General features: G+C 65.8%; 54 protein-coding genes and 4 pseudogenes (2 of these 58 cut by a window edge). 22 read left to right on the plus strand and 36 right to left on the minus strand.

Translation table 11 applies throughout. The annotated features are described in order from the left end of the window. Nucleotides 1-103: pseudogene (locus tag ACFVJ3_RS22050) on the plus strand (alcohol dehydrogenase catalytic domain-containing protein); its annotated part reaches 953 nt to the left of the window's first position; the annotation flags it as partial. Nucleotides 104-417: 314 nt separating this feature from the next. Here the strand turns inward: ACFVJ3_RS22050 and ACFVJ3_RS22055 are convergent. The 4 genes from ACFVJ3_RS22055 to ACFVJ3_RS22070 form a co-directional block, all read right to left on the minus strand. Next, complete coding sequence (locus ACFVJ3_RS22055) at nt 418-624, minus strand: DUF6308 family protein (RefSeq protein ID WP_378454129.1); 207 nt, start codon at nt 622-624, stop codon at nt 418-420. Next, on the minus strand, nt 615-1631 hold the full coding sequence (locus tag ACFVJ3_RS22060) for a hypothetical protein (protein WP_378454052.1): 1017 nt from the start codon (nt 1629-1631) through the stop codon (nt 615-617). The genes ACFVJ3_RS22055 and ACFVJ3_RS22060 overlap by 10 nt, the downstream gene beginning before the upstream one ends. Nucleotides 1632-1829: 198 nt before the next feature. Next, nucleotides 1830-2402: a PIN domain-containing protein gene (locus ACFVJ3_RS22065; RefSeq protein WP_378454053.1), complete on the minus strand. Its 573-nt coding sequence runs from the start codon at nt 2400-2402 to the stop codon at nt 1830-1832. A 10-nt stretch (nt 2403-2412) separates the two neighbouring features. Continuing rightward, the gene (locus tag ACFVJ3_RS22070; RefSeq protein ID WP_378454054.1) at nt 2413-2976 is read right to left on the minus strand and encodes a helix-turn-helix domain-containing protein; all 564 of its coding nucleotides are present in this window, start codon (nt 2974-2976) and stop codon (nt 2413-2415) included. 385 nt (nt 2977-3361) lie between these two features. Between ACFVJ3_RS22070 and ACFVJ3_RS22075 the strand changes: the two genes are divergently transcribed. After that, nucleotides 3362-3763: a hypothetical protein gene (locus ACFVJ3_RS22075; protein ID WP_378454055.1), complete on the plus strand. Its 402-nt coding sequence runs from the start codon at nt 3362-3364 to the stop codon at nt 3761-3763. A gap of 127 nt (nt 3764-3890) precedes the next feature. On the opposite strand, the gene ACFVJ3_RS22080 is transcribed toward ACFVJ3_RS22075, so the two are convergent. Further along, nucleotides 3891-4691 (minus strand): hypothetical protein, encoded by an 801-nt coding sequence (locus ACFVJ3_RS22080; protein ID WP_378454130.1) that lies wholly within the window; start codon nt 4689-4691, stop codon nt 3891-3893. Nucleotides 4692-5379: 688 nt separating this feature from the next. Between ACFVJ3_RS22080 and ACFVJ3_RS22085 the strand changes: the two genes are divergently transcribed. After that, nucleotides 5380-6843, plus strand: coding sequence for a glyceraldehyde-3-phosphate dehydrogenase (locus ACFVJ3_RS22085; RefSeq protein WP_378454056.1), 1464 nt, complete (start codon nt 5380-5382; stop codon nt 6841-6843). Nucleotides 6844-6906: 63 nt separating this feature from the next. Here the strand turns inward: ACFVJ3_RS22085 and ACFVJ3_RS22090 are convergent, their stop codons facing one another. The 6 genes from ACFVJ3_RS22090 to ACFVJ3_RS22115 form a co-directional block, all read right to left on the minus strand. Then, entirely contained in the window at nt 6907-7122 is a 216-nt protein-coding gene (locus ACFVJ3_RS22090; RefSeq protein ID WP_378454057.1) for a hypothetical protein, read from the minus strand. A 142-nt stretch (nt 7123-7264) separates the two neighbouring features. Beyond that, the gene (locus tag ACFVJ3_RS22095; RefSeq protein WP_378454058.1) at nt 7265-7732 is read right to left on the minus strand and encodes an SRPBCC family protein; all 468 of its coding nucleotides are present in this window, start codon (nt 7730-7732) and stop codon (nt 7265-7267) included. Between the two features lie 175 nt (nt 7733-7907). Beyond that, nucleotides 7908-8414 carry a hypothetical protein gene (locus ACFVJ3_RS22100; protein WP_378454059.1) on the minus strand — a complete coding sequence of 169 codons (507 nt, stop codon included), beginning with the start codon at nt 8412-8414 and terminating at the stop codon, nt 7908-7910. A gap of 594 nt (nt 8415-9008) precedes the next feature. Next, on the minus strand, nt 9009-9929 hold the full coding sequence (locus ACFVJ3_RS22105; protein ID WP_378454060.1) for a histone-like nucleoid-structuring protein Lsr2: 921 nt from the start codon (nt 9927-9929) through the stop codon (nt 9009-9011). Further along, nucleotides 9880-10320, minus strand: a complete 441-nt coding sequence (locus tag ACFVJ3_RS22110) for a histone-like nucleoid-structuring protein Lsr2 (protein WP_378454061.1) — start codon at nt 10318-10320, stop codon at nt 9880-9882. The genes ACFVJ3_RS22105 and ACFVJ3_RS22110 overlap by 50 nt, the downstream gene beginning before the upstream one ends. 491 nt (nt 10321-10811) lie before the next feature. Beyond that, entirely contained in the window at nt 10812-11183 is a 372-nt protein-coding gene (locus tag ACFVJ3_RS22115) for a LuxR C-terminal-related transcriptional regulator (protein WP_378454062.1), read from the minus strand. A 629-nt stretch (nt 11184-11812) separates the two neighbouring features. On the opposite strand from ACFVJ3_RS22115, the gene ACFVJ3_RS22120 reads away from it, so the two are divergent. Together ACFVJ3_RS22120 and ACFVJ3_RS22125 are read left to right on the plus strand one after the other, a co-directional pair. Then, nucleotides 11813-12151, plus strand: a complete 339-nt coding sequence (locus ACFVJ3_RS22120; protein ID WP_378454063.1) for a WhiB family transcriptional regulator — start codon at nt 11813-11815, stop codon at nt 12149-12151. A 137-nt stretch (nt 12152-12288) separates the two neighbouring features. Further along, nucleotides 12289-12609: pseudogene (locus tag ACFVJ3_RS22125) on the plus strand (tryptophan-rich sensory protein); the annotation flags it as partial. Between the two features lie 108 nt (nt 12610-12717). On the opposite strand, the pseudogene ACFVJ3_RS22130 reads toward ACFVJ3_RS22125, so the two are convergent. The 3 genes and pseudogenes from ACFVJ3_RS22130 to ACFVJ3_RS22140 all read right to left on the minus strand — a co-directional run. Next, a pseudogene (locus tag ACFVJ3_RS22130) lies at nt 12718-13130 on the minus strand (recombinase family protein); the annotation flags it as partial. 143 nt (nt 13131-13273) lie between these two features. Then, nucleotides 13274-14401 carry a flavin-containing monooxygenase gene (locus ACFVJ3_RS22135; protein WP_378454064.1) on the minus strand — a complete coding sequence of 376 codons (1128 nt, stop codon included), beginning with the start codon at nt 14399-14401 and terminating at the stop codon, nt 13274-13276. Between the two features lie 27 nt (nt 14402-14428). Then, a complete protein-coding gene (locus ACFVJ3_RS22140; protein WP_378454065.1) occupies nt 14429-15448 on the minus strand; it encodes a methyltransferase in 1020 nt (339 codons plus the stop codon). 107 nt (nt 15449-15555) lie between these two features. On the opposite strand from ACFVJ3_RS22140, the gene ACFVJ3_RS22145 reads away from it, so the two are divergent. Further along, nucleotides 15556-16680: a helix-turn-helix transcriptional regulator gene (locus ACFVJ3_RS22145; protein ID WP_378454066.1), complete on the plus strand. Its 1125-nt coding sequence runs from the start codon at nt 15556-15558 to the stop codon at nt 16678-16680. A 968-nt stretch (nt 16681-17648) separates the two neighbouring features. On the opposite strand, the gene ACFVJ3_RS22150 is transcribed toward ACFVJ3_RS22145, so the two are convergent. From ACFVJ3_RS22150 to ACFVJ3_RS22195, 10 genes are all read right to left on the minus strand, one after another. Next, nucleotides 17649-18035 carry a DMT family transporter gene (locus ACFVJ3_RS22150; protein WP_378454067.1) on the minus strand — a complete coding sequence of 129 codons (387 nt, stop codon included), beginning with the start codon at nt 18033-18035 and terminating at the stop codon, nt 17649-17651. Next, a complete protein-coding gene (locus tag ACFVJ3_RS22155; RefSeq protein ID WP_378454068.1) occupies nt 18032-18289 on the minus strand; it encodes a hypothetical protein in 258 nt (85 codons plus the stop codon). The genes ACFVJ3_RS22150 and ACFVJ3_RS22155 overlap by 4 nt, the downstream gene beginning before the upstream one ends. A gap of 113 nt (nt 18290-18402) precedes the next feature. Further along, nucleotides 18403-18804, minus strand: a complete 402-nt coding sequence (locus tag ACFVJ3_RS22160) for an MmcQ/YjbR family DNA-binding protein (RefSeq protein WP_378454069.1) — start codon at nt 18802-18804, stop codon at nt 18403-18405. A gap of 27 nt (nt 18805-18831) precedes the next feature. Further along, a complete protein-coding gene (locus ACFVJ3_RS22165) occupies nt 18832-19086 on the minus strand; it encodes an alpha/beta fold hydrolase (protein WP_378454070.1) in 255 nt (84 codons plus the stop codon). 44 nt (nt 19087-19130) lie between these two features. After that, complete coding sequence (locus ACFVJ3_RS22170) at nt 19131-19649, minus strand: alpha/beta fold hydrolase (RefSeq protein WP_378454071.1); 519 nt, start codon at nt 19647-19649, stop codon at nt 19131-19133. A gap of 135 nt (nt 19650-19784) precedes the next feature. Then, nucleotides 19785-21251: an APC family permease gene (locus ACFVJ3_RS22175; RefSeq protein WP_378454072.1), complete on the minus strand. Its 1467-nt coding sequence runs from the start codon at nt 21249-21251 to the stop codon at nt 19785-19787. Between the two features lie 25 nt (nt 21252-21276). Continuing rightward, nucleotides 21277-22209: an alpha/beta hydrolase gene (locus ACFVJ3_RS22180; protein ID WP_378454073.1), complete on the minus strand. Its 933-nt coding sequence runs from the start codon at nt 22207-22209 to the stop codon at nt 21277-21279. Nucleotides 22210-22340: 131 nt separating this feature from the next. After that, nucleotides 22341-23354, minus strand: coding sequence for a ketol-acid reductoisomerase (gene ilvC / locus ACFVJ3_RS22185; RefSeq protein ID WP_378454074.1), 1014 nt, complete (start codon nt 23352-23354; stop codon nt 22341-22343). A 147-nt stretch (nt 23355-23501) separates the two neighbouring features. Next, nucleotides 23502-24257 (minus strand): SDR family NAD(P)-dependent oxidoreductase, encoded by a 756-nt coding sequence (locus ACFVJ3_RS22190; protein WP_378454075.1) that lies wholly within the window; start codon nt 24255-24257, stop codon nt 23502-23504. 124 nt (nt 24258-24381) lie between these two features. After that, nucleotides 24382-25713 (minus strand): MFS transporter, encoded by a 1332-nt coding sequence (locus tag ACFVJ3_RS22195; protein ID WP_378454076.1) that lies wholly within the window; start codon nt 25711-25713, stop codon nt 24382-24384. A 286-nt stretch (nt 25714-25999) separates the two neighbouring features. On the opposite strand from ACFVJ3_RS22195, the gene ACFVJ3_RS22200 reads away from it, so the two are divergent. Genes ACFVJ3_RS22200 through ACFVJ3_RS22230 form a run of 7 tightly spaced genes read left to right on the plus strand, consistent with a single transcriptional unit; the run spans nt 26000 to nt 33310 of the window. Then, on the plus strand, nt 26000-26827 hold the full coding sequence (locus tag ACFVJ3_RS22200) for an IclR family transcriptional regulator (protein WP_378454077.1): 828 nt from the start codon (nt 26000-26002) through the stop codon (nt 26825-26827). Nucleotides 26828-26874: 47 nt separating this feature from the next. Beyond that, entirely contained in the window at nt 26875-28044 is a 1170-nt protein-coding gene (locus tag ACFVJ3_RS22205; RefSeq protein ID WP_378454078.1) for an acetyl-CoA acetyltransferase, read from the plus strand. Nucleotides 28045-28049: 5 nt separating this feature from the next. Next, entirely contained in the window at nt 28050-29657 is a 1608-nt protein-coding gene (locus tag ACFVJ3_RS22210; RefSeq protein WP_378454079.1) for an AMP-binding protein, read from the plus strand. Continuing rightward, nucleotides 29654-30574 carry a PCC domain-containing protein gene (locus tag ACFVJ3_RS22215; RefSeq protein ID WP_378454080.1) on the plus strand — a complete coding sequence of 307 codons (921 nt, stop codon included), beginning with the start codon at nt 29654-29656 and terminating at the stop codon, nt 30572-30574. The genes ACFVJ3_RS22210 and ACFVJ3_RS22215 overlap by 4 nt, the downstream gene beginning before the upstream one ends. Further along, nucleotides 30571-31410, plus strand: coding sequence for an SDR family NAD(P)-dependent oxidoreductase (locus ACFVJ3_RS22220; protein WP_378454081.1), 840 nt, complete (start codon nt 30571-30573; stop codon nt 31408-31410). Before ACFVJ3_RS22215 ends, ACFVJ3_RS22220 begins: the two co-directional genes overlap by 4 nt. After that, nucleotides 31407-32798 carry an FAD-binding oxidoreductase gene (locus tag ACFVJ3_RS22225; protein WP_378454082.1) on the plus strand — a complete coding sequence of 464 codons (1392 nt, stop codon included), beginning with the start codon at nt 31407-31409 and terminating at the stop codon, nt 32796-32798. Before ACFVJ3_RS22220 ends, ACFVJ3_RS22225 begins: the two co-directional genes overlap by 4 nt. Then, entirely contained in the window at nt 32795-33310 is a 516-nt protein-coding gene (locus ACFVJ3_RS22230) for a gamma carbonic anhydrase family protein (RefSeq protein ID WP_378454083.1), read from the plus strand. The genes ACFVJ3_RS22225 and ACFVJ3_RS22230 overlap by 4 nt, the downstream gene beginning before the upstream one ends. A gap of 311 nt (nt 33311-33621) precedes the next feature. On the opposite strand, the gene ACFVJ3_RS22235 is transcribed toward ACFVJ3_RS22230, so the two are convergent. From ACFVJ3_RS22235 to ACFVJ3_RS22255, 5 genes are all read right to left on the minus strand, one after another. Further along, nucleotides 33622-34743 (minus strand): zeta toxin family protein, encoded by a 1122-nt coding sequence (locus ACFVJ3_RS22235; RefSeq protein ID WP_378454084.1) that lies wholly within the window; start codon nt 34741-34743, stop codon nt 33622-33624. A gap of 3 nt (nt 34744-34746) precedes the next feature. Then, nucleotides 34747-35217 (minus strand): helix-turn-helix domain-containing protein, encoded by a 471-nt coding sequence (locus tag ACFVJ3_RS22240; protein WP_065493764.1) that lies wholly within the window; start codon nt 35215-35217, stop codon nt 34747-34749. 509 nt (nt 35218-35726) lie between these two features. Then, on the minus strand, nt 35727-36674 hold the full coding sequence (locus ACFVJ3_RS22245) for an NADP-dependent oxidoreductase (protein ID WP_378454085.1): 948 nt from the start codon (nt 36672-36674) through the stop codon (nt 35727-35729). Nucleotides 36675-36721: 47 nt separating this feature from the next. Further along, nucleotides 36722-37630: an SDR family oxidoreductase gene (locus ACFVJ3_RS22250; protein WP_378454086.1), complete on the minus strand. Its 909-nt coding sequence runs from the start codon at nt 37628-37630 to the stop codon at nt 36722-36724. 339 nt (nt 37631-37969) lie between these two features. Continuing rightward, on the minus strand, nt 37970-38677 hold the full coding sequence (locus ACFVJ3_RS22255; protein ID WP_378454087.1) for a TetR/AcrR family transcriptional regulator: 708 nt from the start codon (nt 38675-38677) through the stop codon (nt 37970-37972). A gap of 175 nt (nt 38678-38852) precedes the next feature. On the opposite strand from ACFVJ3_RS22255, the gene ACFVJ3_RS22260 reads away from it, so the two are divergent. From ACFVJ3_RS22260 to ACFVJ3_RS22280, 5 genes are all read left to right on the plus strand, one after another. Continuing rightward, complete coding sequence (locus ACFVJ3_RS22260) at nt 38853-39818, plus strand: enoyl-CoA hydratase/isomerase family protein (protein ID WP_378454088.1); 966 nt, start codon at nt 38853-38855, stop codon at nt 39816-39818. Between the two features lie 8 nt (nt 39819-39826). After that, entirely contained in the window at nt 39827-40771 is a 945-nt protein-coding gene (locus ACFVJ3_RS22265; RefSeq protein ID WP_378454089.1) for an alpha/beta hydrolase, read from the plus strand. A gap of 11 nt (nt 40772-40782) precedes the next feature. Further along, a complete protein-coding gene (locus tag ACFVJ3_RS22270; RefSeq protein ID WP_378454090.1) occupies nt 40783-42252 on the plus strand; it encodes a class I adenylate-forming enzyme family protein in 1470 nt (489 codons plus the stop codon). Nucleotides 42253-42280: 28 nt separating this feature from the next. Next, nucleotides 42281-43525, plus strand: a complete 1245-nt coding sequence (locus tag ACFVJ3_RS22275) for an NADH:flavin oxidoreductase/NADH oxidase family protein (protein WP_378454091.1) — start codon at nt 42281-42283, stop codon at nt 43523-43525. Nucleotides 43526-43674: 149 nt separating this feature from the next. Further along, on the plus strand, nt 43675-44523 hold the full coding sequence (locus tag ACFVJ3_RS22280; protein WP_378454092.1) for an alpha/beta fold hydrolase: 849 nt from the start codon (nt 43675-43677) through the stop codon (nt 44521-44523). A 359-nt stretch (nt 44524-44882) separates the two neighbouring features. On the opposite strand, the gene ACFVJ3_RS22285 is transcribed toward ACFVJ3_RS22280, so the two are convergent. Further along, nucleotides 44883-45227 carry a hypothetical protein gene (locus tag ACFVJ3_RS22285; RefSeq protein WP_378454135.1) on the minus strand — a complete coding sequence of 115 codons (345 nt, stop codon included), beginning with the start codon at nt 45225-45227 and terminating at the stop codon, nt 44883-44885. Between the two features lie 116 nt (nt 45228-45343). On the opposite strand from ACFVJ3_RS22285, the pseudogene ACFVJ3_RS22290 reads away from it, so the two are divergent. Continuing rightward, nucleotides 45344-45652 (plus strand): annotated as a pseudogene (locus ACFVJ3_RS22290) (TerD family protein); the annotation flags it as partial. Nucleotides 45653-45796: 144 nt separating this feature from the next. After that, nucleotides 45797-46435 carry a Tellurium resistance gene (locus ACFVJ3_RS22295; RefSeq protein ID WP_378454131.1) on the plus strand — a complete coding sequence of 213 codons (639 nt, stop codon included), beginning with the start codon at nt 45797-45799 and terminating at the stop codon, nt 46433-46435. 118 nt (nt 46436-46553) lie between these two features. On the opposite strand, the gene ACFVJ3_RS22300 is transcribed toward ACFVJ3_RS22295, so the two are convergent. Further along, entirely contained in the window at nt 46554-47681 is a 1128-nt protein-coding gene (locus ACFVJ3_RS22300) for a TerD family protein (protein WP_378454093.1), read from the minus strand. A 152-nt stretch (nt 47682-47833) separates the two neighbouring features. After that, nucleotides 47834-49873 (minus strand): TerD family protein, encoded by a 2040-nt coding sequence (locus ACFVJ3_RS22305; RefSeq protein ID WP_378454094.1) that lies wholly within the window; start codon nt 49871-49873, stop codon nt 47834-47836. A gap of 529 nt (nt 49874-50402) precedes the next feature. On the opposite strand from ACFVJ3_RS22305, the gene ACFVJ3_RS22310 reads away from it, so the two are divergent. Further along, nucleotides 50403-51050 (plus strand): type IV toxin-antitoxin system AbiEi family antitoxin, encoded by a 648-nt coding sequence (locus ACFVJ3_RS22310; RefSeq protein ID WP_378454095.1) that lies wholly within the window; start codon nt 50403-50405, stop codon nt 51048-51050. Then, nucleotides 51047-51805, plus strand: a complete 759-nt coding sequence (locus ACFVJ3_RS22315) for a nucleotidyl transferase AbiEii/AbiGii toxin family protein (protein WP_378454096.1) — start codon at nt 51047-51049, stop codon at nt 51803-51805. The genes ACFVJ3_RS22310 and ACFVJ3_RS22315 overlap by 4 nt, the downstream gene beginning before the upstream one ends. Nucleotides 51806-52967: 1162 nt before the next feature. On the opposite strand, the gene ACFVJ3_RS22320 is transcribed toward ACFVJ3_RS22315, so the two are convergent. From ACFVJ3_RS22320 to ACFVJ3_RS22335, 4 genes are all read right to left on the minus strand, one after another. Then, nucleotides 52968-54500 carry a class I adenylate-forming enzyme family protein gene (locus ACFVJ3_RS22320; protein WP_378454097.1) on the minus strand — a complete coding sequence of 511 codons (1533 nt, stop codon included), beginning with the start codon at nt 54498-54500 and terminating at the stop codon, nt 52968-52970. A gap of 64 nt (nt 54501-54564) precedes the next feature. Then, nucleotides 54565-54954, minus strand: a complete 390-nt coding sequence (locus tag ACFVJ3_RS22325) for an enoyl-CoA hydratase/isomerase family protein (RefSeq protein ID WP_378454098.1) — start codon at nt 54952-54954, stop codon at nt 54565-54567. A 119-nt stretch (nt 54955-55073) separates the two neighbouring features. Further along, nucleotides 55074-56345 carry an amidohydrolase family protein gene (locus ACFVJ3_RS22330; RefSeq protein WP_378454099.1) on the minus strand — a complete coding sequence of 424 codons (1272 nt, stop codon included), beginning with the start codon at nt 56343-56345 and terminating at the stop codon, nt 55074-55076. Nucleotides 56346-56387: 42 nt separating this feature from the next. After that, nucleotides 56388-56852, minus strand: partial view of a threonine aldolase family protein gene (locus tag ACFVJ3_RS22335; RefSeq protein WP_378454100.1) — the 3' portion only. The gene runs 618 nt beyond the window's last position; the window shows 465 of its 1083 coding nt (coding positions 619-1083); the start codon falls outside the window, past its right edge — the gene reads right to left on this strand; its stop codon occupies nt 56388-56390.

Consider the following 56852-nt stretch of genomic DNA (forward strand, 5'->3'; position numbering starts at 1 on the left):
GTTCGAGAGATTCCCCGATCAAGCCCGACAAGTGGTCGTCCTCGCCGCCGGCGCCGCCCGCACCCACCACCAGAACTCCGTCGGCACCGAACACCTCCTCCTGGCCCTGCTCGACGACCCCGCCTCCACCGGCGCGCAAATCCTCACCGACCTCGCACCCCTGCGCATCAGCGAGATGCGCGAGCACCTCCGACGCGAACTCGCCACAGGCCCACCCCAGGCCCCGCCCACCGCATCCCCATCCGGCTCAGCGACGACGAATACACCCGCGCTCATGCTGCCGCCCGCGCCGCCGGCCAGAACCTCGAAACCTGGATCCACGACCGCATCACCGACGCCCTCGAACAACCCGAATAGCAGGTTCAGGCAGAAGCACACGCTTCCGGCGGCGCCGCTCGACCCGCCGCCGGAAGCGTGTCATCTCCACAGGTCAGAGCCCTTCCCGAGGCCGCGGTTCTTGCCGTCCATCCACGCAATCACATCGAACACGCGGAGCGCTGAGATCTCTTCGGGGAGGCCGGCCTCCCCGCGGATCGACAGCAACCGGCGGTGCAACGCTCCGTCGTCGGCCCGGAGAGCCTCCCGGACGGGGTTCAGATGTGCTCGCTCGGCGGTTACACGAATAGGCCCTCACCGTGGAGCCATCTCACGCGGTCGCCTTCAGCATCGTGAACCACGACGGCGGAAAGATGGCTGGGAGCCCATCCGTCGAGCGGCAATGGATCCGCGAACAAGGCGTCAGCGAACAGTCCGGTAGAAGGAAAGTACACGCCCTCCCGCGTATTGGCGCCGACGGTCAGAACGAGAATGTCGGACCGCGCGTCGTCGTGTTGTTCGATAACCCGTCTCAGTTCAGCGCGAAGCGCAGACCGGGTATAGGTCTCGTGATACGCGAGCGCGATGTCGAACCCGATTGCCCGTTGGAGCCCGGTTTGGAAACCCGGAGGCAGGACCGCCCACGTACACCCCACGGTGTTTCCGTCGGTTTGGTTCATAGCTGTGTTTGCCGGAACGGTTTCGGGCAGTCCGCCGCGATCGCGGCTCGGGTCGAAGAACTCGGGGCCAGGTGGGCGGGCCGATTTCAAATGGTCGATCATCTCGTCAATCCTGCGGGCCCGAGGCGGGAGTCGATTCTCTCCGTCCAGATTGAACCAGACGGTGACCATGTAGCCGCGATGCTGGCGCAGACGTGACTTTAAACGACCGGACTCCCGAAACAGCTGTTCCTTGAGTTGCTCGAACAGTTTCCACCTGCCAACAGAGTTCGGCTTCCCGTTCTGGGACGGGAGCGTGAGCTGAGCTGTTTCTATCGCGTACCGGCGATCCCCAACGTGCGCATAGCAATCGGGTGGATCGTTCTTGTGAGGCCCGGGATACACCGCACCAACCTCGGCTGCAGGAATGCACGCCGACAGGAAGGCCCGAACGTCATCCGCTTCCTGTTGCTGCTTGCTGCGAGCCAGTCGCTTTGTAGTGGGGATCTCGGTCAACACCACAATTGCGGGTTCTTCGGTTTCCTGCGTGACGCCGGACACCGCGTGGAGGTCAAGTAATCCGGGCGGCGACGAGTGCTTGATGATTAGAGATTCGAGCGTCATGTCAGGTCCAAGGCGCATCGGAATCAGTGCCATGCAGTCACCAGTCATTCAACGAATCTAAGGCACGGACACCCGTGACGTGGGTATTGGCTTCCTCTTCGTTAGAACGCAGGTGGTGGAGTACGAACCAGAAAGCACCACAGCCAAAATCCGATCAGCCTCTCAACAGATCCTGTTCTGCATCGGCGGAGACGTCGGCGTGCACCACCAGATCTTAGGACGCGCAGGCGATCACTCTCGATCACGCAGCAGTGCAACGGCATCGTCCATGCCGTACCGGGTCACCAACTGCTCGAGGACCTCATCGGCGGTCATCGGTGGCCGCGCCAGGCGCGACGCGAGCATCTCCACCGCCCGCGCCGCGGCTGCCGGGGACACCGATACCGTGTCGGCTGCAAACTCCGCCGGCGAGATCACCTGAATATGCCCGGGAACTCGTTCTCGTGGAAAGTCTTTCCGATTCAGCGTGACGATCACCCCGGCCCCGCCGACGACGGCGGCCGCAACGACATGCTCGTCGTCGGGATCGGGCACCGAGAACGTACCCTCGAGTGGCTCCCAGCCGGTCACCAGGGCGTCGTCGAAGTACGCGCGCATCGTTCCCACCAGCCGCGCACCAGCCGCTTGGGCCGTCGCCGGAAGGTGCCCACGTCGTTCCAGTTTCGCGGCCTCGTGGAATTCGAGTTCGTCGAGGATCACCTCCGACCACAACGGCCGGTACACGCCCTCGACGGCCATCGACAGCAGGAAATCCCGCTGCAGGCTCGGCCAGAGAACACACGTGTCGAGAACTGCCGCGAACACCCCGGGTGGCCTATCGACCACCCGCCGCGGCCGACCGATCCGCGCCGCGGGTGCGACGACGGTCCGCGACCGCCTTCCGCGCGGCCTTCAGCTGCTCCGCGACCGCCGCCGGATCGTCCTCGTCGTCGATCTCGACAGCGGTCTGGGCGAGTGCCTCGTACTGGCGGGCACGACGCTGCTGCTGATACTCGAGCACATCGCGCAACAACAGCCGATGGCGAGTGCCGACCTTCTCCGCCGGTAACTCCCCCACGTCGATCAACCGGCGCACCGTCGGCCGGCTCACCCCCAGCAGATCCGCGGCCTGCTGCGTCGTCAGCATCGTCGCCTGCGGGGCCACCGTCACCGCACGACCGGCCTGCAACGCGGCCACCACCTGCTTGAGCGCCGCATGCACCTCCGCCGGCAACTCCACCTGATCGTGCTCACCGGCACCGACCAGCAGATACCGCGGCTCCACCCGGTCACCGCGGCGCCGCTCGTGCGCCTCGAGGAAGCCGACGACCTCCGCCAACCCCACGCCTTCCGCCGCCTGCGGCAGATAGGTGTGCTGATCCAACGCCTGTGCACTCATGACCGACCTTCCATTCGAAAGAATCGTAACACCATTCGAATCTTTTGAATAAGTGTGCGGAGTGGACACACGCTTGCGCAGCCAGCGGTACACAGGAGCACAGACGGGGCGCCGACCTCAACCATCGTTCCAGGTCAGCGGAGCGCCGACGACCGTGCTTCGCACTCAATCCCAGTGATCACCGAGCTCGACGGCCTGAGCGACCCGACCGCCTGTCTAGCCGAAAATGAGGTCGTGCGGTATCCGCGGAACCGCCACCCAGGGGTACTTTCCCGACCCCTTGCGGGTCACCGATCACCCCCTCCGGGGTGTTATCGAACGCCCGCTTCCGGCGAAAACTAGTGGTCGTCCGAGAACACCAACCCCGAACTTCAGGAGCCACCGAATGTCCTCGATCACCACCCGCACCGCAGCCGCAGCCGCAGCCGCCGTCGGCGTCGCCCTCGGCTTCGGTGCCGTGCTGGCCCAGGGTGCCACCGCCGCAGCAGCACCCACCGATGGCGCCGCCCCGCAGGTCCCGTACACCGTCCAGGTGCGCGACCGCATCGGATGCGCAAATGCGTGGCCCATGGTCGCCTGCGATGCCCCGGACGAGGATGTTCCCGAGCAGGTCGAACTGTACGAGCCCGGCACCACACTCACCGAGCCGGGCACCACGCTCACCGAGCCGGGAGGCGTCGACCTCTTCGGGTCCTCCAGCGCCCCGTACCACGCCGCGAACTACCCCCTCGAACCCGACGACGGCGTGATCTCCCATCCCCTCGACCCCGACATGCCCTGGATGTGACCACCGCCGGCTCCGGCGCCGAGTCCCCTCGCCGCCGGAGCACACCGGTGACGCGACGCCGACAGTTTCGGCCGGTACGTCGACCCTGTCGTAGACGCCCACAACGGGGTGACCGGGATCGACATCCTCAGGGACCGCCGCTCCGTAACCGGGAATCCTTCTCGGCGACTACGGTCGCCGGGTGCACGGCGATCAGGCCGAGACCTTGCCGTCGCTTGCACAGCCGCGCCAGTTCGCGATACGCGGCCTCACCGAGCAACTCGGTCAGCTCCGGCGCATACGACTGCCACACCGCCACGGCGCCGACGTGCGCGTCCGGCGAGCCGGAGCAGTACCAGTTCAGGTCCGCGCCGCCCTCACCCCAACCGCGCCGGTCGGACTCGGTGATCGTCGTCTTCAGGATCTGTTCGCCGTCGGGTAGCTCCACCCATTCCTGGGTGCGCCGGATCGGCAACTGCCAGCACACGTCCGGCTTCACCTCGAGCGGCTCGATGCCGCGCTCGAGCGCCATCGAGTGCAGCGCGCAACCCACACCGCCCTCGAATCCGGGACGGTTGAGGAAGATGCACGCACCCTGGTAGCGGCGGGTACGCAGCGCCGGCTCGCCGTCGAGCTCGTCCTCCTCGATGTACCCCCTCTTCCCGAGACCCTGCTTCATGAACTGCCAATCCCCGGGCCTGAGCATCTTCACCGACTCGTGCAACCTCGCGACATCCTCCTCGTCGGAGAAGAACGCGCCGTGCGAACAGCAGCCGTCGTCGGGTCGGCCCGCGATGATCCCCTGACAGGCCGGGGTGCCGAACACGCAGGTCCAGTGCGAGAGAAGCCACGTCATGTCCGCGGCGATGAGGTGCTCGGCGTTGTCGGGATCGAGGAACTCGACCCATTCCCGAGCGAAGTCGAGCGCAACCTCCGGGCTGGGCGCCATCTTGTGCGCACGCCCCGCACTACCTGCTGTCACAAAACCCCCCACGGTAGCCGACCCACATAACAGACAAGGGCTGATCGGATCCCCGTCCGGGAGCGAACGATGCCCGACCCGAAAATTCGCCGACACTCCCGTGATACCACGGCGGTGATATTCGGTCGATCAACCCCAGACCGGGTGCCGCACAACCGAAACAACGCTCAGCGGCACGGACCAAGACGTCCGGCACCCGGTCAGCCCGTGAGGACCGTTTCAAGAGCCCGGCGGGGCGCGACTTTCGACCCGACCGGAACCGCGAAAATCTGGCAGGTCGAGACCGCTCACACCGGATTCCGAGCAAACATGGAGCTGCTCCGCACGCACGGCACCGCCCTGATGACCTCGCATCACGCCCACTGCTATTGGTCGCAGCGCAGCCCGGAGCACAAGGTACCGGTGACGTGGGAGATCCTGCTCCCCCACCGGTCCACGTCCTCGACCCGGCCGAGCCCCCGGTCACCGTCCCCCTCGAACCGGAATACCCGTAGCCGAAGCAACCGCCCTGGTGCCTGTCGCCGCGAGGAGGCGCTTCCATATGCTTGGTGGTGCGCACGCCGTTCTCCGCAACATGGATGTATGACGTGCGTCTCATCCCGCCCGGCGTCCGACCCACGAGCACGCCAATGAGCCAGAAAGCCAGAGGAACGCAGTGAGCACAGCGGAACTGACCCAGTGGAACTCCGAGGAAGCCCTCGCGGAAGCGATGATCCCGATTATCGGCGGTCTGCACCGCAGGCATTCGGTGACCATTCTGCTGCACAGTCGCTCGCTGGTGAACAAATCGGTCATAAAAATCCTGCGGACCCACCGCTTCGCCCGACAGATCCGTGGCGACGAGCTCTCCGTCGAGGAGACGTTCCCCTTCCTCGAGGCGCTGACCGAACTCGATCTGCGGCCGTCGAAGATCGACCTCGGCCTGTTGGTGACCGCCTACCACGCCCACGGTGGCGGAGCGCCGATCCCCGAGTTCGTCGCGGAGAGCCTCGCCGACCTGGTCGGTGGCGCCCAGACGAGCCCCGCGCAGCCCCAGGATGTCGTCCTCTACGGATTCGGGCGTATCGGTCGACTCGTCGCGCGGCTGCTCATCGAGAAGGCCGGTTCGGGTAACGGCCTGAACCTGCGTGCCGTGGTCGTCAGGAAGGGCGGCAAGGACGACCTGGTCAAGCGTGCGTCACTGCTGCGCCGCGACTCCGTCCACGGTCAGTTCAACGGCACGATCAAGGTCGACGACGAGAACAACGCGCTCATCGCCAACGGCAACGTCATCAAGTTCATTCACAGCAACGACCCGACAAGTGTCGATTACACCGAGTACGGCATCGACAATGCGATCCTGATCGACAACACCGGCATCTGGCGTGACCGCCACGGGCTGTCACAGCACCTCCGCCCTGGTGTGGCGAAGGTGGTGTTGACCGCGCCCGGCAAGGGTGACGTCCCCAACATCGTGCACGGCGTCAATCACCGCGACGTCGATCCGAACGAACGCATCGTGTCGTGCGCGTCCTGCACCACGAACGCCATCGTCCCGCCGCTCAAGACCATGGACGACGAGTTCGGCGTCGTGCGGGGCCACGTCGAGACTGTGCACTCGTTCACCAACGACCAGAACCTGCTGGACAACTACCACAAGGCCGACCGGCGTGGCCGATCGGCGCCGTTCAACCTCGTCCTCACCGAAACGGGTGCGGCCTCCGCGATTGCGAAGGCCCTTCCCGACCTGAAGGCCAAGATCACCGGCAATTCGATCCGCGTGCCAACGCCGGACGTGTCCGTCGCGATCCTCAACCTTCAGCTCAGTCGCGAGGCCACCAAAGATGAAGTGTTGGAGCACCTTCGCCAGGAATCACTCACCGGAGCGTTGAGCCGGAACCTCGACTACACCGCGGCAACCGACGCCGTGTCGAGTGACTTCATCGGCTCGCGTGCGGCATGCATCGTCGACGCGAACGCCGCGATCGTCGACGGCGACACCGCCATCCTGTACGTCTGGTACGACAACGAGTTCGGCTACTCCTGCCAGGTGGTTCGCACCGTCCAGTACCTCTCGGGCGTGGAGTACCCCATCTACCCGGCGGTCGACGCGGCCGCTGCCGCTGACGCGATCGCCTAAAGGCGTGAGCGCGCTCGGCCACTTCAGAAGCACAGGCGCTCGCCCGGTATGCGTGGACGAAAATCAGCTCGGATCCCACGGCGATCGTTGAAGACGGTTGAGCTCATCGAGAACCTGATCAACGGCAGTGGTCGGGATACGGATCGCGGCTTGAACCCCCGCCTGCTCGGTGCCGCACCGGATACGGAAATCGTCGCCCTCCGACACGCGCAGGCGGTCACGCACGGAGGCGAGCATGGCGAGTTCACGCTCGAGGTCGGCCGCGGTTCGGTCACTCACGGCCTCATCCTGCCCCTCGCGGGTGGTGATCAGTTGTGCTAGCCGGGTGGTGTCGGAACGAGCGCCGCGGTGCTCGCGGTGACGAGATGGGTGTTCGACCGCGTCCTCGACACAACGCCGGGTCCCGGGTCGCAGCCGACCGTCAGAGGGTCCCTTCGGCGTACGACGCCAGGTTCGCCAGCGAGGAGGCGATCCCGGCCTCGTGTACCGCTTGGTCGATGCCCGGTGGCACGTCGGTGGCGGTGACGGTCACCTCGGTCCCCTCCTCGGCGGCCGCGAGGTGCCAGGTCATCGTCATGGTGCCCGCGTATGACGGGTCGTCGGCTTCGAACACCGCCCGCTGCACCACGCGTTCCGGTGGCACCAGGTCGGCGAATCCGACATCGACGACATCCGTGGCATCCGACGTCTTGCCTGGGCTGTCGGCGCGGTCGAGGTAGGTCAGGATCATCCGGAACCCGCCACCAGGCCGGGGATCCCACCGCTCGACCCGACCGCGCATGCCCTCCGGCGGTAACCACACCTCGAGGGACTCCCGGTTAAGGAGAGCGCCGTCGACAGTCGCCGGTGGTGCCGCGATCACCCGGCTGGCGCGGTCGGTCCTGTCCATCGCCCGATTCTAGAGCCGAGAAGATTCAACGGGTGGACGCACAATCTCATCGATGTCACCTCTCGAGGGAGGGGTGGTGCACCGGCCCCTCACCCCGAGGGTGCTCACCGTCCTCGACCGGCCGCGCACCATTCCCGCGGCCGGCTTGAGGGGACCTCATGTACCGCGGGTGAGGTCACCGGGTGCCGGCGCCCACCCCCGGGGCCCGGGCCAGTACCCGAGCCAGCGCCACCGTTGCCGTCAAGACTGCGGCCACCACCGTGATGACGCACACGAACGTCGAAGGGACGGTGGAATACCCGAACAGTCCGGCGGCGCCCACACCGGCGGCCGTCGCCGTCAGCGCACCGACCGGAAGCAGTACCGCCAGCATCCGCACTGTTGCCGCGCGCCGATCATCGGCCGCCGCGGCCAACACCCACCACACACCCAGCAGGGCGCACCCGTACGCCAGCACCGCGCTGCCGGCGTAGAGTACCAGCACCACAGCCCATTCCACCGCGATGCCTACGGTGGCCGTGAACACGGCATACAGCAATACCAGCATCGGCGACAGCCCCAGGGTGATACCGCCGAGGGCTGCTGCGACGGTCCGACCGAGCAGGAAGGTGCGCCGACCGCGGCGTTCGTCCTTGCTCGCCGCGTCCCGCACCACCCGCCACCCGGACAGCCACAGGACCATCCCGCAACCGGCCCCGGCCACCGCGGCGCCGCGGCGCCGACGAGCACAATCACCGACACAATCGATGGATCGGACCACGCCGGCTGGAACGACGTCGCCACCGTGTACGGCCGCGGGGAATCGCGACGAGCACCACCACCGCCACCAACCCGACAACCACACCCACAACCCCGTAGATCCCGCTCTGTCTCCCCACCCGCACATCGTGTCACCGACAGATGGTCAGATACAGGCAACCGCCACCGGCGTTCTCCAGAGCGGGATCGACGATCACCTCGTCAGTTGTCCGCGACGACCCGGCGACCCCTCAGTGTGCGCGATTACCCCCTATGTGCCGGCGCCCGCTCACGCACCGCGGCATCCAGGTTTCCCGCCGCACCCAAGCGCGACGCACGGTCAGCGGTGCCCCTGGACCGGAACTGCTGCACCCACTCCACTCCCGCACCGGAGTGGTCACGTCAGGTGCCGCCGGGATACCTCAACCAGAGCCGACACAGCTGGCGCCGGGCAACCCCACCGCATTGCCCCGATGATCGGAATTCCCACAGGCTCATAGCCCTTCGTGCCAGCATGGCTATCAGGCACTGTCACAACTCACGCGACCGGCATCTGTTCCTGAGCGTCATGGAAGGCTCGCTCGAATTCAGCCGGAATCCGCCCGCGTAAGGACACCTCCAAGCCCTCCCCGATCGCCCACTGGCGAATCTCCCTGGATGTCCTCTTCGCCGACGCCTTCCTCACCGACGCACTCCTCACCGAAGCCTTCTCCGCAGGCAACTTCGCGGACGCCTTCGTCGCAGGGGCCTTGCTCGCCACCGACCTCTTCACCGGACCCGTCGACGTGGACGTCTTGCCGGCCGCTTTCGTCGCGGAAGCCTTCCGTGCCGGCGCAGTTTTTGTCCGAACCTTCGCTGCCTGGGCGTCGTGGAAGGCCTGCTCGATCTCAGCGGGAATCCGGCCGCGGGAGGACACTACGTGACCCTCCCCGATCGCCCACTCACGAATCTCCCTGGACGTCCTTTTCGCCGACGCCGTACTCACCGACGCACTCTTCACCGGAGCCGTCTCCACAGCCTTCTTCGCAGCCGTCTTCGTCGCGGAACCCTTCCTCGGCGGCGTCTTCTGCGCAGCCGACTTCTTCGCGTCCTTCTTCTCCGCCGGAGCGTTGCTCGCCGCCTGCTTGACCGGAGCCACCGCCGTGTTCTTCGCAGCTGTCTTTTCTGCGGCCGTCTTCTTTACCGGAGCCGGTTTAGCCTGAGTCTTCTTCGCGTGAGCGGCGTGGAAGGCTTGCTCGATCTCGGCCGAAATCCGGCCACGCAGGGACACCTCCAAGCCCTCCTCTATCGCCCACTCACGAATCTCCCTGGACGACTTCTTCACCGGAACCTTGCTCGCCGCCGCCCCCTTCGCCGGAGCCGTCGCCGCGACCTGCTTCTCCGCGGCCGCCGTCGCCGTGACCGGCTTCTTAACGACGGTCTTCTCTACGGCCGTCTTCTTTACGCCCGTCTTCCCCACCGGAGCCAATTTTAGCCTGAGCATTCTTTGCGTGAGCGGCATGGAAGGCTTGCTCGATCTCGGCCGAAATCCGGCCACGTAGGGACACCTCCAAGCCCTCCTCTATCGCCCACTCACGAATCTCCCTGGACGACTTCTTCACCGAAGCCTCGCTCACGGCACTCTTCACCACCGGCGTCATCTTCACGGCTGCCTTCTGCACGGCCGTCTTCTTCACCGGAGCCGGTTTAGCCTGAGCATTCTTTGCGTGAGCGGCATGGAAAGCTTGCTCGATCTCGGCGGAAATCCGGCCACGTAGGGACACCCCCAAGCCCTCCCCGATCGCCCACTGACGAATCTCCTTGGTCGTGTTCTTCGCCGCACCGTCAGAACTCTTCGGTGATACCGCCATGTGTCTCCTTCGTCGCCGGGCAACCGTCGAACGCACACAGTAACGGCAGGCGAGCACTCCCGGTAATCAAAAAGCTCACTCGAACCGCAATTTCAACGTTCCCAGACCATCGCCGATCTGGGCAGGCAACACGATTTCTCCGGGAGTTCCCAAACCCATTCCGCATCAGAATTCGCGCAGAACCAGCGCGACTCATTTTGTCGGTCAGGCGCTTTGGTTGCCGGAGTGTCAGATAGGAAAGTTCGGAAACGAAGGAGGAACGGGACAGGGCTACCGCAGTATTGCGTGATTCACGACGTCCGACAGCGATCGGATCACGGAATGTCTCCGGACCTCAAAACTGCGTTGGTTGTTTCTCCGGTCTCGACCAGCACTACGCAATCCACCGCCCATAGGCGGGCCGAAGGTCGACATCCGTGACCTGACCACCACAGCCGTCGCCGGGCTACACGACCTGGGAACTCGTTCGCCAGGGTTCGCCGCGCAACGGCTTACCGTCGAGTGCGCGGCGTTCGTTGTCCCGGAACCGGGGCTCGTAGTGCGAGAAGAAGACTTTCCCGACCAGATCTCGCCTGCTGCGGACGCCGGTCTTCGAAAATACTCATCAGGTGCTGCTGCACGGTGTGGGCGGAGACGACGAGTTCGGCGGCCATCTGCGAGGTCGAGGCGTCGTGCAGGACCAGCCTGGTCACTTCCTTCTCACGCTCGGTCAACCCATAGGCGGACATCAGCAGCGGGTAGATCCGTCCCGGCTCCGCGGGTTCGACGATGATTGCGATTCGCCGAGCTCCCGTCGAGGTCAAGCAGCGGCCGTGCAGCACCACCCAGATTCCCGACCGCGACTGGACCCGTGAGATTGTCATATTTGCAACGCGATTCGGGTTCTCCGACATCCACAGTGCCTGACCGGCGAGCGTCAACACCGCCGTCGGTAGCCGACCCGAATCTCAGTCCCCATCCGGGAAATCCGACATCGGCGGATCAGGCGCCCAAGCCGGTCGCCGACGACGCTCGCGAACGAGACGGCGGATGTGACGCCAGTTACTTTCGAGCGATACCCTTCGGTATCGTTCGCCGTATCGCTACCATCAACTGCACACCCTTTACCACCTCCTTAGAGGTGAGAGAGTGTGGATCATCCGGGTTCGTCCCGGTCCCACCGATGTCGAGCCCAGGCATCACACACCGACACGTCCTGCGGTCATGGTGCCCACCGATCACAGTCCCGGACCCAGGTCTGTCGCTGCCGCTACCCGACGGCCGCCTCCCGGGCATCAGAAGTGACACCGCGATGTGTCGAGGGGTCATGTCGCACAACACCTTCGGATGAAAATTACGACCACGTGGTTGTTTCCCGGAGGCCCCGTCAACCCACACCGATCCGTCCGGCATACCGCGGCAACAAGCCGGCGTCCGCCAGCCACACCCACGCGCTCCACCCTTGCCGACAGATTTTGCCCACCGCTCCACTCCGAAAGCGACCCATCCCGCTGTGCCTGATCATTTCCACCACTCCCGCGACCGGGACTGGCAACACCGCGCCTCCTGCCGCGGCACCGACACCAACCTGTTCTTCTCCCCCGACGGTGAACGCGGCCACGACCGCGCCCGGCGTGAGCGCGCCGCCAAACAGATCTGCCAAGACTGTCCCGTGCTCGACGACTGCCGCGCGTATGCGCTCACCGCCACCGAGGCCTACGGCATCTGGGGTGGCATGTCCGAAAACGAGCGCACCCGCCACACCCGACGCACCCGCGTCCCAGCCCGCCACCGCAACGCCACACACTCTCCGGCACCACACCACAACCGCTCTCCCTGCTCGCGCACGTGACGAACACGTGCAAGGTGACATCGATACCCCCGCCACGGCTCCGCACCGGAACCTGCGAACGTCTCTCCACAACCGGCAGACGGCACTCCTGAAGTCCCTATCCTCGACAACGGACGTTCTCCCGCAAAGGAGTGACCATGAGCGGATCGATCGAATCATCGCCTCACGACGGTGCCCGTGTGCTCGTCGTGATCCTCTCCGCGGTGGTGGCAATCGTGGGTTCGATCATCGGCTCAGGGGCGCTGGTGGGAGCCCCGATCTCCCAGGTCGCCGACGGCGCCCTCGCCGCCGACGCCACCGCGGTGGCCCCCGGCGGACCCGCCTTCTCCATCTGGACCCTGATCTACCTCGGGTTCCTCGCGCTCGCGATCTGGCAGGCACTGCCCGCGCACCGCACCGATCCTCGGCAACGCCGCGCCGGGTGGTGGCTCGCCGCGGCGATGATCCTGAACGCGGCATGCCAGGGCAACCTGGCGGGGACCGAGTTTCGGTTTCGGTCCGCCCTTGCGGCTGCGGGCGCGTGCCGTGGCGAGGCCATCCATGGTGCGCTCCGACATGAGGGCGTGTTCGAACTCGGCGATCGAGCCGAGGATGTGGAAGAACAGCGCCCGACCGCGGTCGAGGTGTCGATGCCCTGATCGAGCACCACCAGATCCACCCCGCGGGCGTTCAGTTGCTTGGACAGTTCGATCAGATGCCCCAGCGACCGGCCGAGGCGGTCGAGCTTGGTGACGACAAGCTGATCACCCCGGCGGTTGGCCGACAGCAGCGCCTCGTCCAGCTGCAGGCGCGACGCAAGTTTCCCGGAGTCCTTGTCGATGAAAATCTCATCGCACCCTGCGGCGGTCAACGCATCATGCTGCGACTCGGGACGCTGATCCCGCGTCGACACTCGGCCGTACCCGATCCTCACATCGGGGAATGTATCGCGTACCCCCGACAACGTGACGTTGTTCCGTACACGGTGTTCTTTACACATCCGACCTGGGTAGAGGTCAACCGGTCAGTGATGTCTCATGAACGACCGCTTGTGTGGGGGGGATCTGACCGGTCGGCCATCTCCGCGCTGACCCGCCATTGTTCGAGCGCCGGGGCAGGGCGGGAGAATCCTACCGCCGACGCTCACCGCAGTTCCCGCGCGATCGCTCGGGCCGCACGGCGAGCCTGCTTCGCCGCGAACCCGATCTGCGACGGCCTGGGCACGAACCCGATGAAACGCAACCTCTCGGCGGCCGGCTTTTCACCGGTGGCGTGCGGCCAACCTCGCTCGTCCAGTACGCCGAGGTGCCCGACCAGCTTTTCGAGTTCCTGACGGAACCCCGTCGCGCAGACCATCGCCTCCGGGTCGATTCGCACACCGTCCACCAGCCACACGCTGTCCGCGTCGAGTGACTCGACTCCGCGAACGACCTCGATGGACCTGTCTCGGATCGCGGCGATGAGCTCCTTGTCGACGATCGCCGGTGCCACGCCGAGGCGGGCGCTGCGGGCGAAGATCCCCTCGTCGGGGATCGGTAATCCGAACTCGCGCAGGTCGCCGATGCTCCTCTCCCGGCCGAACCGAGCGATTGCGTCCGCGATAGGGACCGGGGCATGGTAGAGCGGCGTCGCGATGAAGTCTCCCGGTATGCCACCAGGTCCCTGGCGGAGCATGATGTTCGGCGGCGTGCGAGCCGAAAGCCAGACCTTTGCCGCGCCTCCGGTGGCGAGGTCGTAGGCAATTTCCATGCCCGAGCAGCCCGCCCCCACCACGAGGACCCGTTTCCCGTTGTACTGGGAGGGATTCCGGTACTGCGAGGAATGAACCAGTGCACCCCGCCAGTCCCCGCGTCCGGGCCAGTCCGGGACGAAGGGCTCATGATCGAAGCCGGTCGCGACCACCACCTCGGCACCGTCGACCGAACCGGCAGCGGTGGTCAACCGCCAGTGCCCGTCCGTTAGGTCGAGCCGTTCCACCGGGCAGCCCAGGCGCAGCTCGATCCCGTCCGCACGTGCGTGCCGCTCGAGATGGTCGATCACCTGTTCCCGCGTGGGAAAGGTCGGTGTGCCCTTGGGGTAGGGGCGGTTCGGCAGGTGGGAGAACTGCCTGCCGGTGTTCAGTCGCAGCCGGTCATAACGAGAGTGCCACGACGAACCGACTTGGTCGGCGCGGTCGATCAGCAACGGGTTGATGCCACGGTCGGCGAGGGCCACCGCCGCCGCGACCCCGGAGGTGCCGGCACCGACGATTGCGACTTGATGCTCGCTCATCGTGTGCTCCTTGGGTGTTGTCTTGTTTCAAGCGGTTTCGGCGACAATGACGCTCATCGGGCCGGTGAGCGAGCGATGGTCGCGGTAGCGCCAGCCAGTGTCCTGCAGCCAGGCGATGCCTTCTCCGACGCTGTAGACGTCGCCGTGTTCGAGGTGGACCGCGAATTCGCCCGCCATCAGGGCGGCCGCGACCGGCTGGGTGTGGGTGGGGTCGGTCCAGAAGTCGGCAATCAGCAGCGTGGCGCCGGGTGCGGCGACGTCGCGAATGCGTTGTAGCAGCGCACGATTCTGCTCCGGCGACCAGTAATGCACCAGGTTCGCGACCAGGAAGGCGTCGTATCCGGCGGGCAGCGGGTCGGCCATCGCGTCGCCGGCGCATACGTCGATTCGCCCCTCCAGCCCGACCGACGCGATGCGGTCCTGCGCGGTCTGGGCAACCGCCGGCAGCTCGAACACGGTCGCGCTCAGTTGCGGGCAGTGGCGCGCCACCGCGATGGACCAGGAGCCGGTGCCGCCGCCGATGTCGAGGAGTCGATGACTGCCGGACAGATCGACCGTGTCCGGCAGGGCGAGCGAGGGGCCGGCCGAAAACGCCTCGATACCGATCGAGGCGATGGGTTGCAGGGCGGCGTCGAGGTCGAAGATCTGGCGTTTCGGCCCGCGGGCGAGTGCGCCGGCCAGGTCTTCCCACGCCGGGAAGCTGATCTTGTCCCAGAACCGCAGCAGCGGACGCAGGTCGGCGGGCGATCCGCCGGCGAGGAACGCGGCCGCCGTCTCGGTATTGACATACTGTTCGCCTCGGCGTTCGAGCATACCCAGCGCGACCATGGCGTCGGCGCTGATCCGGGTGGCTCGGGCAGTAAGCCCGGTGCGGGCGGCCAGGCCATGCAGGTCGGTGGGGCCCTCGCCCAACGCCTCGAACAAACCGAGTTGGCTGGCGGCGAAGAGGTGTTTGGCGGCCATGAACCCGGACGCCAGCTGCATGATCGGCTCCGGGTTAGGCAGGTCGTGGTCGGTTTCGGCGGAGGTATGGGCTGTCATCGTCATGAAACCAGCGTCGTCGTTGTCGGTTCTGCGGCATATCCCTGAATCCTGGGGAATTCACCCAGATTTCTGGGGTAGGCAGCCCTAACCTGCTGCGATACACTTCGGACATGGCGCAGAGCTCGCTGCCACGCGTCCGCGATCAGATCTCGCGTGCCGCCGCCGACCAGCTGGACTGGGTGGGGTACAGCGCGCGAATGAGCGAGGCCCTGCGCACGGTGATCCCACATGACCGCTGCTGCTGGCACACCGTCGACCCGGGCACCATCCTGTTCACCGGCAGCGTCAACCGGAACGTTGGGTGTTCCGGATCCTGGTTGGCGCACTACGAATACGAGGTCGAGGACGTCGACAAGTGGGCGTTTCTTGCGCACAGTGGCCGCCTGGCGGGTGCACTTAGTCTGGATACCCACGGAGATTTGTCCCGCAGTGCACGGCACCGTTCGCACGAGGCGTACGGAATCGGCGACGAGCTGCGGGTCTCCCTGGTGTCGGACGGGGTCTATTGGGGTGCAGCGGCATTCCTGCGCGATGCGGGCGCGCCGTGGTACACCGCCGAGCACGTCCGCGCAATCGCCGCGCTGGCGCCCGCGCTCGCGATCGGTCTGCGACGTTCGATGCTCCACGAGGTCGAGGCCGCCGTGACGACCGTGGACTACGGCCCCGGCGTGGTGGTCTTCGACGCCGCGGGCAACCCGGAATCGGTCTCACCCGCCGCGGAACGCTGGATCGACGAAATTGTCGAGGTCCCGGCGCCGTCGACGCCGTTCGAATCGAAGGTCGTGCAGGCCATCGCGGCCCGGGCGCGGGCGATCGAACCGGGCACCGATCCGCTGGAACTTGCCGCGCGCTCGCGGGTACGCACGCGATCCGGCGCCTGGCTGTTGCTGTACGGGACCAGGCTTTCCGGTGCCGAAGACGGACGCACCGCCGTCATCATCCAACCCGCGACGCCGCATGAGATCGCGCCCGTCATTGCCATGGCCTACGGACTGTCCCAACGCGAATTCCATCTCACTGCGCTGTGCATCCAAGGGCGATCGACAAGGGAAATGGCGCACGCAATGTCGTTATCCGTCTACACAATTCAAGACCACATGAAGTCGATCTTCGACAAGACCGGGGTGCGCAGCCGCGGGGAACTGGTAGGGCAGATATTCCTCGAGCACTACGCGCCTCGCTGGGAGCTTGCGGCATCCCCGCCATCCGGATGGTGGGCGAAGGGCATCAACTGAATTCGCCGAACTCTCAGCTGTGCGTATCTGCTTCACGGCCAATGGCGCGCCAACCAAGAAGGTTCACCGCCCGAACCATCTCTCCTTCCACGACGCTGGCGCTCACCGACAGTTTGCCGTCGACCAGGAAGGTGCCCCTCGCACATTCTGTCGCCGCCGCAGCGAACGGAGGTGGCCCCGATTCCCTCCGTTCGTCCTGCAAGCCCAATCCCAATTCACACGACCAAGGGCGGCTCCGCGAGTCCGGCAGGCAGCGCCATATAAAGCCGCGAAATCAATGCCACTTATCGCCGTGAGTCACACACCCAGGCCTCGGTCCCGAGAACAACACCGCCCCGCAGGTTTTTCGACATAGTTTCTCGACACGGGTTGTCGACGCGTTTGCAGGCGATTTCCGCAGTTCGTAGCGGTTGTCGGATAACCAACGATTCTCGACGGTTCGAGAAGAAGTGGCCAGGGCAGGCGGTCGGCGTCAGCGTGGTGTCTGGTTCACGGAGTTCGCGGTCGAACCCATAGAGCATCCCAGTAGTAAGGACTGAGTCAGCGTATACCGGACCCACCTGTTGGGCACGTCGGCCCGCTGGTTGAGCGCGGTAGCGGCGTACCGCCTCATCGAGTCGATGCTTGTAGTCGACGGAGGCAAGACCGAAGGCCTTGTGTATGTGCTGGTCTGAAGGGCCACCGATCGGCGCCCACAGCACGGCGAAGTCGAGGATGTCATAGTCGGTGGCAGCGCCGTCGACGGCCCAAGGCCTTGCTAAACCTTGGCGGGGTGTCGATCTCGCGAACGAAGTGTGGCTACTCATGCAATGTATCTCGGTAGGTGGTCAGTTGATTGGGCGCTCACCCTGACCCTGGCACCGGTACAGAGGATGGCAGGGCAGGGCTCCGAGTTCTAGGATCAGGACCGCAGGTAGGGGGCGGTGACCGTGGGGTTCATGCGGCAGCAACGTGCTACGCGTTTGACTTCAGCTCTCCACGGCGTCGTGCGAGCTGTGATCATCGAGGGTGGGATCAGACGAACCGCCGTGTCCGCTGTTCCCGAGATTCAATAGGCCGACCCCGACGATGATGAGGGCGATGCCGGCTATCGCCATACCGGACAATGTTTCTCGGAAGAATACGACGCCCAGGATCGCGACGACGGTTGTGCCTGCGGCAGCCCAAATGGCGTAGCCGACGCTGATCGGCAAACCACGGTTGAGTGCCAAGCCGAGCAGAGTGAAGCTGCACACGTACCCGATCACCACGAGGATCGAGGGCGGCAGCTTGCTGAAGCCATCGGACGCCTTCAGCGCCATCGTCGCGACGATCTCGCAGACGATGGCTCCGAAGAGCAGGACGTAGCCAATCATGCGTCGACCCCCGCATGGTCACGACGACTGCCCTGGGTGGTCCGGTGGCAGATCCGCCACCCGCCCCTCAGAGCGAGTACGCCGGGCGCCAACGGTAGTTCTTCCACTTCGCCGTTTCCGGTCTCGGACCCGGTCACGGCAGGTACTCCGTCTGTGGAGGGAATCCGGGTCGACGACATTACGATGCCGTCGGACCACCGCACAGTCTCGTGCAACGCCGAGACGCCGCGGTCGGTAGTTGTGTTCTTAGCCATGATTTCCTTGTCTCGGACGGGGCGCCATGGACGGCGGCCCGGCAAATGTTGCTCGCACAGAGCGAACCCTGAGGGGGCCGTCCGCAGCAGAAGACGTCCCCCGTTGTATCCGGTCACCAGCCAGTCTCACTTGCACGACTTTGCCCGAAGGTCTTCGAGTCGACCGGCCGCTCGGTGCGGGGAAGATTCTCCACCACGAGCAGATACGACTCGGTCACCAGCTCGTCCACCAGGGCCTTGTCGATCGATTCACCCGGCGACAACGTGATCCAGTGCCGCTTGTTCATGTGGTAGCCGGGCGTGATGTCCGCGTGGGCGCTGCGCAACGCCTCACCGTCGGCCGGGGCGGCTTTGAGGATCACAATCGGCTCGCCGGTGACCGCGGTCAACAGCATGAACACCTTGCCCCGGACCTTGTATACCTCCCAGTCCGGTCCGAAGGGGTGCTCGAGATTCGCGCCCGGAAGTTCGTCGGCCCGCGATTTTGCGTGTTCCTGGAGCGTGGCGCCCTTCATGCTGTTCCAATCGATCGGTGGCCGCTGTCAGTGCTGGCCGATGAAGTCGAGCAGCTGGGCGTTGAATGCCTCGTACTCGTTCAGATGGGGTTCGTGTCCACTGTGTTCGAAGACCGCGAGGCTGCCGTGTGGGACGGTGTCGGCGAACCAACGCATGCCGTCGAGCTCGTAGTACGGCGAGTGCCGGCCGGTGACGACCCACGTGGGGACGGGCATGCGGGGCAGGACATCGCGCCAGTCGGCGACGAAATGGTCGATCAGCAGAGGACGTGCCCGTGCCACCGGGAACTGCTCCCACCACTCGTCACCCGCCGGTCGGAGGGGCCTCACATGCTCGGGGGGACGGCCGGTTCACGGTCCGCATTCGACCAGTCGAACCGGAAGTCCGCGGCGGAGGAGAGGTTTTCGCCCGTGATGCCGCGAACGCCCCACTGCCAGTCCCCTTCGTTGACGATCTTCGGGGACTGGTCGATCGCGACGAAGGCGGTGACCCGGTCCCATGCGTCGGCGGCGGTCGAGAAGTACGCCAGGCTGACCGATACGCCCATGGAGTGACCGACAAGGACCACGTCGCGAAGGTCGAGGGTGGTGACCAGCTCGCCGAGATCGAGACCGAGACGGCTCATCCTCTGCCCGTGACTGGGCGAATCGGACCGGCCGTGCATCCGGTGATCGAATCGGATGACACGATAACCGGCCTCCACCAAGGCGTCGCGCTGGAACACCCAGCTCGAGCCCTGATCTGCGAAGCCGGAAGCACACACGACGGGACGACCTTCACCCTCGTCGTCGTACCGAATGGTCACGCCATCCGAGGTCATCAGAGGCAGGTTCGTGCCGCTCATCGATCTCTCTTTCTGTTCCGGCTCACAGCGCGTGCTCGAGCCGGCGCGGGACCATAGATGGGAAGCCGGCGTTGAGGCGCGCGCTCTGATCGCCGGCTCCCGCCTCTGACTGGGCTCAGTAGGTGCGGTCTGTGCTCATTGGCGACCGATCCGTTGATAGATGTCCGGCTTGGTGCGCTCCAGCCGCATCGCGACGAGGAATCCGCTGATGAAGGTTCCGTACACGATCGCGATCAGCAAGCTGGACAACCATGTCACGCCGCCGGTGTGCGAGGAGAAGTGGTCAATCGACATCACCACGGACCATCCGAATCCGATCAGCGCCACGAACGGCGCCACGAACGAGGCGAAGACGTGGCCTCTCCACTTGTCGTGTCGGATCAGGTACACCGGTATCGCGATCGAGGTGAGGAACTGCACGGAGATACCTGTCAATGCCGCGATCCCCAGCAGCGCGCCGTAGAACACCATCGCGTCGACCCCCGCGATGACAACGACCAGATTAGCGATCAACACCGCGGCGCTCACCACGATGGATGCGCGATACGGCGAACCGAACCGAGGGTGCACCGCGGCGAGAGAGCGGGACACCACCCCGTCCGCGCCCAGATTGAACAGATACCGCGCCGCCACGTTGTGCGCGCAGATGATGACGGCCAACGAACTCGTCACGAGCAGAACAGTAGCGACGTCGAGTAGAAGCCGCCCACCGAACTCGCGAATCGTTGCATCGAACGCGGCGGTACCCTCCACGGTCGACATCGCGACGGCGTCGTCGACACCGAGTGCGTTGACAAAGAGCCACGTCGTGCCTGCGTACAGGACCATGGCGAATGCGATGAGGCCGAACGCCGCGCGAGGAATCGTTCGCTCAGGCCGCTTCACTTCATCGCGGAACAGCACGGTCATCTCGTAGCCGCCGAACATCGCACACGCCAAGAGCAGCCCGGTGGCGAACGAACCGTCGAACCAGTGCGCCGGCGAAAACGGTGCGGCGCTGAGGCCATCGGCACCGCCGCGAGCGAAAACGGTGATGTCGTACACGACGACGACGGCGATCTCCAGGCACAAAATGACGGCCATGACCTTCGCCGACACATCGATACGCAGGTAGCCCAGAATGCCTACCAGCGCCCAGATGAGGAACGCCCACAGATACCACGGGAGACTGGGCCCATTGAGTGTCCCGGACACGAAGGAGCCCACAGACGAGCCGGCGAACGGGAGATACCCGGTCGCGCACGTGAAGTACGCCAGGAGCATCGTGAATCCGGCACCCAGTCCCATCTTCCTTCCCAGCCCGGCGCTCACGTACGCGTAGAAGGCGCCGGGCCGCTGAAGGACGGCGGACATCCGGAGGAAGGTGGTCGCGAAGCAGGCCACGATGGCCCCTCCGACGACGAATACGAACGGTGTTCCGATTCCGTTCCCGGTCGCGACCATGATCGGAATGACGCCCATGACGACAACGAGCGGAGCATTGAACGACATGATGCTGAAGAACAGGCCGAAGGTGCCGAGGGAGCCCTTCAGGGTGGTGGAGTCGCCGGCCGTCGACGGGATCGTATTACCGGACCCCGATGCGGTGGTAGTTGTGCTCACCTAAATCTCCAATGTCTCAGCTGATTTAGTAGGTCCGTGCAGTGGCTGGATGATCCCGCCACAACCATCGGAGCGTTCGAGGGAACTCGAAGCCGCCGTGACGCAATGTGTGTCCGCCTTCACCGAAGACGAACTTGTAGTCGTAGTAACTCCACTCGAGCGCGGCAGCCATCTCGCGGTTCGCCGCGACGAGATCGCCGAACACGACTCGGGCATCTCGTCGACCGGTCTGCATCCAGATGCGAATTGGCTTACGCGGGGACCGGCGAACCTCCGGAATGTGATTGTGTCCACCACGGATGTCGACGAACGACCCGCAGTGAGAGATCACATTTCTGAACACGTCCGGCCGATGCCACGCCGCAGTGAACCCCGCGTTCCCACCGGAGCTGTATCCGACGATGACGCGATCGGCGGCCTCGGAAGAGACGTTGAGATGCCCGATCGCCGCGGGGAAGAACTCGTCCACCAAGAACTGAACCCAGGTGTCGTCGATCGAATCGAACTCGATGCTCCGGTTATCGGAACCGCCGAAGATGGGGTATCCGGGCCCGGTCTTGCCTGCGTCGATGAACAGGGCGGCGGTGAGAGGAATCAGCCCATCGGCGTTCAGGTTGTCCAGCGCTGCGATGGCACCGAAGTCGGCGGCGAGGTACTCGGCCGCATCCAGGAACACAATGAGCGCCAAGGGGACGGATCCATCGTATTGACTAGGAACGTACAGCGTGTAGTCCCGCTCGACCCCCGGATAAGACACCTCGCTTCGATGCGTGTGCTGGGTGACACTTCCCTGTGGAATGCCCTCGCGCCGACGCGAGTACGGGCTGAGACTGTACTCGGGCAGGGTGTCGTCGCATGCCGAGTATCCCATGCGATCCTCGACGGTCATATTCTTGTCGGCGAACCATTCCTCGTCCGAATTCGACGGGTTTCCGGCATTACCGTGCCCAGAAGTCACCACGATTTTCCTTTCCTATTGAAACGCGCCGCCTGGCTATATCGATCGGCAGATGGCAAACCTCAGACTCGTGACCGGCGTGATGAGACGGTGTCGATGAACTGGGTGTCCGGCGGAACCGAGGCATGTGCTCAGGTGGTTTCGGTGATCGGGCGGTCGACCCAGCTCATCATCCCGCGCAGCTTCTTGCCGGTGACCTCGATGGGGTGCTCGGCGTTGGCCTTGCGCAGGCCCTCGAGTTCGGTGTTGCCGTTCTCGACGTTGGCGACGAGGCGGCGGGTGAACTCACCCGACTGGAGGTCGGCCAGGATCGCCTTCATGCGCTCCTTGGTGCCGGCGTCGATGACGCGCGGGCCGGAGAGGTAGCCACCGAACTCCGCGGTGTCGGACACCGAGTAGTTCATGCGGGCGATGCCACCCTCGTACATGAGGTCGACGATGAGCTTGAGCTCGTGCAGCACCTCGAAGTACGCCATCTCGGGCGCGTAGCCGGCCTCGACCATGACCTCGAAACCGGTCTTGACCAGTTCCTCGGTGCCGCCGCAGAGCACGGCCTGCTCGCCGAAGAGGTCCGTCTCGGTCTCTTCCTTGAACGTGGTCTCGAGGACGCCGGCGCGGGTGCCGCCGATGCCCTTGGCGTAGGACAGCGCGAGAGCCTGGCCCTCACCCTTGGGGTCCTGGTCGATCGCGATGAGCGCGGGAACACCCTTGCCGTCGACGAACTGACGACGCACCAGGTGGCCGGGACCCTTGGGGGCGACCATGCCGACGGTGACGAACTCCGGAGCCTTGATCAGGTCGAAGTGGATGTTGAGGCCGTGTCCGAAGAACAGCGCGTCGCCGTCCTTCAGGTTGGGCTCGATGTCATTGGTGAAGATCGACGCCTGCGCGGTGTCGGGTGCGAGCACCATGATCACGTCGGCCCACTCGGAGACCTCGGCGGGGGTACCGACGGTCAGGCCCTGCTCCTCGGCCTTCGCGCGGGACTTCGAGCCTTCCTTGAGGCCGATACGCACATCGACGCCCGAGTCGCGCAGGCTCAGCGAGTGCGCGTGGCCCTGGCTTCCGTAACCGATCACAGCGACCTTACGGCCCTGGATGATCGACAGATCGGCATCGTCGTCGTAGAACATCTCGACTGTCATGGTGGGTGTTTCTGCGGTGAGCACGTGTGCTGCTTTCTCTTCACTGGATGAACCGGTCGGTGGGATGAGCCGATCTCGGTGGGGGGAATGATGTTGGTCAATAACGGGTTTGCGTCAGTTCCGGATGTCTCGCCGATCCAGAGGTTGTCAGTCGCTGAGCATGCCGGCAGCGATGAAGCCGCCGTCGACGGGCACGACGTGGCCGTTGATGTAGGCCGCGTCGTCGGAGGCGAGGAAGTTGACCGCGCCGGCGACCTCGTCGGGTGTGCCGTAGCGCTGCGCGGGGACGAGGCGGTTGTAGGCCTCGCGCGTGGCCGCGGTATGCACGGACTGCGACAGGGGGGTTTCGATGGGCCCCGGTGCGACGGCATTGGCGGTGATGCCGTGCGGGGCCAGCTCGACTGCTATTTGCCGGGTCAGGCCGATGAGACCCGCTTTCGAGGTGCCGTACGCGGTGCGACCGGCACCGGCACGTATCCCGCTGATGGAGGCGATGTTGATGATGCGTCCCCATCGTTGTTCGAGCATCAGTCGGGCTGCCTGCTGAGCGCAGCGGAACGCCCCGGTGAGATTGACGCGCAGGGTCGCTTCCCAGTGATCGTCGGGGTAGTCGAGGAACGGGAACGTCTTGGCGATACCGGCGTTGTTGACCAGGATGTCGCAGCGGCCGTAGGTGTCGGCAACCCACTTGATGCCCGCTTCGATCGAGGCGCGGTCACCGACGTCCATCGTCAGCGCGTCCGCGCTCATGCCGCGGCGGGTCATGTCGGCCGCGAGGGTGTGAGCGGCATCGTGGTTCAAGTCGGCCAGGACGACGTGCCGTCCGTGCTCACCCAGTCGTTCGGCGATGGCAGCTCCGATCCCTGCCCCGGAGCCGGTGACAAGGGCAATGCGTTCTTTCATCGTGGTTCCAGTTCTTTCGTTGTTTTCAGGTGAATAGGCTCGGGACGGCGCCTCTGTGTGTTCGGTCGTCATGTCAGCGACTCGGGAAACGGGCTCAGCGACTCCGCTGCCGGAACCGTCGCCTTCAATGGGGATGGGACGCGTGCTCCGGATCGGTCGTCGTGTGCTGTCCTGTGGGCTCGTCTTCACCGCTGGTCTTGGTGCGCCGGGCGTCGAGAACCGCCACGATCATCGCGGCGAGGATGACCCCGACTCCGATGATCCAGAAGCCCGAGGCGGTGTTGCCGGCGGTGGCGACCAACCCGATAAGAAGGGGTCCGACCAGGCCGCCGAAGTTTCCGCAGAGGTTGACGAAACCCACCGAGGCCCCGGCCTGGTTGCGGGGAACGATCTGCATTACCCAGGTCCACCAGAGTGCGAGGGCTGCGTAGATGGAGCCGGCGGCGACGACGAGCATCGCGAAACTGAAGACCGCTCCGAAGTGCACGAAATGTTGGACGATCATCGCTGTGCCGCTGATGGCGATGGGCAGTGCGATGAACGAGCCGAGTGAGCGGCCACTGGCGACGGCACGCTTGGTGACCAGATACAGAGCGGCGGTGCCGACGAGGAACGGGATGGCGGTCAGCAGTCCGACGAGGAACGAACCTTGTCCGGTGAGGTCGCCGATGACGGTGGGCAGCCAGAGGGTCAGTGCGTAGATGCCCATGACCCAGAAGAAGTAGATCAGCGCCAGCAACCACACCACCGGCCGCATGAACACCTGCAACAGGGTCGATTCGTCGGTGGTCTCGACGGTACGCGTGGCGAGGATGTGGTCCCGTTCCTGGGCGCTCAGGCGGGGGTGGTCTTCCGGCTTCTCGGTGGCCGAGAAGTACAGCCAGATCGCGACGAGGATTGCGGGAACGGCTTGGATGATGAACATCGCGCGCCAGCTGGTGACCTCGATCAGCCATCCGGACAGGGGCGCCATCACGGCCGAGGACAGCGGCACGGTGTACATCGTCAAGGCGACGGCGAGGCCGCGTTCGCGGGAGGGGAACCAGCTGATGAACATGACTGCGAAGGCCGGGAAGATGGCTCCTTCGGCGAGTCCGAGGACGATGCGTGCTGCCATCAGAACCGGCAGGTTGTGGACGACACCGGTCACGGCCGCGGACAGTCCGATGATCAACATGCATGCCACGATGATGTTCTTGGCGTGTCCCCTGCCGGCCCAGGCACCGGCGGGCATCCCGCTGACGACGTAACCCCAGAAAAAGGCCGAGAACACCAGGCCCATGGCCGCCGCGCTCAGCTGCAGTTCGCTGGCCATGTGAGGGGAGGCGACACTGATGTTGGTTCGGTCCATGAAGCAGATGAAGTAGGTCACGAACAGCGGGATACCGATGCGTGCCCACCGAACCTGTCGGATATCGATTCGTGGTGGCCGTGCGGCCGCCGACGTCGGAGTCATTGCGGATCCTGTCTTTCATCGAGCAAGGGGGGCGGAAGAAGTGCCGGCGGGGTTCTGCACCGCCCTCCTTCCCCAGGAGACCAAGGGCGTGATCTGAGTCACGCTGTGGTGTGACTGTGTTCCCTTCCAGCATGTGACGTCAAGCAGGAAGCCAAAGCCGCAGGAAATCGGTCCACATTATGAAATTGTTGACCGAGATCCAGATCACGTTTTACTGTCGTAAGCAGGCCACCGGGCCGCTAACCCATTCCAACCTCGCACGACGTGCGCCAAGGGAGATTTCACAATGCGGAACGATTCCACCGAATCGGTGTCGGCTCGGGCCGGCCGGGACGCCCTTCCTGGTTCGCAGAGTGTGCGGCGCGCCCTCGATCTGCTGTCGATGGTGGCGGGCTGGGATCGTGTCGGCGGACTGTCCCTGGCGGAGTTGGCCTCGGAGAGTGGACTCAGTAAGCCGACGGTGCACCGATTGCTGTCGGAGTTGGTGAGCACCGGCTACCTCGAGCAGGCCGACGACCGGCGGTACCTGCTCGGTCCGGAGGCGTACACCGTCGGAAATGCCGCCGAACGTCGGCACGGACTGCAGCAGCAGGCCCTGGCCTCGGTGGTGCGGCTCGCGCAGGTGTCCGAGGACGCGGCCTTCATCTCGGTGCGCCGCGGCACTCACTCGGTGTGTGTACATCGCGAGGAGGGAACGTGGCCGATCCGCAGTCACGTGCTGCAGGCCGGCGACCGGTACCCGCTCGGTGTGGGAGCGCACGGCATGGCCTTGCTCGCTGCCCTGCCTCCGCAGGTCGCCTCCAGTGTGATGGCGGCCAATGCGCCCGAACTGGCCCAGCGGTATCCCGAGCTGACGCCCGACCGGTTGCTCGAGCAAGCCGAGCGCACCCGCCGGCGCGGCGGCATCGCGGTCAACGAGGGCATGGTCGTACCCGAATCGTGGGCGATCGGGATCGCCGTCCTCGACACCCATGGCGAACCCGCGCTCGCGCTGAGCATCGCGGCCATCAGCTCCCGGATGGGGCCGGACCGACAAGCGCGTCTGGCGATCCTGCTCAAGGAGGAAGCCGCCCGGCTCGCCCCCACCCTGCGCACCGAATCATCAGCCCTGTAACCAACCACCGCGGCCACCTGCTCGCGACATTCGATATCGGAGAAAACATGACTTCTCGCACTTCCATCACCGGGTGGGGACACTCGAAATTCGGCAGGCTGAACGAACCCGACGTCACCGCCCTGATCGGTTCCGTCGTTCCCGAAGCCCTCACCCACGCTCAGGTGGAGCCCAGCGAAGTCGACGGCATCTTCGTCGGCGTCTACAACAACGGCTTCTCCGACCAGGACTTCCAGGGGGCCCTGGTGTCCCTGTCGATGCCCGAGTTCCAGCACACTCCCGCGATGCGCGTCGAGAATGCTTGTGGCACAGGAAGTGCCGCACTGTACGCCGCATGCGACTTCATCGACTCTGGACGCGGTGACGTCGCGTTGGTCATCGGCGCCGAGAAGATGACCGCAGTCGACACCCCTCGCGCCGGGGAAATCCTGCTCTCCGGCTGCTACCGGCCCGAAGAATCGAACGTCACAGGCGGATTCGCCGGTGTCTTCGCCGGAATCGCCCGCGCCTACGCCGAACGCTACGGAGATCCGAGCGCGGCAATGGCCGCCATCGCCGCCAAGAATCACCACAACGGCATGAGCAACCCGTACGCCCAGCTGCACAAGGACCTCGGCTTCGACTTCTGCAACACCGTCTCCGACAAGAACCCCTATGTGGCGGAGCCGTTGCGGCGCACGGACTGCTCCCTGCTCTCCGACGGCGCAGTGGCGCTGGTGATCACCAGCGCCGACCGCGCCCAGGCCGCACCGCGCCGGGTGGCCTTCCGCGCCCGCGCCCACGCCAACGACTTCCTCCCGCTCTCGCGCCGCGATCCGATCGAGTTCGCCGGCGCCCGCCTGGCCTGGAATCGGGCACTCGAGCAGGCGGCGACCTCGACCGTCGACCTCGATTTCATCGAAACCCACGACTGCTTCACCATCGCCGAACTGATCCAGTACGAAGTGTTCGGGCTGGCAGAACGCGGCCGCGGCCACGAGGTGGTCGAGGAGGGACTCGCGCTGCCCGACGGCAAGCTGCCCATCAACCGCTCCGGCGGTCTGAAAGCCAAGGGCCATCCGATCGGGGCCACCGGGGTGTCGATGCACGCGATCGCGGCAATGCAGCTCACCGCCGAAGCCGGCACCTTCCAACTCCCCACCGCAGACCTCGGAGGCGTATTCAACATGGGTGGTACCGCCGTCACCAACTACGCCTCCATCCTGGAAAGGTGGTGACCAGCATGTCCGCACTCGGAACCACCACCGCGCCGCAGCGCACCACCAATCTGGCCACCCTGCTCACCCAGGCCGCCGCCCGGCTGCCGGACCGGTCCGCCGTCATCCGCGGGGACGACACCTGGACGTGGGCGCAGCTCAACGACCGGGTCAGCGCCCTGGCCGCCGCGATGCGCGGCCACGGACTCACCGCCGGATCGGTGGTGCTGCTCCACAGCCCCAACTGCATGGACACGCTTACCGTCTTGTTCGCCACCTGGCGACTCGGGGCGGTCATCGTCCCCACCAACTGCAAGCTGGTGCCCGACGACGTCGCCCCCCTCGCCGACCTCGTCGCACCGGACCTGGTGATCTGCCACGACACCTGCGCCCCCCACGCCGAGGCGTTGAACCGATACGAAACCTGGGCGGTCGGCGACGACCGCGACGCCGCGCGGTTCGGCAGCGCCCACGTCGCGGAACTGATCGACAAGCACCTCCCCGACGCGGTCAGCGTCGACGCACCGGTCCAGGTCGGAACCCCGGCCTGGTACTTCTTCACCTCAGGGACCAGCGGGCGACCGAAAGCCGCGGTGCTCACCCACGATCAGATGGCGTTCGTGGTCACCAACCACCTGTGCGATCTGATGCCGCAGCTCACCGACCGCGACGCCACCCTCGTGCTGGCACCGCTCTCGCACGGCGCCGGGGTGCACGCCCTGACCCACGTCGCCCGCGGAGCGGCGATCGTGCTGACCGGCAGCGACTCCCTCGACGCCGGTGAGGCATGGCAGCTGATCGAGCGGCACGCCGTCTCGACCATGTTCACCGTCCCGACCATCCTCAACAAGCTGGTCCAGGCCGCCGACGGTCACGATCCCGCACGCAGCAGCCTGCGCTACGTCGTCTATGCGGGCGCCCCGATGTCCTCACGGGACCAGCGGATCGCCCTCGAGGTCCTCGGCAAGGTGCTGGTTCAGTACTACGGCCTGTGTGAGGTCACCGGCAACATCACCGTCCTGCCACCCGAACTGCACGGGACGACACCCGAACCGGACGGCATCGGCACCGCGGGCTACGCCCGCACCGGCATGACCATCAGCATCCAGGACGACCAGGGCCGCGAACTGGCCGCCGGTGAGCGGGGCGAGATCTGCGTATGCGGGCCGGCCGTATTCGCCGGCTACCTCGACAACCCCGAGGCGAACCGGAAAGCCTTCCGCGACGGCTGGTTCCGCACCGGGGACCTCGGCTACCTCGACGGGTCCGGACTGCTGTACATCACCGGGCGGGCCTCGGACATGTTCATCTCCGGTGGCTCCAACATCGACCCCCGGGAAGTGGAAGAAAAGCTGCTCAAGCATCCGGACGTGGTCGCCGCCGGTGTCGTCGGCGCCCCCGACCCCACCTGGGGAGAGGTCGGCTACGCCCTCTGCGTGCTGCGCCCGGGATCGCCCCTGACCACCGACGAGCTGCTCACCTGGTCCCGATCGAACATGGCCCGCTACAAGGTGCCCAAGCGGATCGAATTCGCACCCACCCTGCCCACCTCCGGCTACGGAAAGGTCACCACCACCCTGCTGAAGAACGAATTCTTCCAGTTGGGGCTGTGGCCGAGCGAGGTCGGATCGTGAGTGTCCCCGATATCTCCCTGCTCCCGGGGGTGCCGCGACTCGAGCACCCGGGCCCACCCGCATCCCAGCGGGTGGACGCCTATCCGGCGACCCTCCACCACATCGACACCGAACTCCCCGCAGGTCAGGCGCTGCTCCCCGCCCTGCACGACGCGGTGTTCGCCCGCGGATTCACCAGCGCCTTCGGTGAATTGCGCGGAGGGACGTTCGAGGCCTTCGACTACTACATCCCCTCGATCTGCCACGCCGGTACCAGCGTGGCGACCTTCAGCGAACCCCGGCGGGGCCAGGGCCCCGCGGCCTTCGTCCGGGGCGGGGTGACCATCGGAAAGCGTGACGGCGAGATCTTCGCGCACTGCCACGCCCAATTCGTCGGCGCCGACGGGGTCATGCGTGCCGGGCACCTGATACCGGACTCGGTGCTCCTCGGCGCCGGTGTCCTGGCCGATCTCTACGCCACCGACGACGTCGCCATGACGGTGACCCCGGACCCGGAGATCAACTTCCCGGTGTTCCAACCACAACCGGCGCAGAACCACACCACGACACACGCGGGCGGGCTGCGCTCGGTGGTGGCCCGGATCCACCCCAACGTCGACATCGTCGCCGCCGTCGAGGACCTCGCCGAGACCCACGGGTTCGACAACGCGGTCGTGCGCGGCAAGATCGGCTCCTTCATCGGCGCCACCCTCACCCAGGGCACACCGGTCATCACCGCACCCGGGCCGGCCACCGAAGTGATGTACCTCGACGGGTCGATCACCCGAGACACAGGCGGCCGGGCACGGGCAGAGCTGTCCTGCGCCGCCGTCGCGATCGACGGCAACGTGTACACGGGAGCGGTGGTCCGCGGCCACAACCCGATCGCCATGACCTTCGAACTCGCCTTGTCCGAACCAGATAGGACCAACCCGTGACCGACACCCTCCGACAGACCACCCCGCCGCGAGAGGCCGGTGGCGCACCCCTCGAGGGGAAAGTTGCCCTCCTGTTCGGGGCGGGTACCGCCGACGACGGGTGGAGTAACGGTGGCGCCGTCGCCATGACCTTCGCCCGCGCCGGTGCCACCGTCATCTGCGGCGACATCGACCTCACGGCAGCGACCCGCACCGTGGACGCCATCACCAACGACGGTGGCACGGCCACCGCACTGCAGGTCGACGTCACCGCTGAAGACTCGGTAGCCGCCGCCGTCGCCACGGTGATCGACCAACACCATCGCATCGACATCGTGCACAACAACGTCGGCGTGACGAAGATGGGAGATCCCGTCAGCCTCTCCACCGAAGACTGGAAGCGCGCGCTCGATATCAACCTCACCAGCGTCTTCCACTCCTGCAAATACGTGCTGCCGCACATGCGCAAGGCCAAATCAGGTGCCATCATCAACATCTCGTCGCTCGCCGCGGTCCGTCACACCGGACTGCCCTACAGCTCGTACTACGCGACAAAAGCAGCGGTCAACCACCTGACCAGCACCCTCGCCGTCGACGAAGCCGCCCACGGTATCCGCATCAACGCCATCATGCCGGGACTGATCGACAGCCCCCTGATCTACCGTCAGATCGCCGGTCAGTACGCCGACGCGGCGGAGATGGTCGCGGCCCGCAACGCGATCGCCCCGATCGGGCGAATGGGCACCGTGTGGGAGCTCGCCGCCGCCGCCCGGTTCCTCGCCAGCGATGACGCCAGCTACATCACCGGCGTCTGCCTGGCAGTCGACGGTGGACTTGAAACGCGGTGCATCGCATGACCGGCACCCTGACCACCGGCGCACCGTCCTCCGCACTTCTCGATGCCCTCCCGGCGGCCTGCACCACCACCGACCCCGCTGTGCTCGAGACGTACTCGCGGGATCAGGCAAGCTGGGCAGCCCACGGCAGCCCCATCGCGCTCGTGCGCCCCACCACCACAGAGGAGGTACAGCGCACGGTCCGCGCCTGTTACGAGCACCACGTGCCGGTCGTCGCCCGGGGCGCCGGCACCGGTCTGGCCGGAGCGGCGAACGCGGTCGAGGGTTCGGTGGTGATCTCGTTCGAGAAGATGAATCGCGTCAAGACGATCGACACCCTCGAACGCTTCGCTGTCGTCGAACCCGGTGTCATCAATGACGATCTGCGGGCCGCCTGCACCGCCGAAGGGCTCTGGTATCCGCCCGACCCCGCCAGCTCCCCCTGGTCCACCCTCGGTGGGAACGTCGCCACCAACGCAGGAGGTTTGTGCTGCGTCAAGTACGGCGTCACCAGGGACTATGTGCTCGCCCTCGAGATCGTCACCGGGACCGGAGAACTCACCACAGTCGGCCGCCGAACTGCCAAGGGCGTCGCCGGGTACGACCTGGTCGGACTGCTCACCGGATCCGAGGGAACCCTCGCCCTCGTCACCGAAATCACCGTCCGCCTGCGCCCCCTGCAGGCACCACCCACGACGATCGTCGGTTCCTTCAACTCCACAGTCGACGCCGGAAACGCTGTCCGCGCCATCGCCCGCGCCGGACTCACCCCGGCCGCCCTCGAACTCATGGACCGCCACTGCCTCGAAGCGATCGACCAGTGGAAACGAATGGACTTGTCCACCGACGCCAACGTCCTGCTCCTCGCCCGCACCGACACCCCCGGCGACACCGGTACCGAGGAAGCCGACGCGATCGCGGAATGCTTCACCAGCGCCGGCGCCGGCTGGGCGATGCGATCGAATGACGACGCCGAAGCCGAAGCTCTGTTCGCTGCACGCAAACTCGCCTATCCCGCGGTCGAACGTCTCGGCGACGTCCTCACCGAAGACGTGTGCGTCCCGAAAGACCAGCTGCCCGCCATGCTGGCCGCGGTCGAGGAAATCGCCCACCGCAACGACACCCTCGTGGCGACCATCGCCCATGCCGGCGACGGCAACCTCCACCCGCTGATCGTCACCACCCCCGGCGACGCCGACCAAAAAGCCCGCGCTCAGCGCACGTTCGAGGAGATTATGGACGTCGCGCTCGACCTCGGCGGCACCATCACCGGCGAGCACGGCATCGGCACACTCAAGATGGCCGGTCTCACCCGCGAGCTGCCACCGCCGGTCCAGGCAATGCAGACCGCCATCAAGAACGCCCTCGACCCGCGCGGCATCCTCAACCCCGGAAAGGTCCTCGCGTGACGACCCCGATCACCGTCAACGGGCACACGCCCACCGTCGCCGCCACCGCATGGGTGGCACCGAACGCCACCCTCATCGGCGATGCACACCTCGGCGACGAAACCAGCCTCTGGTACAACGCAGTCATCCGCGCCGACGCGGACCGCATCACCATCGGATCGCGCAGCAACATCCAAGATGGATGCGTACTCCACGCAGACCCAGGAGCTCCGCTGGCCATCGGCTCCGGTGTGTCCGTCGGACACAATGCCGTCCTGCACGGCTGCACCATCGACGACGACGTCCTCGTCGGCATGGGCGCAATCGTGATGAACCACGCCAAAATCGGACGAGGAACCATCGTCGCGGCCGGTGCCCTGGTGTCCGAAGGCGTCGTCATCGAACCGAACTCACTCGTCGCGGGCATACCCGGCAAAGTTCGACGCGACTGCACCCCGGACGAGCTCGAGCAGATACGACACAACGCCGACAACTACGTCAAGAGAATGGCCCACTACACCACGAAGGCGTGATGTTTCTGCGGCTGAATGGGCGATATGGGATCGCCCGCGGTGGAGCAGCTGTGGCAGACGTTGTCCGACGTCGCCGCAGCCAGCTCAGACACGACGTCGCCGCGCGGTGGCCGGTGTCACGAGGATATTGCTCGGCGATCTCGCTGACCACCCGGACCGACCAGGTCAGCTCCCCCGCTGTCCCGTCCCCGACCGACATCAGATCCGTCCAGCCCAGTGGCGGATCCACGGCGCGAGCAGGCCGGACCACGAGCGTTACCCAGCACGTCACGGCACCGCTACAAGCATTTTGGTACCCATATGGCCATCCCCTACAGGTCGAGGTCTCGATAGGTTTCCCGGCCAGGATCGGCGGCAGCGGGGCCGGTGTTTTCGGTAGGTGGCCGGCCGACTCGTCCCGGTGGGCGGTCTGCCAGCGCTTCGCGGGCGTCCGGTATGTCGGCGCTGACACTCGTTGGCCGAGAGGATGTTTCGGGCAACGGGACCGGGGTGAGTTCGCCGCCCTCGACGAGCCGTTCGTGGCGTTCGACGTGTTCGGCGGCGGCATCGGCCGACGTGGTGCGATACAGGTCGTATCGGGTGACGGCGGTGTGATCCTTGCTGACCTCGCGTGCGTTGATCTCGGTCACCGACTTGCCGTGCAGCGGCGTGTTGTCCGGTGCCCGGAACTCGGTGAACAGTCTGTCGAGGGCGGTCACGGGCACCCACCGCCCACCGAGACGGCGTTCGGGGTCCGTTGGGGCGTCGAGGGCCTGGAGGAATCCGCGCCGCCACCGGGCCACGATCCGCTCGGCTGCCACGTCTTTCGGGGCTTCGACGTCGACCACTTGGATTCGGTACCCGGCCTCGGCGAGGCCGGCGACGAGGCGTTCGGCGTGCGGCTTCCATGCCAGGGTGCCGTCGACGATGAGATTTTCTCCCCGGTCGACGGCCTCACGCTCGGCGGCCGTGAACAGGAACCCGGTGGACTCGTGATGCACGAGAGCGGACAGTTCGAACGGGTAGAACCTGCTCGTCTGCCCCGGGGCGGCCCGCAGGTCCGGGGGCTGCAACTCCTGCAGGGTGCCGTCGTCCACTGCGGCTTCGAGCAGGTAGCGCTTGAACACGTCGGCATCGAGTTCGCACCATTGTCGCTGGTCGTGGCCGTGGAACAACCGCTCGTGGGTGGAGGACTTACCTGCCCCCGGTGGCCCCGCGAGCAGGATCGAGGACAGCTCGGTCACCACATGTGGGTTCGCGACCCGCCACTGTTCGAGGATCCGCTCGTGCAACCGTGCTCGGCGAGCGGTCGGGGTGAGCACCCCGTCGACCGTGCGGAACCACCTCCGGTTGTTCACCGACGCGTACGCGGCGTCCGGGTGCAGCGGGCCGTCCGCGGTGGACAGTGAGGCGAGGAACGCGCGGCGGTGCTCGATCTCGTCGGGTGTCAGCACAGGTCAGTCGTCCGCCAGGGCGTCGAGCACGGCGTCGTAGTCCTCGTCGGTGAGCAGACCGTCGCGCAGTGCGCGCCCGACCTGGTTGTTGAAACCGCCCTCGACCACCGGTGCGCCGTCGTTGGCCCAGGGAATCGGGTTGGGTTCGGCGGGCCGCTCGTAGCGCCAGGTGGTCAGCTCACGCAGAGCGATGTCCCGGTCGAGCTCGCCGGCGGCGTAGCGGGCCGCGATCTCATAAGGGGTGCCGCCGTGGGTGCCAGGGCGCACATCTGGTGCGTTGACCCGCGCCCGACGTAGCATCTCACTGATCGTCGGCTGGCTGACCCCGACGAGCGTCGCCAACTTCACCTGCGTGTAGCCGCGCTCGTGGAGCTGACGGAGCCGCCGTAGGTAGGCGATGTGGGCGGCCACCTCGCGGGCCCTCTCGCGACCCAGGTCAGCAACCAGTTCGTCGGCGTTCATCGTGACTGTCATCGCTCCACCTCCTATAAGGAATCCTATACTGGCAGGTGGAGTACGTAAACACCGTATCCCTCGACTGGGTGGCAAACTTGTCGATCGTCTTCCCCGACGTCGACACCAACCACGACCTCATCAACCAGCCACTGCTCTCGACCCGAGTACACCGGCAGGGCCAGAGCTGCAAGGCTCTCCCGCCTGTTCCTGCACCAGGACATCTACGACGACGTCCTGGGCCGTCACCACCCGGGCCGGACTCGAGTCCGCGGTGGCGTCCAACTCGCGACTGCAAACGATACCGACGGCGCCATCAGAGGGTGACCTCTCCGGGTTCCATCACCTCGCGCGGCGGTCAAGAAGAGCCCGGTGTGCGCACCGGCGCGATCGAGGAAGCAAGCTCCTGGTCCTGCGCGACGGAGGTCGAATCGATGAGCGTCGCAAGTTGACCGTCACCAGCCGCCGATGACATCGTCATCCGACCTTGACGACGACCTTGCCCTTGGCGCGTCCCTGTTCGACGTACGTCAATGCGTCTTTGGTCGATTCGAGGGAAAGACCTGATCGACGACCGGGCGTATGGTGCCGGCATCGATGAGGGACGCGAGCTGGCGTAGTTGTTCTCCACTCGATTTCATGAACAGGAACGAATAGGTCACCTTGCGTCGTTTCGCTGCCCTTCTGATTCGGAAGCTCAGTAGGCGCATCACCTGTTGCACGATCCAGTTCAATCCGGCTTCTTTCGCGAAGCTGGGATCGGGCGGACCGGAAATGGAGATGACCTTCCCCCCGGGTTTGAGAACGCGGAGTGACCTGTTGAGCGTCTCGCCGCCGAGGGTGTCGAGGACCAGGTCGTAGTCGTGCAGGATTTCCGCGAAATCATCCTTTTTGTAGTCGATGACGACATCCGCACCGAGGCGCTCGACCCACTCGGCATTCGCGCTGCTCGTCGTCGTGGCGACCGTCGCGCCGAGATGCCTGGCCAGTTGAATCGCGAAGGTGCCGACACCGCCTGAGCCGGCATGGATCAGAACCTTCTGTCCCGCTTGCAGGTTTGCCTTCTCGATCAGCGCTTGCCACGCGGTCAAACCGACCAGAGGGATTGACGCCGCCTCTTCCATGGTGAGTTCTCGTGGCTTGATCGCCACGTCCTCCTCGTTCACGGCAATGGCTTCCGCGAACGTGCCGATCCGATCTTGCCGGGGCCGCGCGTAGACCTCGTCGCCGGGCTGGAATCGGCGCACCGCGGGTCCGACTCGAACGACGACACCGGCCAGGTCATTGCCGAGGACGATCGGTAGGCGGTACGGAAGAACAGGTTTGAGCTTTCCCTGCAGGATCTTCAGATCCAAGGGGTTCACACTCGCGGCGTGGATTCGGACCAGGACGTCATCGTCTCGCAATTCCGGATCGGGTACCTCACCCGCCCGCACACCGTCGATGTTCCCGTATCGATCGAGAACAACAGCTTTCATCGCGTCTTCCTATCTCTTGTTTTTCGCCCGGACTGCAGTGGCTTTCGCTAGATGCGCGCCGGGCGGCGTTGATCGTTTTCGCTGAGGTGCGGCAACTCGGGAACGAGTTGGTCGTTGCGGCCCAAGGCGGCAACTTCGGCCTCGAGGGCGGGAACCGTCGCGGCGGAGAACCGTCTGGTCCACGGCCATACCAGCGGTGAATTCAGCAGCGCCTTGGCCCAGTTGGCGACGGCGACCGCCCGAGGAACGTAGACCCGACTGCGCCGGTAGGCGAGTCCGTCGACGATGGCGGAGGCCGCTCGGTCGACGCTGGTCGTGACGTTCCCCGGATACGGTAGGCGCCGGCGCATCTTCTGGAACGAAGGAATGTCGACCTCGGCGCCTCGCACTAGGTCGGTGTCGATCCAGGACGGGTGGACGAGTCCGACGGTGATCCCGAGGTGGGCCACTTCCGCGCGGTAGGCGAGTGCGAGCGACTCGACTCCGGCCTTACTCGCGCCGTAGGAGGCCAGACCGCCGATCGAGGTGAACGACAGTGCGGAGGCCACGATCAGCACGTGGCCCCGACTGCGTTGCAGGTGCGGTGTCGCATGCTTGAGGGTGCGGAAGACCCCGTTGAGGTTGATGTCCACGACGCGTTCGAAGGACGCCTCGTCCGCGTGCCGCACCGTTCCGTATGCGGCCACTCCGGCGTTGGCGACGACCATGTCCACACCGTTCATGACATTGGCGCACTCGTCGATCGCGGACTGCAGCGCCGCGCTGTCGCGCACGTCCGCCTCGCACCAGTGCGCCGATGGCCCGAGTTCCTCGGCGAGGAGACGCAGTCTGTCGGGTTCGAGTCCGATCAGGGCGACGCGGGCTCCCTGGGCGGCGGCGAGCCGTGCCACTTGCTCACCGATGCCGCGCGCGGCCCCGGTGATGATTACCTTGCGGCCCACGAGTTCACGTTTCATGCCCCGACTGTAACTTCGTTATATGGCGAATGCAATGGTCCTCCGGCATCTCCCCCGGATTCTCCGGTTTTCGACCTGGCCGCCCGTCCGCGAGTTGCCGGGCGGCTGAGTCCGACGCGGCGGCAGGGTCGCGATTCGGCCTCCATACTGAGAAGGACACCGGCACCCCTGGACGAACGAGCACTGCCAGGCACAGGTTCGGGGATCCTCGCGGCACGCCATGAGGCACCATGGGGCCCTTGACGACTGCGACGGAACCCGCTGGGCCAGAGCGCCCCTGGGCACCCGGAGCGGGGCCTCGGGCTCAGCTCGCCGCGCCCGAGGCACCGCGGTCTGAACTCAGACGCCCGCCGAGCTGTCCACCGCCGACCGGACCGAACCGTACAGGCGCACCGCCCGCTCGTGTGAAGCCTGCGCGCGTTCACGCGTGTCGCCGAGACCGACGGCAAAGTTCACCCCCATCGGCAGCAGAACCTGTCCCACCGCGTCGTCGAACTCGGCGAAATGCTCGCCCAACTCCAGGGTGATGTAACCGTGGACGTAACTCCACAGCTGCGCAGCGACCACATCTGGGGCGTGGGGCTCCACCCTGCCGGAGCTCACGAGACGTGCACACGCGCCGGTGACGAGGGCATAGGCCTCGCGGAAGGCAGGCGAATGTCCACTCAACCGCACGTCCGACTCCAGCGGTCGGTAGGTGGCACGAGTGGACAATCCGAACATCAAGTCATAGAGATGAGGATTCTCGCGCGCCAGGCGCCGGCACGTCAACGCCAGCGCGAACAGATCCACGACCGGATCCTCCGTCTCCGGCACCCGGGAGAAGGCGGTGCCGAGTTCGGTGAAGCCATGGTCTGCGACCGCGCGGACGAGCTCGGGGATGCCGCCGAAGTGGTGGTAGACCACCATCGTCGACAGTCCCGCCGCGGACGCCACCGTCCGCGCCTTGATCGCGGACGGGCCCTGATCGGCCAGCAGTCCCACCGTGGCCCGAATCAGCCGCTCCGGCACACCCTCGGGCGCCGGGGCCGACGACGTCTCTCCCATATCTCCACCTGACTTTGCATTTCCGCCGGTGGGCACCGAAGTGCCCGAGTGACGCTTGCCACTACCGCATAACATGGTTATAGTAGCCCATAACGAAGTTACCGTGCCGTCCGGGCACCGGCTCGACGCTCGCCGCACGTACTCCCCTTCCCCCATTGACGGAAGCGAAAATCTCATGACACACGAAAACAAGGGCCACCTCGAGGTCGAGGACCGCGGGGCCGTGTTGATCGTGCGGGTGAACGGCGGCCCGCACAGCTTGTTCGGCCTCGACATCGCCAACCAGCTCGAGGAGTTGGTGGACCGGGTCGACCGTGACCCGGGAATCCGTGCGGTCGTGTTCACCGGGACACGCCCCGGGCGGTTCGTCAGCCACGCCGATGTCCGCTGGCTGCAGGAAGAGGGTGCGGCGGTCCCACCGCTGGGTCGTCGCGGTGCCTCCGCGATCGCGCGGGTCGCCCGAGGCGCGGATCGCGCCCGCGCCCTCGAACCCGTGGTGCGCAAGACCCCGCTGTGGGGCGCCGTCCAGCTCGACCGGCTGCACGCGACGTTCCTGAAGATGAACGCCAGCGGCGTCATCTTCGTTGCCGCCCTGAATGGTTCGGCTCTCGGCCTCGGCGCGGAATTCGCCTGGGCATGCGACCTGCGGGTCATGGCCGACGGGGACTTCTTCATCGGCCAGCCCGAGATACTGCTGGGCATCAATCCGGGTGGTGGCGGCACCCAACGCCTGACCCGGCTGATCGGCACCCACCGATCCCTGGTCGCAATCCTCGAAGGCAAACCGTTCACCCCCGCGCAGGCCCTCGCCAACGGAGCCGTCGACGAGGTCGTCGCACCCGACGACGTGATCACGCGGGCGACCGAACTCGCCGACTACTTCGGCGCCCGCCCGAGGGAGGCGGTCGCGGCGGTCAAAAGATCGGTGTACTTCGGCGGCTCGATGTCACTGACGGAGGGGTTGCACGTCGAGCGCACCGAATTCCTCGGCACCGACCAATCCGAGGACGGTCAACAACTGATGCTCGACTACCTCGCGACCACCGACGCCACCGGTGAGCTTCCCCTCTACAACCCGGACACCTACAAGCAAGCCCTCGAATCCGGGCGCATACCCGCCCACTCGACGAACGGACGATGAGACCAGCCATGGCCACCAAGAAACCTTTCACCCGCCACGACGTCCTCTTCTCCTCCGGCGACAGCTCCTGCGCCGCATGGCTCTACCTCCCCACCGGCGTCACCTCACCGCCCGTCGTCATCCTCGGACACGGCCTCGGCGCCACCCGCGACATGCGCCTGGACGCCTTCGCCGAACGCTTCGCCAAGGCCGGCATCGCCGCCTTCGCGTTCACCTACCGGCACTTCGGTGACAGCGGCGGTAGGCCCCGCCAGCTACTGTCGATCAGAAAGCAACTCGCCGACTGGGATGCCGCCATCTCCTGGGTGAAGGCTCGTGGCGGTCTCGACAGCACCCGCATCTCCGTCTGGGGTAGCTCCTTCGGCGGTGGCCACGCCATCACCGTCGCGTCACGGCACCCGGAACTGCGGGCGGCGGTCGCCCAGTGCCCGTTCACCGACGGTCTCGCCTCCGCACTCGCGCTGGGCCCGGCAGCCACCCTCAAGGTGACTCCGCTGATCGCCCGGGATCTGGTGGCCAAAGTTGGTCGGCGCGCGCCGGTCATGATTCCGCTCGCCGGGCCCCCCGGTTCACTGGCCCTGATGAACGCCGCGGACGCGCTGCCCGGCTACGAGGCGATCGTGCCTGCGGGGACGGTGTTTCGGAACGAGGTGGCGGCACGGGTGATTCCCAGTCTCGTTACCTACCGGCCCGGGCGCGCGGCGAAGAACATCGACTTCCCGATCCTGTTCTGCGTCAGCAACACCGACACCGTCACACCACCCGCCCGGACCCTCCGCTACGCGCGGACCGCACCTCGAGGCGAGATCAAGACCTACGACGCCGGCCACTTCGACTTCTACCTCGGCGAACCCTTCGAGGCCTTGGTCCACGACCAGATCGACTTCCTCACCCGCCACCTCGCTCCCGCACCCACACCCACTCCCGGCCGAATCGCACCGAACCGAAGGTGAGTACACCCATCATGAATTTCGCATCGCTCCCCGACCTTCGCGCCGATCTCGACCCGCACGGGCCGGCGATCTCCGACGCCGCCGGATCGCTCACCAACGCTCAGCTGCTCGACCGGGTCCGCGCGGCCGCCCGCCACCTCCACGACCTCGGAATCGGCACCGGAGACGTCGTGGCCCTGAAGCTGACCAACCGCACCGAGTTCGTGGTGCTGCTGTTCGCGACCTGGCGGCTCGGCGCCACCATCACCCCGATCAACCCGGCCCTGACCGACGACGAGATAGTTCGGCAGCTCGCCGACTCCGCCGCCCGCCTGCTCGTCGTCGAGGACGGCACGACCCTAGTGGGTGGCGTCGCCACACTCGCCGTCGGTGATCTGTACGACGCGCCGGTGGCGGGAGATCCGACACCACGTGCGGACTCGTCCGCGCCCGCCCTGCTCATCTACACCAGCGGCACGACCGGAGTGCCGAAAGGTGTGATGCTCGACCACACCAACGTCGACGCCATGGCCGAGATGGGGGTGCAGGCGTTGCAGCTGGGGCCGGCCGATCGGTGCCTGCTGATCTTGCCGCTCTTCCATGTCAACGGCATCGTCGTCAGCGTCCTCACCCCGCTGCTCGCCGGCGCCAGCGTCGTCATCGCCGGCCGATTCGATCCCCGCACCTTCTTCGGCCTCGTCGAATCCGAGCGTCCGACCTTCTTCAGTGCGGTGCCGACGATCTACAACATCCTCGCGGCGCTCCCGGACGATGTTCGACCCGACACGTCCTCAGTGCGGTTCGGCATCTGCGGCGCCGCACCCGCCTCAGCGGAGTTGCTGACCCGGTTCGAGGACCGCTACGGGTTCCCCCTCCTCGAAGGTTACGGGCTGTCCGAAGGCACCTGCGCCTCCACCCTCAACCCCCTCACCGGACCCCGGCGCGCCGGAACGGTGGGGATTGCCTTCCCTGGTCAGGAGATCCGCATCGTCGACGCGAACGGCACCGAGATGGGCCCCGGTGCGGACGGCGAGGTTCTCGTGCGTGGCCGCAATGTGATGCGCGGCTACCTCGGCCGTCCGGAGGACACCGCGCGGACCGTCGTCGACGGCTGGCTGCACACCGGCGACGTCGGCCACCTCGATACCGACGGTTACCTGACCCTGGTCGGGCGATCGAAAGACATGATCATCCGCGGCGGGGAGAACATCTACCCGAAGGAAATCGAGGACGTGCTCGCGGGTGATCCGGCCGTGCTCGAGGCTGCCGTGATCGGCGTTCCCGACACCATCTGGGGTGAGGTGGTCGTCGCCTACGTCCAGCCGACACCGGGTTCGACCGTCGATCCCGCTGCGCTGCACGCGCTTTGCGCGCGGAAACTCAGCCGCTACAAGCGGCCGACGTCGATCGTCGTCGTCGATGCCATCGCCAAGAACGCGGTCGGCAAGATCGACAAGGCCGCACTGCGGGCCGCCCACACCACCGCCCCTGTGACGTCGTAACCACCACTCCCGCGAAAGGTACCAATCCATGGCATCCCTGCACGACCCACTGCCGCTGCCCTGCGGCCAGGTACTCCCGAACCGGATCATGAAGGCCGCGTTGAGCGAAGCGCTCGGCGACGCGCGGAACGCTCCCGACGGCCGCCTCGAGCGGCTCTACACCACCTGGAGTCGCGGCGGCTATGGCCTGCTCGTCACCGGCAACGTCATGATCGACCGCACCCAGCTCGGGGAGCCGGGCAATATCGTCATCGAGGACGAACGCGACCTCGACGCGCTGACCCGCTGGGCCAAGACGACCAAGGATGCCGGCATCCCGATCTGGGTGCAACTCAACCATCCCGGACGCCAGTCGAACCCGCTCGCGCTCGGGCACACTCCCGTCGCCCCCAGTCCGGTCCCGGTCGATATTCCCGGCGCGTCCACACCGCGTGAGCTGACCCCCGGCGAGATCGAGGACATCATCGAACGTTTCGCCGCCGCCGCGGTGGTTTGCGAGACAGCCGGTTTCGACGGCGTGCAGATCCATGGTGCGCACGGTTACCTCGTCGCCCAGTTCCTCTCACCGTTGGCGAACCGGCGCGACGACGAGTGGGGCGGTGACCCGGAGCGGCGGATGCGGTTCGTCCTCGCGGTCGTGCGCCGGATCCGCGCGCGGGTGTCACCGGGTTTCGCGGTGGGCATCAAACTCAATTCGGCCGACTTCCAGCGCGGCGGATTCACCGAGAACGAGTCGCGCGGCGTGGTCGCGGCGCTGGCCCAGGAAGGTCTCGACCTGATCGAGGTCAGCGGCGGAAGCTACGAGTCTCCGGCCATGATGGGCACCGCCGCGGCCAGTACCCGCGCCCGCGAGGCGTATTTCCTCGAGTACGCCCGCACGGTCCGCGTGCTGGCAGGAGATGTGCCGCTGGCCGTGACCGGCGGTTTCCGCTCCCGCACCGCCATGGAGGACGCGATCGGTGCCGGCGAGTGCGATGTCGTCGGGATCGGCCGACCCACCGCAACGACCACCGACGCTGCCGATGTCATCCTCACCCGGCGCGCCGACACCCTAACCACTCATCAGTCGCGATCCGGGATGCGCGGCGTCCTGGGCCGGGTGGTCGACATCAAGGCCCTCGACGGGATCCTCGACCTCGGCTGGCACACCGACCAGCTGCACCGCATCAGTGCCGGTCTCGAACCCGACCTGAATCGGGGTCGCCTCGCCACCACGGTGGCGCTGTTGCGCCGCAACGGCCGGACAACCCTGCGCCCCAAACGCGGAGGCTAGAGCAGCTGCCCTCCCCCCACTCACCCTGGCGGCTACGCCACCGGTACGCGGCCACCCCTGTGCCCACGCGGTCCCGGCAGCAGGGCAGGAGTCGGCCCAGGAACGTTCAGGTCAAACCCGGCAGAACATGCCGATGTTCAGGAGAAACGATGAACCAGCAAGCCCCGCCCAGAACTGCGAACACGTCTCCGACCCTGAGCGTCGACGTCGACGGAAAGCGGTTCGCCTATCGCGAGTTCGGTCCGAGCACCGGCGTGCCCGTTGTCTTCCTGCACCACTTCACCGCGGTCCTCGACGACTGGGACCCGCGTGTCATCGACGGAATCGCATCGGAACGTCGCGTGATTACCTTCGACAACCGCGGGATCGGCGCAAGTGAGGGTCACACGCCCACCACCGTCGCGGCCATGGCCGACGACGCAATCGCCATCATCCGAGCACTCGGCCTCGAGCAAGTCGACCTGATGGGATTCTCCCTCGGGGGATTCATCGCGCAGGTGATCGCGGCGCAGCAGCCGGCGCTGGTCCGCCGGATCGTCCTCGCCGGCACAGGCGCAGCCGGCGGTAACGGCGTCGGCAACATCACGGTGAAACTTCTCGGCGACACCGTGCACGGGCTGCTCACCCGCACAGACCCCAAGCGCTACCTCTTCTTCACCAGGACCGCCAACGGCAAGGCAGCGGCAACGGCCTACATGGACCGGCTCACCGAACGCACCCACGACCGCGTCAACCCCACCTCACCTCGGGCAGTCGCCGCGCAGATCCTCGCGATTCATCGGTGGGGAGCGCAGGACCCCATGGACCTGGGCTCGATCGAGCACCCCGTGCTCGTCGCGAACGGAGAGGACGACCGGATGCTCCCGACGAGGGCTTCCTTCGACCTCGCCCACCGCCTCCCGAACGCCTCGCTCCGGATCTACCCGGACGCCGGTCACGGCGGCGTGTTCCAACACCACGAACAGTTCGTCCAGCAGGTGCTGAAGTTCCTCAGGTAGCGAGCTGCGCCGACCACCCGAAACAACTCTCCAACCCGCCCCACCTGCCCCTCAACGTCAGCGAGATACGCGAACACGTCCAACCGCGAACTGGTCCAGAGGCCCACCCCGCGACCGCCCACCGCATCCCCATCCGGCTCAACGACAACCGAATACACCCGCGCTCACACTGCCGCCCGCGCCGGCCAGAACCTCGAAACCTCCGGTCCACGACCGCATCACCGACACCGTCGAACAACCCGACTAGCAGTTCAGTCGGGGGGTGAAGGACAGCCGCCTCGATCAGGGTGTCCTCGTGCGGCGCCGCACCGGACCAGGACACCAATCACGACAAGCGGGAGAAGGTCCGCAACAGGACCTCACCCACCGTGCATCATTCCGTCACGGTCGTGACATCCGCCCAAGAACGGGCGCAACTCGAGCCACTCGTGGATCGGCTTCCCACCCGCACCCGGAGCCGCGGACAACTCGCCAGCCAGCCGTGACCCTTTGGGAATCACCAGCAGGAGAATCAACAGCTGTTTTCCTTCCTGTCCGCAGTCACCCTGCAAGGGTTGCTGGCCGATCAAGCCCTCGCGGTGTCCACGCCCGTCCCGGATCTGCCGGACCGGCGAATCGAGACGGCCGATGGCGCCGGAATGTGCACCTTTGCCCCTCTGGGCGCCGACCAGCAGCCACACCCGGTGCGAGCGGCCCCCCTTCATCACAGCAACTGCAGGAGAAAAGACCATGACTTCGCTTGTCCGCGGCCAGAACACCCCACTGATCTCACCGCAGCTGACCGTCAACGTCGCCGGGTCACCCGGGGACCGTCGACCTCATGGTGTTCCAGGTCACCTCCACCGGGAAGGTGCGAAGCGACAGCGACTTCGTGTTCTTCAATCAACCCGCCTCCCCCGAGGGAGCGGTCCGGCTCACCGGCCCCAGCACAGTCGCGGTCGACGTCACCAAGGTGCCGTACGGGATCGACACGCTGCGTCTGGCGGTGAGCATGGACGAGTCCGCTCCCGGGAGCCTTGCCGCCATTGCAGGCCTCGGCGTCACGCTGGGTTCGGTCTCGGCCCCGGCCCTGGGCCTGACCACCGAACGGGCCGCCGTTCTCGCCGAGATCTACCGGCGCGGTGAGCAATGGAAGATCCGGAACGTCTCCGCCGGCTGGGACAGTGGCCTCAAGGCCCTCGTCACCGAACACGGTGTCACCGTCGACGACGTACCCACTCACTCGCCTGCCCCCACCCCTGCGCCCACTCCCCCGATCCAGGCACCCGCGAATGTGATTCGCCCTCCCGCGCCCACCCCCAAACCGGCGCCGCAGCCGCGGGTCCAGCTCAGCAAGATCACCCTCACCAAGGCAGCCCCCACCGTGTCCCTCGCCAAGGGCGGCGAAACCGGCACGATGCGGATCAACCTCAACTGGACCCGCGGCCGGCGCGGTCTCCTCGGCAACGGCGCGATCGACCTCGATCTCGCCTGCCTCTACCAACTCAACAACGGGTCCAAAGGCGTCGTCCAAGCGCTCGGCAAGGCGTTCGGCGACCTGAACTACCCGCCCTACATCGCACTCGACGGCGACGACCGATCCGGCACCAACGCGGACGGCGAGAACCTGCACATCAACCTCGCCCACCTCGCCGACTTCAAACGCATCCTCATCTTCGCCTACATCTACGACGGCACCCCGAACTGGTCCGCTGCCGGCGGCGTGGTCACCTTGTACCCACCCCACGGCCCCGAAGTAGAAGTACGCCTCGACTCTCCCGACAACCGCGCCCGATCCTGCGCCATCGCCCCGCTGAAGAACGAAAAGAACGAACTGACCGTCACACGAGAAGTGCGGTACATCAACGGAACCCAATCCGAAATCTCCAAGGCATACCGCTGGGGCTTGAAATGGACCGCCGCCCGGAAATGAACAGCCCGGGCGGGCCGATCGGGTGAAGGACGTCCGACAGGGCATCCCCGCGTCGCGGTGGCCCGAGCGACAGTTGTCGGCACCGATGATCGTCCAGCGTGCGTGTCGTCGGGGCGGACTATTGCGGGGCGACCCGCCAGCGTTTGGGTTTCGTCCACGACGCGGCGCTGAATGCCTCGAGGAGCTTGCCGCTGTCAGGGTCCTCGACGAACCGGAACATCCACGGTCCGTCGAATCGATATCCTTCCTCGACCGCTTTATCCGCCCACATCCGCAGATCGAATGCGATCGAATGCAGCTTGCACGGACCGGTTCCGACCCCACCACCCCATTCCGGAAAGTCCAAGTCCGGGCGGTACCCGTACGGCTTGGTCATTCCGTCCTCTTCGTAAGTGATACGAACGCCGAACGGATCTCGCGTGTAAGCGGGCCTGCACGTGAAGGAGACTTTGCTGATCGTGTACTCGTCGACCTGGTCTGCGGGATCGAAAGACAGTTCCCACCAGGTGTTCTCCGGATCGATTCCCGTGCCGTCCAAGGCAATCTCGAACATGTGCTCGAGGTCGAAGTGCAGCATCTCGAACCCCGACGGCACATCATAGGAGGAATCACCAACCGGGGTGCGGACGGTGAACTTCTTCTTCACCGGATAGGCGACGAGGACGATCTGTCGACTGGTTGGTGCTGCCGGGGTGCGAGCCGGTGCCGGGGTAGAAGTTGGTACCGGCCGAGCAGTCGTCGGGGCGGGGTCGTCGACGGTGACGCCGTGCTCGATCACCAGCGCTGCCAGGCCGCGGTCCCACCCCGCCGAGATATTGCGCGCTTTCCACTGATCACCGCGCCGGTAGAGCTCGAAGAGAACCGCGGCGCGTTCACTGGTCAGTCCGACCGCGGCAGCATCGACACAGGTGCCATCTTGACCGCGAACCCTCACACCAAGCCCCTTGATCAGCGCGAGGCTGCCGATGGCGGCGTCGTCCAGCGCAACCGCGATACGCAGGAACTGCACGTCGGCCGGGACCCGCCGCAGATCAACCTCCACCGTGCTGGTCCCGGACAGGCGCACGGCGCCCTCGCGGGAGGTGGATTGGTTGAAGAAGATCAGGTCGTCGTCGCGGCGGACCTTCTCGGTGGAATCGAGCTGGAAGACCAATAGGTCGACCGTGCCCGGGGTGACACCGGCGACGTCGATGGTCAGTGGCACATGGCTGAGCGCGGTGTTCTGTCCTCGGATCAATGTCGTCATCGTTCGTGGTGCCGCGCCGGTGCGCGATCCTCTCTACTTCTCGCGGTGGATACATGAAGTTCGACCAGTACGTCGATGCGCACGCTGACAGCTGGGCCGAGGACACCTGCACCATTTCACGGCAGCACCAGGTCGAGCACCTATCCCCTGGGCTATTCGCCTTCGGTTTCTGCGGTGTCGGGAATCGGCTGGTCGGTCTGTTTCGGCGCTGCCGGCACCCATTCCCGCAGTTGTTGAACCACCGCGCCGTAGAACGCGTCGATCGACGACGTCACGCTGGTGATGAAACTCGCCGCGGTGCCCGACCGCCGACCGCCCATCGGGAAGGTTTGCTCGAGGGAGAAGGACACGATGTCTCCGGATCGCCCATTGGTCAGTACCTTCGGATCCTTACGCACCGTGTCGAGATGCTCGCAGGCTTCGTTGCCGCGCTCGGAGAACACCGCTTCGACCTGAACGTCGCCGGGCACGTCCTTGAGTTGCTTGAGAAGCCACGACAGCCGACGACCGGAGGTTCCCTCATTCGGGGCCTCCACGGTGGTGCGGCAGCGGATCTTGTTGGTCCGCACATCCGCGATCACCACCAAATCCCCGGCGGTCTCCGGGATCCGCAGCACCGCCTCGAACACCCCGTCGGTGGCCAACCTTTCGGCTACCGCCGCATTGCGGGCCGCGGGGTCGCTGCCGTGACGGCGCGGCAGGATGTGTTTGACGGTGACACCGAGTTCTGCGGTCAGCCGCAGCGCGAGATGACGGGAGAGGGACACCCAGGTGTCCGCCACGGCGGCGGCTTTCTGGTCGCCGGCGCGGAGGGTGCCGGCGGTGACCGCGTCGCGGACGGTCACCCAGTGCCGGCCCATGTCGACGAACTCGGCCGCCCCGGAGCGGGTGTGGTCGAGGTAGCGCAGGAATTCGGCCAGGATCCAGGCCTGCAGGTCGTCGTCGATACCGCCGTGCGAGAGCAACATCCGTGCCTCGTGCGCCACCTCCGCCCACGACAAATGCCGCAGCGCGACCTTGGCCAGCTTGCGGCGGTCGACCTCCACCGGCAACTCCCCGGCACTGGCGGGGACGTCGTTCGACAGGCTGACCACCACGTCGTACTTCTTCTTCCGCGCCACGTCGAGGTAGTTCTCGAGCTGCTCCTTCTCGAGCTTGCCGTTGCCGGTCTTGACCTCGAGCAGGCCGGTCCACACCCTGGTGCCGCGGGAGACCTTCAGCACCGCGTCCGGGATCACCTTCGTCTCACCCCGCTCGTACGCCACCTCCACATAACCTTCGAAGACACCGACCGGGGCCCCCATCCGGGCGCACACCGCCCGTGCGAAGGGGCGCACCGCCTGCATGGTGGCGATCAAGGCGGAGGTAGCGCGCCGCTCCTGTTCCTCACCGGTCCCGACACCGATAACCGAGAACAACCGCGCCGGCTGCCAGGTGTCCTGTTCGGCGAGGGTGAATTCGACCGGCTTCGACTTCCGCACCGCCCGCTTGGCGGTGCGGACACCCCGGCCTCTCGTCTTCGTCTGTGTCGCCGGTGCGGTGGGTGTGGTGGGCAGTTCGGGCACCAGTTGCGGGGTCTCGCCGGCAGGCCCGTTCGGCGGCGCAGCGGGTTCGACACTGCCGAATGAGTCATCACCGGTGGTGGGTTCGAGATCAGGCTCGTCATCGATGTCGACACCGAAGTCCGTGGCCAAACCCGCCAGCCCGGACTCCCATCCCTGCCCGACCGCCCGGATCTTCCACTCAGCGTTGCGGCGGTACACCTCGCCGAACACGAACGCCGACTCGGTCGTGGCATCGGCCGTGACGTACTCCGCCAACGTGTACCCGGCCCCGTCGACGACACGCAGAGCGAGCTTTCCGAGATCACCGAACCTGCCGTTGCCCACACTGCCGACCAAGGCCACGGTGTGCACGTCCTCCGGCACGGCGGACAGGCCGATCGCAATCCTCGCCTGCGCACCTTCCTCGGTGCCGCTCGTACCCAGGAACCGGATCGACCCGTCCGTCGACTCGGGCTGGTTGTAGAACACGAAATCCTCGTCGGAGCGCACCTTGCCGCCGGAGTTCAGCAGCAAGGCCGACGCATCGACCTCGACCTCTGACTCGGTCCACCCGAGCACCACGTCGATCTGCTCCACCTCAGCGGGCAGCGACACGTTCTGTCCCTTGGACAGCATCGGAAACTCCACCAGAATCCACCCTCGTTCGACCCGAAACCGCACCAACCCTGCCGGGGCCGGGCAGAGCCTGAGCCGACCACCGACGTCCGTCGCATCAACTGCGCATACTAATCGGTTCGTTTCACCCTCGGACACTACCCGGCAAACATCGTGTCACCGGCGGGTTCGCTGGGCATCAACGCACCGATCGTCTCCATCCGCCCGCTGTCGTCTGCGTGAATGACACTGCAAACAAAGAGAAGTGAGTGGGACTGCGGCGATGCGCCAACAACAGGCTCAGCACCTGCAGCACCTCCGCCGATCCCCGCCCAGAAAGACACTCCCGCTGCGGCTACCGCGAGGCCACTACCCCCGTTGCCGACCGAGAGCCGGATTCAGTCGCAGGCGGCTCGGCAATTCGATGGAGGCTCGATCTCCAAACCAGTGACGAACGGCCGACTGCCCGCCCCAAGTCCACAGACACCACCCGGGTTGCACACCACGTGCGCATTTCGTAGGCTTTAACCCTACGAAACGCGCATAAAGGAGTGGTGTCACCATGGCTCTGACACACAGCACCGCCGTACCCACAGCACTGGCCCGCCGGCCCTTGCGCACCTTCCGCCCCCAAGACGCCACCGACGTCTACGCCCACCCCCGCCCCGAACTCGCCCGCCTGGTCACACGCGGCGTCCTGCACCGCGCCGCCCCCGGCTACTACATCGTCACACCCCCCGAACAAGTCGGGCGCCCGTGGATCCCAAACCTCGAAGCCACCGCCGCCGGAATCGCCGCCGCGATCTACGGACCCGACGACGCGATCGTGATGGGCATCAGCGCCGCCCGCCTCCACCATGCGATCCCCCGGGCGTTGGCCACCGCAGTTGTCGCCGTCCCCCACCGGCACCGGACGATCACTCTCACCGATCGGACCGCCACGATCCGTTTCCTCCGCCGCGACACCCCCGAACTCGATGCCGAACGCCTGGATACCCCCCTCGGGCCGGCGCTGGTGACCACCCCGGAACAGACCGTCCTCGACCTGGCACGCTGGCCGGCCCTCGGCGACGCCGAAAACGAAATCCCCACCGCCGTCACCTCGCTCTACCGCCGCAGCGACCGCGAACGTCTCACCACCCTCGCCGCCGAGCAGGGACTGACCGCAGCCCTCACCCGCGCCGAAACCTGGGTGCAGGCAGCCTCGTGAACCTCGACGAACGCGACAGCGTCGCCGACCAGTTCGGCGTCGCCCCCGAACAGGTCGAACGAGACCACCTCATCTCCCTGCTCCTCGCCTACCTCAGTGAACATTTCGCCGACCGACTCCACTTCATCGGCGGCACCGCCCTCGCCCGAACACACCTCCCCAATGGAAGATTGAGTGAGGACATCGACCTCATCGCCCTCGACCCACGACGCAGCGTCCTGGCCGCCGACCTCGACAAAGCGCTCCCGAGAGCATTGCAACGCGCATACGGCCGACTCGAATGGGCGCCCCCGCTCAGCGCCGGATCGAGTGTGGACGCCGCCACCCTCCACACCACCGGCGGACTCTCGGTGAAAATCCAACTCCTCTCCTCCACCGACCGCACCCTCTGGCCCACCGAACCCCGCACCCTCATCCAGCGCTACAGCGACGCCCCACCCGCCCGGCTGCTCGTGCCCACCCTGCCCGCGTTCGCCGCCTCCAAAACCACCACCTGGTGCGACCGCGCCGCCGCCCGCGACCTCTGGGACCTCTGGGCACTGACCAACATCGGCGCCATCAACCCCGACACCGCGGCACTATTCCGCAAACACGGGCCCACCGGGAAGAACCCCGGCACCTACGTCTTCACCCGCCCGCCCAGCACCAACGACTGGCACACACAACTCGCCGGCCAAACCCGACTCACCATCACCGCCACCGACGCCCTCCACACCGTCCGCACCGCATGGGACCACCTCACACCCCACCCCTGACACATCCCGAACCCACGCGCGCGGGCGACGCCTCACCGATGCACCAGAATCAGATCCACCGAATTTCGGACAGGTCCCCCGAACCGGCCCGCCGCCGCATGAACGTGGCAGCCGCAAGTGACCTGTTCGCTGAATTTCGACGTGGTCGAGGAGTCGCCCCTTATCAGGGCAGGGCGGATTCGAGCGATTGTCGCGATGCTGCGTGAACATTGTGACAGTCGAGCGGCAAAGAACCGTTGCCGGCGTGGCCCAGCCCAGGCGCATTCGTGGCCGATTGTTGAAAGGGTCCTCGACCCGTCGCAGGTCCTCGACGGCGTAGGAACGCAAGTCGGTGCCCCTGGAAACTAGTGGCGTAGCGTGCCGGTTAGGCGTTGACACGGACTCCCAGGCGGCGAAGTAGGTGCTTTCGCCCGTATCGGCGGCCAAGCAAATCATGGCGAGCCAGCTCGCTGCCCTGGTCTATGGGTCAACGTGCGCGCACTCGCGGTTGGTCAGCGACCGCGGTGGCCAAAGCCGCGGCGAAGTCCTCACCCCTGCGGCGATCGGGCACATACACCAGGCGGACGAAACGGCTAGCTCGGCTGGCAGCGTGCCGATCGCCGCAGCCCGTGGCGGCCAACGACGAGGTCGCCTCGAAGCCACCGACCCGCTTGTGGGCCGATGCTTCGGCGGGGCGTTCGTCGATCATTATCCGAGTGCGCAGCACCGGGGGGCCGGCTTTGTCTCACACCCGAGCAGGGACCGGCAATCAACACCGAGCTGAGTTCCTCGGTGCAGGAGCTCGCGTGGGTGGAAAGGACCGTCATCGACCAGAGCGCCCAGCTCCCTCCCCACACTTCCGGCTACCCCTATGTGCCCGCACAAGGCTTAGCCGCCCGGGGTAGCCGGAACGCGTGCCGTCCGCCAACACGAATACGGCGCAACGGGCGGACAGCACGCACCACTCGTTTCCCCACCACATCGCGACTACCCGCTCGGCAGCCCAATCGGCATGGCGCAGCGGTGGAGCGTATCCGCTCAGGTCACAGCACCATCACACCCAAACACACACCAGCGGCTGAACACTTCGCTAGGCGGAACACCCTGGCTCAAGCATTCACGTTGAGGCGTACGTTCAAGGCACTCGTAACAATCCTAAGAGCCAAGCCGTAGCGACGCACTGTCAGGAGCGTTCCGCTCCGCGAATCTCACTGCGCAGCACGTGTTTGAGTATCTTGCCCGACGGATTTCGCGGAATGTCGCGGATGACAAGATCGCGGGGCAGCTTGTAGTCGGAGACGTATTCGGATGCAAATTCGCGTAATTCGGCCAACGTCATGTCACACCCTGTCACCGGGGTCACCACCGCGACGATGGTTTCTCCGAAGGTGTCGTCGGGGCGGCCGACGATCGCGACATCGAGGACATCCGGGTGGCCAGCGAGAGCGTTCTCGACCTCGACCGAGTACACGTTGCGCCCTCCGGTGATGATCATGTCCTTCGTCCGATCGACGATCGTGATGTAGCCATCGGCATCCCTGACTGCCAAGTCCCCACTGTGTAGCCAGCCGTCGCGAATGGTGTCGGCGGTGGCCTCGGGCTTGTTCCAATACCCCTTCATGAGGGTTTCGCCGCGCACGATCATCTCGCCGGTCTCTCCGACCGCGACATCGTTACCGTCCGGATCGACGAGGCGGACTTCAGCGTTGAAGAGCGGCCACCGCCCGGTGGCATCCGGACGGGCTCGAACCTCCTCGGGCGTCGAGTAGATCCCGGTCGGTCCTCCCTCGGTCTGACCGCACAGCTGGAAGAAGCCGACCCCCGGCAAGGTCGCGACCAGCTTCGCAACCGCACTCGGCGGCATCGGAGCCGCCCCGAAGAAGCCGAGCCGCCATGCGGACAGCTCACGCTCGCCGAGGTCGGGAAGCGTCATCATCAGCTGATACATCGTCGGGACCCCGAGGAAGACGGAGATTCGATGCTGCTCGAGCGCATCCACCACGGCATTCGGTTCGAAGGCCGGCAGAATCACGTGTGTGCAGCCCATCGAGAAGCCGGCGAGCACCAACAGCGCCAACTCGGCGCAGTGATACATCGGCGCCACATGCAGGATACGATCGGACGAATTCACGCCGAGGGAGCTCATCGAGTGGCCGACCCAGAGCATCCGGTGGTGGTCGAACAGCGCTCCCTTGGGGAGCCCGGTGGTACCGGACGTATACAGGATGATGCAGTCATCTTCCTCGGACACATCGGTGTCCGGTTCGGTGTCCGGCATTTGACGCACGATTTCGGCAATCGACGAAGCGGCCTCGGATTCGTTCAGATACAGCAACTGTGGTGCCGAAGTGAGCGGTTCGAACCGCCTCAGCCCCTCGACCGCATCCGCGACACCTGGGCCGAGCAATGCCACCGAGGCGCCGGAATCGTCTAGCATGTAACTCAATTCACGGGACGTGGCACGTGGGTTCAACGGCACGAAGATCGCGCCGAGCTTGTACGCGGCGTACATCGCCAGCACGTAGCGGTCGGAGTTCGGGGACATGACCGCTACCCGGTCACCCTTGCTCACACCCAACGAACTGAGTGCGTGTGCGTATCTGTTGATTTCACTGTTCAGATCCTGGTAGGTGCGTTCGTTCCCTTCGAAGATCAACGCGGTACGATCCGGGTGCCGATGCGCGTTGAGCGTCATCTGACCGCCAAGCGTTGCCATGATTCCTCCACTGTCCTTTTGCGATTTGGAATTGGTGTTGCTGATAGCTACGCGCTCGACTGCGTCAGCGAAAGGAGGGCTTCCGCCTACCCACGACGGTGGTAACGCCTCGGCGAAGTCCGCGGTAGCGAACAATTCGATTCGCCCGTTGCGCTCGAATCGCGCAGTCGAACGCGGACGCACTCAATGCCCTGTTGGTGAGCTCCTGGGCGCGGTACGGGCCGGCCGCGCACCGCCTGGCTCTCCCGGCCCCCGTCACGACTACCACTCGTGTGTTCGGGTCGGCGTCGGCATCTTGGATCATCCGACTCAGCGCCTGCACGGCGTCGACATCGAGCGCGTTCCTACGCTCCGGGCGGGTGATAGCTATCCGGGTGATCCCGCCATCGTGGTCGATGATGATATCCGGCGTTGGCGTAGCGGTCTCAGCCGGCGTCTGCGGTTCGATAGGCAATCTCCTGCTCCGGATCCGTGCGGGCCACGTGCCGGATCGTGGTCACCGCTTGTCTTCAGATCCGCTCGAGGATGCCGGTGTTTCGCGGCCGCTCGCTTCGCAGACGGTCAGAGGGCCGGTTAGCTTGCCGTGCGCTCGAAAGCGTGATCCACAACGACACACCCACGCTTGAGGACGACAACCGGGGAGCGCAGCGTAGAAATGTCCTCGGCGGGATTAGCCTCGGCAAGTATGGCGTCGGCCCACGCGCCCGGACGCAATCTGCCCGCGTCGGCCCCGATACCGAGAGCATCAGCCGATTCGCAGGTAGCCGATCTCAGAGCCTGAAGAGGACTCATACCTGCCTCGACGTAGATCTCGAGCTCCACCGGCATCAAATCGAATCCGACATGCTTTGGACCTGCGTCGGTCCCGCCGATCACCTGGACACCGGCCTCGAAGAACTCCGCGAGATTGGTGAAGCGAGCGTCAAGGCGCTTGATTGCATTGGTATCGTTCGGATTGACCAGATCGCCGCTGGCACGAAGCCTGTCGGCAACGATTCGAGCGACCACAACGGTAGGTCCGACGCTGACGCCCGCATCCACGGCCTTGCGCAATAGTTCACGATCCGGAGCAGGTTGCTCGTCCGCGTCGAGCATGGATGCGTGTTCGATCATATGGACCCCGGCGTCGATGCTGGCGTCCATAGCTGCCGTAGCGTGACAGTGCGCCGCCACACGCATGCCGTAATCGGTGGCGATATCGACAGTGTGACGAAGCAGAACAGGATCGAACTCGAGCCTTCCGGGCTTGGTGCCGGGCGTCATGCCCCCGCCGCTGACCATCACCTTGACCCAAGTGGCACCCGCATTCCGTTGCTCAGTCACCAATGCCTCGACCTCTTGCCGGGTTCTGACCTCTCCGCCGAACACGTGCCCATGACCGCCCGGCGAGCAAATGGGCGCGCCCACGTGCAGAATTGTCGCCACATCCGGTAGGCCTTCAGTGGTCTGCACGATCGCCTTCAGCAGATGCCTCGCTGTTCCGCAATCACGGACAGTGGTGATTCCGGAGAGAAGCGCTGCGCGCGCGTTGGAGACAACTTGCTGCAGCTTCTCTTCGTCCGTGCTGGCAAGGTAGCCCGCCATCGGGTCACCGCGCGTGTTCATGACCAGGTGGACATGCGAGTCGATCAGGCCGGGCACCAAATATCTGCCTCCGGCATCGAATACCGAATCAGGCAGAGGAATCAAGCCGGACCCAACGATCTTGTCGATACGACCGCCGGACAACCACACATCGCTGGGGTCGGTGGCCGCTCCTGTTTCCAGATCGACAACCCTGACATTAGCAATGACGTCAATGACCGCGATCGAGGCAGGGGACATTCGGTCGGCTGATGCCGTCATGATGATCTCCTCATTTTCGTATTTGAGTATTTTCGCGCAGCACTATTCGACGACATCGAGCAGTGCACAAATTGCTTTCCCGGCGGTATGTATGTCGCTGCTCGTGACGTCGAGATGGGTGAGGGCTCGCAGTGTCGACGGACCGAACGCACCGATTCTGATTCCGGTTTCTCGCAACAGCTGTTCGGCTAGATCTGCGGCGGACGTTCGCGTACCGATCAGGTCGAAGATGACAATGTTGGTCTGCACCTGGGCTGGATCGAGGGACACTCGCGGATGCGTCGAAATCGCCTCGGCGAGGGCGCGAGCGTGATCGTGGTCGTCGGCGAGTCGGTCGACATGGTGCCGCAGTGCGTAGGTTCCGGCGGCCGCGACGATGCCCGACTGGCGCATCGCCCCACCCCATCGTTGCTTGAGACGCCAGGCCTCCTCGATGAAATCGACCTCGCCTGCCAGAATCGCCCCGAACGGCGCTCCGAGGCCCTTACTCAGATCCAGCCAGACCGA

The organism is Rhodococcus sp. NPDC127593 (genome assembly GCF_042671975.1).
Classification (GTDB): domain Bacteria; phylum Actinomycetota; class Actinomycetes; order Mycobacteriales; family Mycobacteriaceae; genus Rhodococcus_F.

Bases quoted from the DNA above. Each gene is read 5' to 3' on its own strand.
- ACFVJ3_RS22275 (WP_378454091.1), top strand. From the start codon at position 42,281: ATGGCATCCCTGCACGACCCACTGCCGCTGCCCTGCGGCCAGGTACTC.
- ACFVJ3_RS22270 (WP_378454090.1), top strand. From the start codon at position 40,783: ATGAATTTCGCATCGCTCCCCGACCTTCGCGCCGATCTCGACCCGCAC.
- ACFVJ3_RS22255 (WP_378454087.1), bottom strand. From the start codon at position 38,677: ATGGGAGAGACGTCGTCGGCCCCGGCGCCCGAGGGTGTGCCGGAGCGG.
- ACFVJ3_RS22280 (WP_378454092.1), top strand. From the start codon at position 43,675: ATGAACCAGCAAGCCCCGCCCAGAACTGCGAACACGTCTCCGACCCTG.
- ACFVJ3_RS22250 (WP_378454086.1), bottom strand. From the start codon at position 37,630: ATGAAACGTGAACTCGTGGGCCGCAAGGTAATCATCACCGGGGCCGCG.
- ACFVJ3_RS22245 (WP_378454085.1), bottom strand. From the start codon at position 36,674: ATGAAAGCTGTTGTTCTCGATCGATACGGGAACATCGACGGTGTGCGG.
- ACFVJ3_RS22140 (WP_378454065.1), bottom strand. From the start codon at position 15,448: ATGACGATGACAGCCCATACCTCCGCCGAAACCGACCACGACCTGCCT.
- ACFVJ3_RS22330 (WP_378454099.1), bottom strand. From the start codon at position 56,345: ATGACGGCATCAGCCGACCGAATGTCCCCTGCCTCGATCGCGGTCATT.
- ACFVJ3_RS22225 (WP_378454082.1), top strand. From the start codon at position 31,407: ATGACCGGCACCCTGACCACCGGCGCACCGTCCTCCGCACTTCTCGAT.
- ACFVJ3_RS22265 (WP_378454089.1), top strand. From the start codon at position 39,827: ATGGCCACCAAGAAACCTTTCACCCGCCACGACGTCCTCTTCTCCTCC.
- ACFVJ3_RS22285 (WP_378454135.1), bottom strand. From the start codon at position 45,227: ATGAAGGGGGGCCGCTCGCACCGGGTGTGGCTGCTGGTCGGCGCCCAG.
- ACFVJ3_RS22110 (WP_378454061.1), bottom strand. From the start codon at position 10,320: ATGGCGGTATCACCGAAGAGTTCTGACGGTGCGGCGAAGAACACGACC.
- ACFVJ3_RS22240 (WP_065493764.1), bottom strand. From the start codon at position 35,217: ATGACAGTCACGATGAACGCCGACGAACTGGTTGCTGACCTGGGTCGC.
- ACFVJ3_RS22260 (WP_378454088.1), top strand. From the start codon at position 38,853: ATGACACACGAAAACAAGGGCCACCTCGAGGTCGAGGACCGCGGGGCC.
- ACFVJ3_RS22160 (WP_378454069.1), bottom strand. From the start codon at position 18,804: ATGAAGGGCGCCACGCTCCAGGAACACGCAAAATCGCGGGCCGACGAA.
- ACFVJ3_RS22115 (WP_378454062.1), bottom strand. From the start codon at position 11,183: ATGACAATCTCACGGGTCCAGTCGCGGTCGGGAATCTGGGTGGTGCTG.
- ACFVJ3_RS22320 (WP_378454097.1), bottom strand. From the start codon at position 54,500: ATGGCAACGCTTGGCGGTCAGATGACGCTCAACGCGCATCGGCACCCG.
- ACFVJ3_RS22170 (WP_378454071.1), bottom strand. From the start codon at position 19,649: ATGAGCGGCACGAACCTGCCTCTGATGACCTCGGATGGCGTGACCATT.
- ACFVJ3_RS22210 (WP_378454079.1), top strand. From the start codon at position 28,050: ATGTCCGCACTCGGAACCACCACCGCGCCGCAGCGCACCACCAATCTG.
- ACFVJ3_RS22095 (WP_378454058.1), bottom strand. From the start codon at position 7,732: ATGGACAGGACCGACCGCGCCAGCCGGGTGATCGCGGCACCACCGGCG.
- ACFVJ3_RS22060 (WP_378454052.1), bottom strand. From the start codon at position 1,631: ATGGCACTGATTCCGATGCGCCTTGGACCTGACATGACGCTCGAATCT.
- ACFVJ3_RS22145 (WP_378454066.1), top strand. From the start codon at position 15,556: ATGGCGCAGAGCTCGCTGCCACGCGTCCGCGATCAGATCTCGCGTGCC.
- ACFVJ3_RS22310 (WP_378454095.1), top strand. From the start codon at position 50,403: ATGGCTCTGACACACAGCACCGCCGTACCCACAGCACTGGCCCGCCGG.
- ACFVJ3_RS22205 (WP_378454078.1), top strand. From the start codon at position 26,875: ATGACTTCTCGCACTTCCATCACCGGGTGGGGACACTCGAAATTCGGC.
- ACFVJ3_RS22080 (WP_378454130.1), bottom strand. From the start codon at position 4,691: ATGGCGCCCAGCCCGGAGGTTGCGCTCGACTTCGCTCGGGAATGGGTC.
- ACFVJ3_RS22195 (WP_378454076.1), bottom strand. From the start codon at position 25,713: ATGACTCCGACGTCGGCGGCCGCACGGCCACCACGAATCGATATCCGA.
- ACFVJ3_RS22070 (WP_378454054.1), bottom strand. From the start codon at position 2,976: ATGAGTGCACAGGCGTTGGATCAGCACACCTATCTGCCGCAGGCGGCG.
- ACFVJ3_RS22190 (WP_378454075.1), bottom strand. From the start codon at position 24,257: ATGAAAGAACGCATTGCCCTTGTCACCGGCTCCGGGGCAGGGATCGGA.
- ACFVJ3_RS22200 (WP_378454077.1), top strand. From the start codon at position 26,000: ATGCGGAACGATTCCACCGAATCGGTGTCGGCTCGGGCCGGCCGGGAC.
- ACFVJ3_RS22135 (WP_378454064.1), bottom strand. From the start codon at position 14,401: ATGAGCGAGCATCAAGTCGCAATCGTCGGTGCCGGCACCTCCGGGGTC.
- ACFVJ3_RS22150 (WP_378454067.1), bottom strand. From the start codon at position 18,035: ATGATTGGCTACGTCCTGCTCTTCGGAGCCATCGTCTGCGAGATCGTC.
- ACFVJ3_RS22155 (WP_378454068.1), bottom strand. From the start codon at position 18,289: ATGGCTAAGAACACAACTACCGACCGCGGCGTCTCGGCGTTGCACGAG.
- ACFVJ3_RS22075 (WP_378454055.1), top strand. From the start codon at position 3,362: ATGTCCTCGATCACCACCCGCACCGCAGCCGCAGCCGCAGCCGCCGTC.
- ACFVJ3_RS22100 (WP_378454059.1), bottom strand. From the start codon at position 8,414: ATGGTCCTGTGGCTGTCCGGGTGGCGGGTGGTGCGGGACGCGGCGAGC.
- ilvC (WP_378454074.1), bottom strand. From the start codon at position 23,354: ATGACAGTCGAGATGTTCTACGACGACGATGCCGATCTGTCGATCATC.
- ACFVJ3_RS22300 (WP_378454093.1), bottom strand. From the start codon at position 47,681: ATGACGACATTGATCCGAGGACAGAACACCGCGCTCAGCCATGTGCCA.